Source organism: Burkholderia sola (assembly GCF_905400185.1).
In the GTDB taxonomy this organism is placed as follows: Bacteria; Pseudomonadota; Gammaproteobacteria; order Burkholderiales; family Burkholderiaceae; genus Burkholderia; species Burkholderia sola.
In genome coordinates this window covers 3,359,697-3,416,307 of the sequence record NZ_FR989675.1, presented here as the reverse complement: position 1 = coordinate 3,416,307, position 56,611 = coordinate 3,359,697, and the positions used below count along the sequence as shown (strand labels likewise).

The 56,611-nt window shown below is 66.3% G+C and carries 54 protein-coding genes and 1 pseudogene (2 of these 55 only partly in view); 32 read left to right on the top strand and 23 right to left on the bottom strand.

Annotated features, from left to right (window positions below):
* Positions 1-721: the 5' portion of a flagellar basal body P-ring formation chaperone FlgA gene (gene flgA, locus KR541_RS15765; RefSeq protein ID WP_124631183.1), read on the bottom strand. It extends 518 nt beyond the left edge of the window; only the first 721 of its 1,239 coding nucleotides appear in the window; the start codon lies at positions 719-721; its stop codon lies off the left edge, out of view.
* Between the two features lie 204 nt (positions 722-925).
* Here flgA and flgB point away from each other — a divergent pair, with 204 nt between their 5' ends.
* The 21 genes and pseudogenes from flgB to tssF all read left to right on the top strand — a co-directional run bounded on the left by flgB (position 926) and on the right by tssF (position 24,889).
* Positions 926-1,414, top strand: coding sequence for a flagellar basal body rod protein FlgB (flgB, locus tag KR541_RS15760; protein WP_050014261.1), 489 nt, complete (start codon positions 926-928; stop codon positions 1,412-1,414).
* A 55-nt stretch (positions 1,415-1,469) separates the two neighbouring features.
* Entirely contained in the window at positions 1,470-1,895 is a 426-nt protein-coding gene (gene flgC, locus KR541_RS15755; protein WP_050014262.1) for a flagellar basal body rod protein FlgC, read from the top strand.
* 67 nt (positions 1,896-1,962) lie between these two features.
* Complete coding sequence (locus KR541_RS15750; protein ID WP_050014263.1) at positions 1,963-2,709, top strand: flagellar hook assembly protein FlgD; 747 nt, start codon at positions 1,963-1,965, stop codon at positions 2,707-2,709.
* 27 nt (positions 2,710-2,736) lie between these two features.
* Positions 2,737-3,978 (top strand): flagellar hook protein FlgE, encoded by a 1,242-nt coding sequence (gene flgE, locus KR541_RS15745; RefSeq protein ID WP_050014264.1) that lies wholly within the window; start codon positions 2,737-2,739, stop codon positions 3,976-3,978.
* A gap of 19 nt (positions 3,979-3,997) precedes the next feature.
* On the top strand, positions 3,998-4,756 hold the full coding sequence (gene flgF, locus KR541_RS15740) for a flagellar basal-body rod protein FlgF (protein WP_050014265.1): 759 nt from the start codon (positions 3,998-4,000) through the stop codon (positions 4,754-4,756).
* A 34-nt stretch (positions 4,757-4,790) separates the two neighbouring features.
* On the top strand, positions 4,791-5,579 hold the full coding sequence (gene flgG, locus KR541_RS15735) for a flagellar basal-body rod protein FlgG (protein ID WP_006477564.1): 789 nt from the start codon (positions 4,791-4,793) through the stop codon (positions 5,577-5,579).
* A gap of 21 nt (positions 5,580-5,600) precedes the next feature.
* On the top strand, positions 5,601-6,290 hold the full coding sequence (flgH, locus tag KR541_RS15730; protein ID WP_050014266.1) for a flagellar basal body L-ring protein FlgH: 690 nt from the start codon (positions 5,601-5,603) through the stop codon (positions 6,288-6,290).
* A gap of 5 nt (positions 6,291-6,295) precedes the next feature.
* Positions 6,296-7,471: a flagellar basal body P-ring protein FlgI gene (locus tag KR541_RS15725; RefSeq protein ID WP_050014341.1), complete on the top strand. Its 1,176-nt coding sequence runs from the start codon at positions 6,296-6,298 to the stop codon at positions 7,469-7,471.
* Entirely contained in the window at positions 7,472-8,482 is a 1,011-nt protein-coding gene (flgJ, locus tag KR541_RS15720; protein ID WP_050014267.1) for a flagellar assembly peptidoglycan hydrolase FlgJ, read from the top strand.
* Positions 8,483-8,703: 221 nt separating this feature from the next.
* Positions 8,704-9,459 (top strand): flagellar brake protein, encoded by a 756-nt coding sequence (locus KR541_RS15715; protein WP_050014268.1) that lies wholly within the window; start codon positions 8,704-8,706, stop codon positions 9,457-9,459.
* 183 nt (positions 9,460-9,642) lie between these two features.
* Entirely contained in the window at positions 9,643-11,643 is a 2,001-nt protein-coding gene (flgK, locus tag KR541_RS15710) for a flagellar hook-associated protein FlgK (RefSeq protein ID WP_050014269.1), read from the top strand.
* Between the two features lie 22 nt (positions 11,644-11,665).
* Complete coding sequence (gene flgL, locus KR541_RS15705; protein ID WP_050014270.1) at positions 11,666-12,907, top strand: flagellar hook-associated protein FlgL; 1,242 nt, start codon at positions 11,666-11,668, stop codon at positions 12,905-12,907.
* A 271-nt stretch (positions 12,908-13,178) separates the two neighbouring features.
* Positions 13,179-14,486 carry a solute carrier family 23 protein gene (locus KR541_RS15700; RefSeq protein ID WP_050014271.1) on the top strand — a complete coding sequence of 436 codons (1,308 nt, stop codon included), beginning with the start codon at positions 13,179-13,181 and terminating at the stop codon, positions 14,484-14,486.
* A gap of 430 nt (positions 14,487-14,916) precedes the next feature.
* Positions 14,917-17,388 (top strand): type VI secretion system Vgr family protein, encoded by a 2,472-nt coding sequence (locus KR541_RS15695; RefSeq protein ID WP_089488896.1) that lies wholly within the window; start codon positions 14,917-14,919, stop codon positions 17,386-17,388.
* Positions 17,389-17,398: 10 nt separating this feature from the next.
* Positions 17,399-18,169 carry a DUF4123 domain-containing protein gene (locus KR541_RS15690; RefSeq protein ID WP_216089614.1) on the top strand — a complete coding sequence of 257 codons (771 nt, stop codon included), beginning with the start codon at positions 17,399-17,401 and terminating at the stop codon, positions 18,167-18,169.
* Positions 18,166-20,730 carry a T6SS effector BTH_I2691 family protein gene (locus KR541_RS15685; RefSeq protein WP_216089613.1) on the top strand — a complete coding sequence of 855 codons (2,565 nt, stop codon included), beginning with the start codon at positions 18,166-18,168 and terminating at the stop codon, positions 20,728-20,730. Before KR541_RS15690 ends, KR541_RS15685 begins: the two co-directional genes overlap by 4 nt.
* Before the next feature lie 18 nt (positions 20,731-20,748).
* The gene (locus tag KR541_RS15680) at positions 20,749-21,825 is read left to right on the top strand and encodes a DUF6708 domain-containing protein (RefSeq protein WP_235356236.1); all 1,077 of its coding nucleotides are present in this window, start codon (positions 20,749-20,751) and stop codon (positions 21,823-21,825) included.
* Between the two features lie 27 nt (positions 21,826-21,852).
* Entirely contained in the window at positions 21,853-22,326 is a 474-nt protein-coding gene (locus KR541_RS15675) for a hypothetical protein (RefSeq protein ID WP_124631170.1), read from the top strand.
* 69 nt (positions 22,327-22,395) lie between these two features.
* A complete protein-coding gene (locus KR541_RS15670) occupies positions 22,396-22,656 on the top strand; it encodes a PAAR domain-containing protein (RefSeq protein ID WP_050014342.1) in 261 nt (86 codons plus the stop codon).
* 69 nt (positions 22,657-22,725) lie between these two features.
* Positions 22,726-23,007: pseudogene (locus KR541_RS15665) on the top strand (hypothetical protein); the annotation flags it as partial.
* A 4-nt stretch (positions 23,008-23,011) separates the two neighbouring features.
* Complete coding sequence (gene tssF, locus KR541_RS15660) at positions 23,012-24,889, top strand: type VI secretion system baseplate subunit TssF (RefSeq protein ID WP_216089612.1); 1,878 nt, start codon at positions 23,012-23,014, stop codon at positions 24,887-24,889.
* Positions 24,890-25,008: 119 nt separating this feature from the next.
* Here tssF and KR541_RS15655 read toward each other — a convergent pair whose 3' ends face one another.
* On the bottom strand, positions 25,009-25,893 hold the full coding sequence (locus KR541_RS15655; protein WP_050014276.1) for a transcriptional regulator GcvA: 885 nt from the start codon (positions 25,891-25,893) through the stop codon (positions 25,009-25,011).
* Between the two features lie 96 nt (positions 25,894-25,989).
* On the opposite strand from KR541_RS15655, the gene KR541_RS15650 reads away from it, so the two are divergent.
* The 6 genes from KR541_RS15650 (at position 25,990) to gor (ending at position 31,639) form a co-directional block, all read left to right on the top strand.
* On the top strand, positions 25,990-26,658 hold the full coding sequence (locus tag KR541_RS15650) for a chromate transporter (protein WP_089488891.1): 669 nt from the start codon (positions 25,990-25,992) through the stop codon (positions 26,656-26,658).
* Positions 26,655-27,182, top strand: coding sequence for a chromate transporter (locus KR541_RS15645; protein ID WP_050014278.1), 528 nt, complete (start codon positions 26,655-26,657; stop codon positions 27,180-27,182). The genes KR541_RS15650 and KR541_RS15645 overlap by 4 nt, the downstream gene beginning before the upstream one ends.
* Positions 27,183-27,240: 58 nt before the next feature.
* On the top strand, positions 27,241-27,987 hold the full coding sequence (locus KR541_RS15640; protein ID WP_050014279.1) for a YoaK family protein: 747 nt from the start codon (positions 27,241-27,243) through the stop codon (positions 27,985-27,987).
* Between the two features lie 335 nt (positions 27,988-28,322).
* Entirely contained in the window at positions 28,323-29,444 is a 1,122-nt protein-coding gene (locus KR541_RS15635; protein ID WP_050014280.1) for a porin, read from the top strand.
* A 373-nt stretch (positions 29,445-29,817) separates the two neighbouring features.
* A complete protein-coding gene (locus KR541_RS15630) occupies positions 29,818-30,042 on the top strand; it encodes a hypothetical protein (protein ID WP_050014343.1) in 225 nt (74 codons plus the stop codon).
* 241 nt (positions 30,043-30,283) lie between these two features.
* Positions 30,284-31,639 (top strand): glutathione-disulfide reductase, encoded by a 1,356-nt coding sequence (gor, locus tag KR541_RS15625; RefSeq protein ID WP_216089611.1) that lies wholly within the window; start codon positions 30,284-30,286, stop codon positions 31,637-31,639.
* Positions 31,640-31,694: 55 nt separating this feature from the next.
* Here the strand turns inward: gor and KR541_RS15620 are convergent, their stop codons facing one another.
* The 11 genes from KR541_RS15620 to KR541_RS36695 all read right to left on the bottom strand — a co-directional run bounded on the left by KR541_RS15620 (position 31,695) and on the right by KR541_RS36695 (position 44,549).
* A complete protein-coding gene (locus KR541_RS15620; protein WP_050014282.1) occupies positions 31,695-32,996 on the bottom strand; it encodes an NAD(P)/FAD-dependent oxidoreductase in 1,302 nt (433 codons plus the stop codon).
* A gap of 25 nt (positions 32,997-33,021) precedes the next feature.
* Positions 33,022-34,326: an NAD(P)/FAD-dependent oxidoreductase gene (locus KR541_RS15615; RefSeq protein WP_050014283.1), complete on the bottom strand. Its 1,305-nt coding sequence runs from the start codon at positions 34,324-34,326 to the stop codon at positions 33,022-33,024.
* Positions 34,327-34,420: 94 nt separating this feature from the next.
* Positions 34,421-35,986: a DUF3138 family protein gene (locus KR541_RS15610; protein WP_204383453.1), complete on the bottom strand. Its 1,566-nt coding sequence runs from the start codon at positions 35,984-35,986 to the stop codon at positions 34,421-34,423.
* Between the two features lie 115 nt (positions 35,987-36,101).
* Positions 36,102-36,941 (bottom strand): ABC transporter permease subunit, encoded by an 840-nt coding sequence (locus KR541_RS15605; protein WP_050014285.1) that lies wholly within the window; start codon positions 36,939-36,941, stop codon positions 36,102-36,104.
* Positions 36,938-37,924 (bottom strand): ABC transporter permease subunit, encoded by a 987-nt coding sequence (locus KR541_RS15600; RefSeq protein ID WP_050014286.1) that lies wholly within the window; start codon positions 37,922-37,924, stop codon positions 36,938-36,940. Before KR541_RS15600 ends, KR541_RS15605 begins: the two co-directional genes overlap by 4 nt.
* A gap of 10 nt (positions 37,925-37,934) precedes the next feature.
* Positions 37,935-39,089, bottom strand: coding sequence for an ABC transporter ATP-binding protein (locus KR541_RS15595; RefSeq protein WP_216089610.1), 1,155 nt, complete (start codon positions 39,087-39,089; stop codon positions 37,935-37,937).
* Positions 39,090-39,275: 186 nt separating this feature from the next.
* A complete protein-coding gene (locus KR541_RS15590; RefSeq protein WP_050014288.1) occupies positions 39,276-40,391 on the bottom strand; it encodes a polyamine ABC transporter substrate-binding protein in 1,116 nt (371 codons plus the stop codon).
* A 62-nt stretch (positions 40,392-40,453) separates the two neighbouring features.
* Positions 40,454-41,896: an aspartate aminotransferase family protein gene (locus KR541_RS15585; RefSeq protein ID WP_216089609.1), complete on the bottom strand. Its 1,443-nt coding sequence runs from the start codon at positions 41,894-41,896 to the stop codon at positions 40,454-40,456.
* Positions 41,897-41,931: 35 nt separating this feature from the next.
* Positions 41,932-43,269 carry a glutamine synthetase family protein gene (locus KR541_RS15580; protein ID WP_050014290.1) on the bottom strand — a complete coding sequence of 446 codons (1,338 nt, stop codon included), beginning with the start codon at positions 43,267-43,269 and terminating at the stop codon, positions 41,932-41,934.
* A gap of 28 nt (positions 43,270-43,297) precedes the next feature.
* Positions 43,298-44,083, bottom strand: a complete 786-nt coding sequence (locus KR541_RS15575) for a gamma-glutamyl-gamma-aminobutyrate hydrolase family protein (RefSeq protein ID WP_050014291.1) — start codon at positions 44,081-44,083, stop codon at positions 43,298-43,300.
* A 283-nt stretch (positions 44,084-44,366) separates the two neighbouring features.
* Entirely contained in the window at positions 44,367-44,549 is a 183-nt protein-coding gene (locus tag KR541_RS36695; protein WP_006488040.1) for a hypothetical protein, read from the bottom strand.
* A gap of 455 nt (positions 44,550-45,004) precedes the next feature.
* Between KR541_RS36695 and KR541_RS15570 the strand changes: the two genes are divergently transcribed.
* Both KR541_RS15570 and KR541_RS15565 read left to right on the top strand, forming a co-directional pair.
* Positions 45,005-45,556 carry a cupin domain-containing protein gene (locus KR541_RS15570; RefSeq protein WP_011546390.1) on the top strand — a complete coding sequence of 184 codons (552 nt, stop codon included), beginning with the start codon at positions 45,005-45,007 and terminating at the stop codon, positions 45,554-45,556.
* An 88-nt stretch (positions 45,557-45,644) separates the two neighbouring features.
* A complete protein-coding gene (locus KR541_RS15565; RefSeq protein WP_050014292.1) occupies positions 45,645-47,135 on the top strand; it encodes an aldehyde dehydrogenase in 1,491 nt (496 codons plus the stop codon).
* A 60-nt stretch (positions 47,136-47,195) separates the two neighbouring features.
* Here KR541_RS15565 and KR541_RS15560 read toward each other — a convergent pair whose 3' ends face one another.
* On the bottom strand, positions 47,196-47,396 hold the full coding sequence (locus KR541_RS15560) for a heavy-metal-associated domain-containing protein (RefSeq protein WP_050014293.1): 201 nt from the start codon (positions 47,394-47,396) through the stop codon (positions 47,196-47,198).
* Positions 47,397-47,719: 323 nt separating this feature from the next.
* On the opposite strand from KR541_RS15560, the gene KR541_RS15555 reads away from it, so the two are divergent.
* Together KR541_RS15555 and KR541_RS15550 are read left to right on the top strand one after the other, a co-directional pair.
* A complete protein-coding gene (locus KR541_RS15555) occupies positions 47,720-48,052 on the top strand; it encodes a cupredoxin domain-containing protein (RefSeq protein ID WP_006488047.1) in 333 nt (110 codons plus the stop codon).
* A 12-nt stretch (positions 48,053-48,064) separates the two neighbouring features.
* Positions 48,065-48,901, top strand: coding sequence for an FTR1 family iron permease (locus KR541_RS15550; protein ID WP_050014294.1), 837 nt, complete (start codon positions 48,065-48,067; stop codon positions 48,899-48,901).
* A 128-nt stretch (positions 48,902-49,029) separates the two neighbouring features.
* Here the strand turns inward: KR541_RS15550 and KR541_RS15545 are convergent, their stop codons facing one another.
* The 9 genes from KR541_RS15545 to KR541_RS15505 all read right to left on the bottom strand — a co-directional run bounded on the left by KR541_RS15545 (position 49,030) and on the right by KR541_RS15505 (position 56,204).
* Positions 49,030-49,248 (bottom strand): hypothetical protein, encoded by a 219-nt coding sequence (locus KR541_RS15545; protein ID WP_006477594.1) that lies wholly within the window; start codon positions 49,246-49,248, stop codon positions 49,030-49,032.
* Positions 49,248-49,739 (bottom strand): hypothetical protein, encoded by a 492-nt coding sequence (locus tag KR541_RS15540; protein ID WP_089488885.1) that lies wholly within the window; start codon positions 49,737-49,739, stop codon positions 49,248-49,250. Before KR541_RS15540 ends, KR541_RS15545 begins: the two co-directional genes overlap by 1 nt.
* 70 nt (positions 49,740-49,809) lie before the next feature.
* A complete protein-coding gene (locus KR541_RS15535) occupies positions 49,810-50,130 on the bottom strand; it encodes a helix-turn-helix domain-containing protein (protein ID WP_050014296.1) in 321 nt (106 codons plus the stop codon).
* Positions 50,123-50,488: a type II toxin-antitoxin system RelE/ParE family toxin gene (locus KR541_RS15530; protein WP_011546384.1), complete on the bottom strand. Its 366-nt coding sequence runs from the start codon at positions 50,486-50,488 to the stop codon at positions 50,123-50,125. The genes KR541_RS15535 and KR541_RS15530 overlap by 8 nt, the downstream gene beginning before the upstream one ends.
* Positions 50,489-50,618: 130 nt before the next feature.
* The gene (glmS, locus tag KR541_RS15525; protein ID WP_050014297.1) at positions 50,619-52,436 is read right to left on the bottom strand and encodes a glutamine--fructose-6-phosphate transaminase (isomerizing); all 1,818 of its coding nucleotides are present in this window, start codon (positions 52,434-52,436) and stop codon (positions 50,619-50,621) included.
* Positions 52,437-52,490: 54 nt separating this feature from the next.
* Positions 52,491-53,852: a bifunctional UDP-N-acetylglucosamine diphosphorylase/glucosamine-1-phosphate N-acetyltransferase GlmU gene (gene glmU, locus KR541_RS15520; protein ID WP_050014298.1), complete on the bottom strand. Its 1,362-nt coding sequence runs from the start codon at positions 53,850-53,852 to the stop codon at positions 52,491-52,493.
* Positions 53,853-53,988: 136 nt separating this feature from the next.
* Entirely contained in the window at positions 53,989-54,984 is a 996-nt protein-coding gene (ttcA, locus tag KR541_RS15515; protein ID WP_204383447.1) for a tRNA 2-thiocytidine(32) synthetase TtcA, read from the bottom strand.
* Positions 54,981-55,385, bottom strand: a complete 405-nt coding sequence (locus KR541_RS15510) for a dihydroneopterin aldolase (RefSeq protein WP_124593486.1) — start codon at positions 55,383-55,385, stop codon at positions 54,981-54,983. Before KR541_RS15510 ends, ttcA begins: the two co-directional genes overlap by 4 nt.
* A gap of 75 nt (positions 55,386-55,460) precedes the next feature.
* Entirely contained in the window at positions 55,461-56,204 is a 744-nt protein-coding gene (locus tag KR541_RS15505) for an SDR family oxidoreductase (protein WP_089488884.1), read from the bottom strand.
* A gap of 13 nt (positions 56,205-56,217) precedes the next feature.
* Between KR541_RS15505 and KR541_RS15500 the strand changes: the two genes are divergently transcribed.
* Positions 56,218-56,611, top strand: partial view of a class I SAM-dependent methyltransferase gene (locus tag KR541_RS15500; RefSeq protein WP_089488883.1) — the 5' portion only. It continues 797 nt past the right edge of the window; the window shows 394 of its 1,191 coding nt (coding positions 1-394); its start codon is at positions 56,218-56,220; its stop codon lies beyond the right edge, outside the window.

The window sequence follows — 56,611 nt, the reverse complement described above, 5'->3', positions numbered from 1 at the left end:
GAAAGGCGGTCGTGACCGTCGCGGTGGTCTTGCCGGGCAGGCCGGCGATCTGCTGCTGCAGGAACGCGAGCGCCGCGCGCCGGATCGTTTCGGGGTCTTGCTGGCCGGGCGGCGTCGCGGGCTGGGCCGTAGCGGCGGCCGGAGCCGGGGCCGGGTTGGCGGAAGCGGCCGAGGTGCGCGCTGCCGCTGCGGCCGACGCGGCACGGGCTGCCGCGAGGCGCGCCGAAGCTGCCGATTGCGGCGCCGGCCGCGCGAAAGCCGATGCAGGCTCGGCCGTGCCGGCGACGACCGTCGCGATGGCGGCGGGGTCCGCCGCGCGCGGCGTCGTGCCGTACCCGGCGTTTGCGCGGGCGGCTGCGTAGACGGGGAGCGGCGCAGGGGCCTGCACAGCGGCCGGCGGCGGAACGCTCGTCACGACCATCTGGCCGGCCGGTTGCGCCGCGTAGCCGTCTCCGGTCGCGGCGCTCGCCGCGCCAGCCGCGCGCCGTCCGCCCGAAGCCGACGCCGAAGCGATCCCCGCATTCCCGCCGAACTGCCCGCCGCTCGCTGCATTGGCGTGCGCGAGCGCGGTTTCGGCCGTCTCGCCGCGCCCGGGAATCACGATCATCCCGTCATCGGCGTGCACGGCGGGCGCGGCGATCCACAGCGCCGCGGCGAGCGCGAACGCACGCCGGGCGTGCGTGAGCCGCCCGTTCCTGCCGCGAAGTGCGCCGCCCGTCATCGCCATGCCTCCGATCCGTTGATCCGCTTCGCATTCTAGGGAGCCGGGGCGTCGCGCAAACGATGAATAGAGGGGGCCTTTGCCGCGTTATTCGCCCGATTGCCGGTTGCGTCCCGCGCCTACCATCGCTGTCATGGAAAAAAGCCTCTCGGGTCGCCATCCGGTGCGAGGGGCGTGCAGCGCTTCATACGGAGAGACGCACACATGCTGGACAAACTCGATGCGGAATTCGCGTTCGGCCGACAGGCGCTCGACGTGCGCGCCTATCGGCAGGAACTGCTGTCGTCGAACATCGCGAACGCCGACACGCCCGGCTACCAGGCCCGCGACGTCGATTTCGCGTCGACGCTCGCGCGCTCGCTGAAGCAGACGGGCGGCGGGCTCGCGCCCAGCAACGCCGCGCAACTGCCGATGGCGCAGCCGGCCGGCGTGACGAGCGGCATGTCGATGGTGTCGACGGCGGCGGGCCACATGGCCGGCACCGCGAAGCTGATCCCGACCGGCGGCCCGTCGGACGACTACGGCCGCGCGCAATACCGGATGCCGCTGCAGCCGTCGCTCGACGGCAACACGGTCGATCTCGACGTCGAGCGTGTGCAGTTCGCGAACAACGCGCTGCACTACGAAACCGGGATGACCGTGATGACCCAGCAGATCAAGGCGATGCTCGCCGCGATCACGACGAACTCGTAACGAACTCGTAAGCGCCGGCCGCTTCCGAATCCGGCACCCAGCACAAGGAGCCTCCATGCCTTCGTTGATGAACATCTTCGGCGTCGCCGGTTCGGCGCTGTCCGCGCAATCGCAGCGCCTGAACGTGACCGCGTCGAACCTCGCGAATGCCGACAGCGCGACCGGCCCCGACGGCAAGCCGTACAAGGCCAAGCAGGTCGTGTTCGCGACCGATCCGATCGGCGGCGCGCGCAGCGCGTCCGGCCAGGGGGTGGGCGGCGTGCGCGTGACCAAGGTGATGGACGACCCGTCGCCGATGAAATCGACCTACGACCCGGCGAACCCGTCCGCCGACGCGAACGGCTACGTGCAGATGCCGAACGTCGACCCGGTGCAGGAGATGGTGAACATGATCTCGGCGTCGCGCTCGTACCAGGCCAACGTCGAGACGCTGAACACCGCGAAGACGCTGATGCTCAAGACGCTGACGATCGGCTCGTAAGCCGCGCGCCGCCCGACCTTTTCCTACCGAGACCCGGACCGACAGTTCCGACAGAAGGCCACCCAGGATGACTTCCTCCAACACGACGATCGGCGGCAACGGCACCAACGTGTCGACGCTGCCGACCGACACGATGAACACCAACAACGTGTCGTCGACCAACGGCACGTCGGCGAGCGACCTGCAGGCGACGTTCCTGAAGCTGCTCGTCACGCAGCTGCAGAACCAGGATCCGACCAGCCCGGTGGACAGCTCGCAGATGACGTCGCAGCTCGCGCAGATCAACACGGTGAGCGGCATCGCGCAGCTGAACACGTCGCTCACGTCGCTGTCGACGCAGCTCGCGGCCGGCCAGCAGACGCAGGCCGCGCTGCTGATCGGCACCAACGTGCTCGCGCCGGGCAACAGCGTCGGCGTGAAGAGCGGCGCGGCGTCGCCGTTCGGCGTGTCGCTCGCGAGCGACGTGTCGAACCTGACGATCACCGTGAAGGACAAGACGGGCGCCGTCGTCAACACGATCAACGCGGGCAAGCAGTCGGCCGGCACCGTGCCGTTCAACTGGACGCCGACGGACGCGGCCGGCAACGCGCTGCCCGACGGCGTCTACACCGTGAGCGCGCAGTACACGGGCAGCGACGGCAAGACGTATGCGCCGACCGTGCTCGCGGCCGCGACGGTGCAGAGCGTGATCAAGCAGGCGGACGGCACGGCGGGGCTCGTGCTGTCGAACGGCACGACGGTGGGGCTCACCCAGGTTGCGTCGATCTTCCCGAACACGAAGTCGTCCTCGACCGGCGACACCACCACCAACTGATCGAGTTTTCTCGTCACGGAGAGCGAAATGGGTTATCAACAGGGTCTGAGCGGCCTCGCCGGCGCATCGAACGCGCTGGACGTGATCGGCAACAACATCGCGAACGCGAACACGGTCGGCTTCAAGTCGAGCACCGCGCAGTTCGCCGACATGTACGCGAACTCGGTCGCGACGTCGGTCAACACGCAGATCGGCATCGGCACGTCGCTGAACTCGGTGCAGCAGAACTTCGGGCAGGGCACGATCAATACGACGAACTCGTCGCTCGACGTCGCGATCAACGGCAACGGCTTCTTCCAGATGTCGAACAACGGCGTGACGACGTACTCGCGCGACGGCACGTTCCAGCGCGACAAGAACGGCTTCATCGTCGACGCGCAGGGCCGTAACCTGATGGGCTACGCGGCCAACGCGGGCGGCGTGATCAACACCGCGCAGACCGTGCCGCTGCAGGCGCCGACCAACAACATCGCGCCGACCGCGACGACCAAGATCACCGGCCAGTTCAACCTGAACTCGCAGGACACGGTGCCGACCAAGACGCCGTTCAGCGCGACCGACAACACGACGTACAACTACTCGACCGCGATCCAGGTGTACGACTCGCTCGGCGGCTCGCAGGCGGTCAACATGTACTTCGTGAAGTCGGCGGCCGGCACGTGGGAAGCGTACGCGGGCGTCCAGGGCGGCGCGACGACCGATCTCGGCACGATCACGTTCGATACGTCGGGCGCGATCAAGAGCACGACGACCGGCACGCCGGCCGCGCCGACCGCGTCGCTCGGCCAGTTCCAGTTCACCGTGCCGAACACCGACGGCTCGGCGACGCCGCAGGCGCTGACGCTGGACCTGACCGGCACGACGCAGTACGGCGGCAAGGACGGCGTGAACAATCTCGCGCAGGACGGCTACGCGAGCGGCAGGCTCACCACCTACTCGATCGGCAGCGACGGCAAGCTGACCGGCAACTACTCGAACGGCCAGACCGCCGTGCTTGGCCTGATCGCGCTCGCGAACTTCAACAACCCGAACGGGCTGGTGAACCTCGGCGGCAACCAGTACGCCGAATCGTCGGCGTCGGGCGTGCCGCAGGTGTCGGCGCCGGGCAGCACGAACCACGGCACGCTGCAGGGCAGCGCGCTCGAGAACTCGAACGTCGACCTGACCTCGCAGCTCGTCAACCTGATCACCGCGCAGCGCAACTACCAGGCGAACGCGCAGACGATCAAGACGCAGCAGACCGTCGACCAGACGCTCATCAACCTGTAAGCGCGGATAACCGGCAGCCATGGACCGACTGATCTATACGGCGATGACGGGCGCGTCGCAGTCGCTCGACCAGCAGGCGATCGTCGCGAACAACCTCGCGAACGCGTCGACGACGGGTTTTCGCGCGCAGCTCGCGACGTATCGCGCGGTGCCGATGAATTTCGGCGACGGCAGCAACATCGACCCGACGACGACGCGCACCTACGTGCTCGCGTCCACGCCCGGCGCCGATTACGCGCCGGGTCCGATCACGCGCACCGGCAATCCGCTCGACGTCGCGGTGCAGGGCGCGGGCTGGCTGTCGGTGCAGACGGCCGACGGCGGCGAGGCGTACACGCGCGCCGGCAACCTGCACGTCGACGAGAACGGCCAGCTCGTCAACGCGAGCAACCTGCCGGTGGTCGGCAACGGCGGCCCGATCTCGGTGCCGCCGAACGCGGAAGTGACGATCGGCAAGGACGGCACGGTGTCCGCGCTGATGCCGGGCGACCCGCCGACGGCGGTTGCGATCGTCGACCAGATGAAGCTCGTCAATCCCGATCCGGCCACGCTCACGCGCGGCAACGACGGGTTGTTCCGCACCGCCGACGGCAATCCGGCCGACGCCGACCCGAACGTGGTCGTCACGCCGAATTCGATCGAAGGCAGCAACGTGAACCCGGTGACCGCGATGGTCGCGATGATCGACAACGCGCGCGCGTTCCAGCTTCAGTCGAAGCTGATCCAGACGGCCGACCAGAACGAGCAGACGGCGAACCAGCTGCTCAATTTCAGCTGAGCGCCCGCGCCAGCCTACGCAGGAGACTGACCAAGTGAATCGTTCGCTCTACATCGCCGCGACCGGCATGAATGCGCAGCAGGCGCAGATGGACGTGATTTCGAACAACCTCGCGAACACCAGCACGAACGGCTTCAAGGCGTCGCGCGCGGTGTTCGAGGATCTGCTGTACCAGACCATCCGCCAGCCCGGCGCGAACTCGACGCAGCAGACCGAACTGCCGTCGGGCCTGCAGCTCGGCACCGGCGTGCAGCAGGTCGCGACCGAGCGCCTGTACACGCAGGGCGGCCTCACGCAGACCGGCAACTCGAAGGACGTCGCGATCAACGGCGCGGGCTTCTTCCAGGTGCTGATGCCGGACGGCACCAACGCGTACACGCGCGACGGCTCGTTCCAGACCAACGCGCAGGGCCAGCTCGTCACGTCGAGCGGCTACCAGGTCCTGCCGGCGATCACCGTGCCGCAGAACGCGCAGTCGCTGACGATCGGCAAGGACGGCGTCGTGTCGGTCACGCAGCCGGGTTCCAGCAACGCGGTGCAGATCGGTTCGCTGCAGATCGCGACCTTCATCAATCCGACCGGCCTCGAGGCGAAGGGCGAGAACCTGTTCGCGGAAACGACGTCGTCGGGCGCGCCGAACGTGTCGCAGCCGGGGCTGAACGGCGCGGGCGTGCTCAACCAGGGCTACGTCGAGGCGTCGAACGTGAACGTCGTGCAGGAACTCGTCAACATGATCCAGACGCAGCGTGCCTACGAGATCAACAGCAAGGCCGTGACGACGTCCGACCAGATGCTGCAGACCGTCACGCAGATGAAGAGCTAACCGGAACGTCCCGTCGCAGCCATGAAGCAGGTTCGCCTCCCCTCGTCAGCCACCGTCCGCGCCGCGTGCGCGGTCGCGGTGGCGGCGCTCGCCGGTTGCGCGCAGATTCCGCGCGATCCGATCATCCAGCAGCCGATGACGGCGCAGCCGCCGATGCCGATGTCGATGCAGGCGCCCGGCTCGATCTACAACCCCGGCTACGCGGGGCGGCCGCTGTTCGAGGATCAGCGCCCGCGCAACATCGGCGACATCCTGACGATCATGATCGCGGAGAACATCAACGCGACCAAGTCGTCGGGCGCGAACACCAACCGGCAGGGCAACACCGACTTCAGCGTGCCGACGGCCGCGTTCCTCGGCGGACTGTTCGCGAAGGCGAACCTGTCGGCGGCCGGCGCGAACAAGTTCGCGGCCACTGGCGGCGCGAGCGCGGCGAACACGTTCAACGGCACGATCACGGTGACCGTCACCAGCGTGCTGCCGAACGGCAACCTCGTGGTCAGCGGCGAGAAGCAGATGCTGATCAACCAGGGCAACGAATTCGTGCGCTTCTCGGGGGTCGTCAACCCGAACACGATCTCGGGCGCGAACTCCGTCTACTCGACGCAGGTCGCCGATGCGAAGATCGAATACTCGTCGAAGGGCTATATCAACGAAGCCGAGACGATGGGCTGGCTGCAGCGCTTCTTCCTCAACATCGCGCCGTGGTGATGACGATGCAGCTACCCCTTTTCCACCGCCTGTCGCTGCGTGCACGCGCCGTCGCGCGGTGTGCCGCCGTCGTGCTGGCCGCGTGCGTGCTCGGCGCCGCGCCCGCGCACGCGGAACGCCTGAAGGATCTCGCGCAGATCCAGGGCGTGCGCGACAACCCGCTGATCGGCTATGGCCTCGTCGTCGGCCTCGACGGCACGGGCGACCAGACGATGCAGACGCCGTTTACGACGCAGACGCTCGCGAACATGCTCGCGAACCTCGGCATCTCGATCAACAACGGTTCGGCCAACGGCGGCCCGTCGTCGCTGAACAACATGCAGCTGAAGAACGTCGCGGCCGTGATGGTGACGGCCACGCTGCCGCCGTTCGCACGGCCCGGCGAAGCGCTCGACGTGACCGTGTCGTCGCTCGGCAACGCGAAGAGCCTGCGCGGCGGCACGCTGCTGCTCACGCCGCTGAAGGGCGCGGACGGGCAGGTGTACGCGCTCGCGCAGGGCAACATGGCGGTCGGCGGCGCGGGCGCCAGCGCGAACGGCAGCCGCGTGCAGGTGAATCAGCTCGCGGCCGGCCGGATCGTCGGCGGCGCGATCGTCGAGCGCGCGGTGCCGAACGCGGTCGCGCAGATGAACGGCGTACTGCAGCTGCAGCTGAACGACATGGATTACGGCACCGCGCAGCGGATCGTGTCCGCGGTCAACTCGAGCTTCGGCCCGGGCACCGCGACGGCGCTCGACGGCCGCACGATCCAGCTCGCGGCGCCGGCCGATTCCGCGCAGCAGGTCGCGTTCATGGCGCGCCTGCAGAACCTCGACGTGAGCCCGGACAAGGCCGCGGCGAAGGTGATCCTGAACGCGCGCACCGGCTCGATCGTGATGAACCAGATGGTCACGCTGCAAAGCTGCGCGGTCGCGCACGGCAACCTGTCGGTGGTCGTCAACACGCAGCCGGTGGTGTCGCAGCCGGGGCCGTTCTCGAACGGGCAGACGGTGGTCGCGCAGCAGTCGCAGATCCAGTTGAAGCAGGACAACGGCGCGCTGAAGATGGTGACGGCCGGCGCGAATCTCGCCGACGTCGTGAAGGCGTTGAACACGCTCGGCGCGACGCCCGCGGACCTGATGTCGATCCTGCAGGCGATGAAGGCGGCCGGCGCGCTGCGCGCCGACCTGGAGGTGATCTAAATGGCGGCCACGCTCCCCAACGCAAACGACCTCACGCAGCGCTTCGCGCTCGACGTGCAGGGTTTCGACGCGCTGCGCACGCAGGCGAAGCAGTCGCCGCAGGCCGGCGCGAAGGCGGTCGCCGGCCAGTTCGACGCGATGTTCACGCAGATGATGCTCAAGAGCATGCGCGACGCGTCGCCCGACGGCGGCCTGTTCGATTCGCATACGTCGAAGATGTACACGTCGATGCTCGACCAGCAGCTCGCGCAGCAGATGTCGACGCGCGGCATCGGCGTCGCCGATGCGCTGATGAAGCAGCTGCTGCGCAATGCGGGCGCCGGCGCGGGCGGCGACACGGCGGCCGACGTCGGCGCGGGCGGCATGGGCGGCATGGGCGGCATGGGCGGCATGGGCGCCGGCGGCCTCGGCGCGGCCGGCAACGAAGGCAGCCTCGCCGCGATGAACGCGATGGCGAAGGCCTATGCGAACGCGGCGAACAACGGCGGGCTCGCCGGCGCGCGCGGCTACTCGGCCGGCAGCGCGCTGACGCCGCCGGTCAAGGGCGCGAGCGGCGTGCCGAACGCGGACGCGTTCGTCGACCGGCTCGCGGCGCCCGCGCAGGCGGCCAGCGCGACGACCGGCATCCCGGCGCGTTTCATCGTCGGCCAGGCCGCGCTCGAATCGGGCTGGGGCAAGCGCGAGATCCGCGCGACCGACGGCTCGACCAGCTACAACGTGTTCGGCATCAAGGCGAACAAGGGCTGGACCGGCCGCACCGTGTCGGCGCTGACCACCGAATACGTGAACGGCACGCCGCGCCGCGTGGTCGCGAAGTTCCGTGCGTACGACTCGTACGAGCACGCGATGACCGATTACGCGAACCTGCTGAAGAACAACCCGCGCTATGCGGGCGTGCTGAGCGCGAGCCGCAGCGTCGAAGGCTTCGCGCACGGGATGCAGAAGGCCGGCTACGCCACCGACCCGAATTACGCGAAGAAGCTGATCTCGATCATGCAGCAGATCGGCTGACGGGCCCGCCCGCTCCCGGCTCGCCACCCCTTTTGGACCGCGCCCGGCACCTTGCCGCGCGCGGTTTCAACGTTTGCGAGAAATAAATCGCCGTTTCGATCTAAACTTTCGGTCAGCACTGCCGCTAAGTGTGAGAGACCTGCGACCGGGCCCCCGTTCTGGCCCGGTTTTATTGCGCACCGGTTGCCCCGGGCGCCCATGACAAGAAAGACCGGCTAGCCATGAATATCGAAACGTCGACGGACCCCAGCCTGGATGCAGGCCACTCCGGGCCCGACTATGCCCGCCGCAATCCGCTGGAAATCGGCGTGCAGCTGCGCAACCTGGTGAACCGCGGCGATTTCCTGACCGTCCAGTACCCGGGTGGCCAGCTCGTCACGCGTCTGCTCGAGGTCGACGTCGGCGAGCGGACGTTCACGTTCGACTGGGGCGCGCTGTCCGAGCAGAACGCCGGCATCCTCGGCGCGTCGCACTGCACGTTCGCGGCCGCGCCGGAGGGCGTGCGCGTCGAATTCACCACGGGCACGCCGCGCGAGACGCGCTACGAGGGGCTGCCCGCGTTCGTCGCCGATTTCCCCGACGTGCTGGTGTGCATCCAGCGCCGCGAATATTTCCGCGTCGACGCGCCGATCGTCGATCCGTTCCTGTGCCGCGGCAAGCTGCCGGACGGCGAAAGCTTCCTGTTCGAGGTGCACAACCTGTCGCTCGGCGGCGTGGGGCTGCGCACGGCCGACGAGCGCGTCGAGGCGCTCGAGGTCGGCACGCTGCTGCCGGACGTCGAGCTCGAGCTGACCGGCCACGGCAAGCTGTCGCTCGACCTGCAACTGGTGTCGCAGCGCTCGACGCAGATGCCGAACGGGTCGCGGCGCTACCAGCTCGGCTTTCGCTACATGTCGCTGCCGGGCAGCGCGGAGAACACGCTGCAGCGGCTGATCACGCAGCTCGAAATGAAGCGCCGCTCGCTCGCGCGGGCCTGACGCGCAGGCCCCCACGGGCCGCCCGCGCAGCGCCGCCGGCGCCTTGCGCCGGGCGCTTCCAGCGGCGACGCACGCCCGTGCGTCGGGCGTGCATTTTTTCCTCAATTTTTTCAATCCGCGGCCGTTATACCGGGAGTCACGCAACCCGGCGGCCGCAGCGCGGCCGGCTCATCAGGATCGCGCATGTCCAACACACTCATGAACCTCGGCGTCAGCGGCCTGAATGCCGCGCTCTGGGGCCTCACGACGACCGGCCAGAACATCAGCAACGCCGCGACGCCCGGCTATTCGGTCGAACGCCCCGTCTATGCCGAGGCGAGCGGGCAGTACACCAGCAGCGGCTACCTGCCGCAGGGCGTGAACACCGTCACCGTGCAACGGCAGTACAGCCAGTACCTGAGCGACCAGCTGAACGGTGCGCAGTCGCAGGGCGGCGCGCTGTCGACGTGGTATTCGCTCGTCGCCCAGCTGAACAACTACGTCGGCAGCCCGACGGCCGGCATCTCGACCGCGATCACGAGCTATTTCACCGGGCTGCAGAACGTCGCGAACAATGCGTCCGATCCGTCGGTGCGGCAGACCGCGATCAGCAACGCGCAGATTCTCGGCGACCAGCTGAAGGCGGCGGGCCAGCAATACGACGCGTTGCGCCAGAGCGTGAACACGCAGCTCACCAGCACCGTGTCGCAGATCAACACGTACACCGCGCAGATCGCGCAGCTGAACCAGCAGATCTCGGCGGCGAGCAGCCAGGGGCAGCCGCCGAACCAGCTGATGGACCAGCGCGACCTCGCGGTGTCGAACCTGTCGAGCCTCGCCGGCGTGCAGGTCGTGCGCAACGACAGCGGCTACAGCGTATTCCTCGCGGGCGGCCAGCCGCTCGTCGTCGCCGACAAGAGCTACCAGCTTGCGACCGTCACGTCGTCGTCCGATCCGAGCGAGCTGACCGTCGTGTCGCAGGGCATCGCCGGCGCGAATCCGCAGGGGCCGAACCAGGCGCTGCCGGATGCGTCGCTGTCGGGCGGCACGCTCGGCGGCCTGCTCGCGTTCCGCCGTCAGACGCTCGACCCGGCCCAGGCGCAGCTCGGCGCGCTCGCGACCAGCTTCGCCGCGCAGGTCAACGCGCAGAACGCGCTCGGCGTCGATCTGGCGGGCAAGCCGGGCGGCAACCTGTTCACGGTGACGAACCCGACCGTCTATTCGAATCAGGGCAACACCGGCAACGCGTCGCTGTCCGTGTCGTTCGCCAATGCGTCGCAGCCGACGACGAGCGACTACACGCTGTCGTACGACGGCACGAACTACACGCTGACCGACCGCGCGAGCGGGTCGGTGGTCGACCAGAAGGCGGGTCCGATGCCGGTCTCGCTCGGCGGGCTGAACTTCTCGTTCTCGTCCGGCGCGATGAATGCCGGCGACCAGTTCACCGTGCTGCCGACGCGCGGCGCGCTGACCGGCTTCGGCCTCGCGACCACGAGCGGCTCGGCGATCGCGGCCGCGTCGCCGGTGGTCGCGGCGGCATCGAAAACCAACATCGGCACGGCAAAGATCACGCAGGGCGCGGTGAGCGCCGGCTACCAGGTGCCGACGACGCCGACCAAGCTGACCTACGACGCGGCGTCGCAGTCGCTGTCGGGCTTCCCGGCCGGCACCACGGTGACGATCGCGGGCACCCCGCCGACCTCGGTGACGATCACAAGCCCGACCGACAGCGTGCCGTACAACGCGACGGCCGGCGCGAAGCTGACGATCAACAGCACCACGCAGCCGGCCCCGGCGGGCGTGATGAACGGCGTGACCGTCACGCTGTCCGGCGCGCCGTCGGATGGCGACACGTTCACGATCGGACCGTACGCGGGCGGCACGAGCGACGGCTCCAACGCACAAGCGTTGTCGCAGCTCGTCACCGCGAAGGCGCTCGGCGGCGGCACGACGACGCTGACCGGCGCGTATGCGAACTACGTGAACGCGATCGGCAACACGGCGAGCCAGTTGAAGTCGTCGAGCGCTGCGCAGACCTCGCTCGTCGGCCAGATCACGACCGCGCAGCAGTCGGTGTCGGGCGTGAACCAGAACGAGGAAGCGGCGAACCTGATGCAGTACCAGCAGCTTTACCAGGCGAACGCGAAAGTGATCCAGACGGCGGCGACGCTGTTCCAGACCGTGCTCGGCCTGTTCAACTGACCCGATTCGAGGGATAGAAGCGATGCGAATTTCCAGCGCCCAGTTCTTCCAGCTGAACGTTTCACAGATGAACGATCAGCAGGCGCAGCTCGCGCAGCTGTACCAGCAGATTTCGAGCGGCACGAGCCTGCAGACGCCGGCCGACAACCCGGTCGGCGCGGCGCAGGCCGTGCAGCTGTCGATGACGTCGGCGACGCTGTCGCAGTACACGACCAACCAGACCACCGCGCTCGCGTCGCTGCAGGCCGAGGACCAGGCGCTGCAGAGCGTGAGCAGCGTGCTGACCGGCGTGCAGACGCTGATCGTGCGTGCCGGCGACGGCTCGCTGGCCGACAGCGACCGCTCGGCGCTCGCGACGCAGCTGCAAGGCTATCGCGACCAGCTGGTGACGCTCGCGAACTCGAACGACGGGGCCGGCAATTACCTGTTCGCCGGCCTGAACAATTCGACGGCGCCGTTCACGGCCAGCCCGAACGGCAGCATCAGCTACGTCGGCGACTCGGGCACGCGCCAGGTGCAGATCGCCGATTCGAGCAGCGTGTCGCAGGGCGACACCGGTTCGGCGGTGTTCATGTCCGTGCCGTCGCTCGGCAGCGCGCAGGTTCCGTCGGCCGGCGCCGGCAACGTCGGCACCGGCGCGATCGGCGCGGTGACGGTGACGGACCCGTCCGCCGCGACCAACGATCACCATTTCGCGATCACGTTCGGCGGCACGCCCGCCGCGCCGACCTACACGGTGACCGACAACTCGGCCAAGCCGCCGACCACGACGCCCGCGCAGGCCTATACGTCGGGTGCGTCGATCGCGCTCGGCAGCGGGATGACGGTGGCCGTATCGGGCACGCCGAGCACGGGCGATACGTTCGCCGTGACGCCCGGCCCGCAGGCGAGCGGCGGCGCCGACATCTTCTCGACGCTCGACTCGATGATCGCGGCGCTGAAGACGCCGGTGACCGGCAACCCTGTCGCGGCCGTGTCGCTGAAGAACGCGCTGATGACCGGGTCGATCAAGGTCGGCAACACGATGCGCAACGTGACGACGATCCAGGCATCCGTCGGCGGCCGCGAGCAGGAAGTGAAGGCGATGCAGGCCGTCACCCAGACCGCGTCGCTGCAGACGACCAGCAACCTGACGGACCTGACCAGCACCAACATGGTCACGACGATCAGCCAGTACCTGCAGGTGCAGAACGCGCTGACCGGCGCGCAGAAGGCGTACGTGCAACTGCAGAACCTGTCGCTGTTCCAGTACATCAATCCGTGATGCACGCGGCGCCGGCTTCGATGTGAGCGCACGCTTACTTCGCGGCCGGTGCTTGCCGCTGCCAGCCGCGCATCGTGCGCGGACGGGCGCTTCGCCGGGGCCGCGCGGTCGCGCACCGGCTCTCTCGCGCGGCCTGCCGCGTTCTCGTTTGGCCGGCTCCGCCCGCCGGTTCGCTTGCCAGCCCCATTTCCGCTCCGTAAACTCGCGCCAGATTCCAGACCGGCGCATCCTTCGCAGCCGGCGACCGACGACCGACAGGAGCGCTTTTCCCATGTCCGATTCCTACTTCCCGCGCTGGCGGGTCCAATCGACCGGCGCGGCCTCGCGCGTGGTCGGCCCCGACGAGCGCCTCGCGTGGCCGCAGATGGTCGCGATGGGCGTGCAGCACGTCGTCGCGATGTTCGGTTCGACCGTGCTCGCGCCGTTGCTGATGGGCTTCGATCCGAACCTGTGCATCTTCATGTCGGGCATCGGCACGCTGCTGTTCTTCGTGCTGGTCGGCGGGCGCGTGCCGAGCTATCTCGGCTCGAGCTTCGCGTTCATCGGCCTCGTGATCGCGGTGACGGGCTACGGCGGCAGCGGCCCGAACCCGAACATTCCGGTCGCGCTCGGCGGGATCGTCGCGTGCGGCGTCGTGTACGTCGCGCTCGGCGCGCTGGTGCAGGCGATCGGCACGCGCTGGATCGAGACGCTGATGCCGCCCGTCGTCACCGGCGCGGTGGTCGCGGTGATCGGGCTGAACCTCGCGCCGATCGCGGTCAAGGGCGTGTCCGGCTCGACCTTCGAGTCGGTGATGGCGCTCGTCACGGTGCTGTGCGTCGGCGGCGTCGCGGTATTCGCGCGCGGGATGATGCAGCGCCTCTTGATCCTCGTCGGGCTCGTGATCGCGTACGTGATCTACGCGATCGCGACCAACGGCATGGGCCTCGGCAAGCCGATCGATTTCGCGATCGTCGCGCAGGCCGCGTGGTTCGGCGTGCCGAGCTTCCGCGCGCCGGTGTTCGATCCGCACGCGATGCTGATGCTCGCGCCGATCGCGGTGATCCTGGTCGCGGAGAACCTCGGCCACATCAAGGCCGTCAGCGCGATGACGGGCACCAATCTCGACCGCTACGTCGGCCGCGCGTTCATCGGCGACGGGCTCGCGACGATCGTATCGGGCAGCGTCGGCGGCACGGGCGTGACGACCTACGCGGAGAACATCGGCGTGATGGCCGTCACGCGGATCTATTCGACGCTGGTGTTCGCGGTCGCGGCGCTGATCGCGATCGGGCTGGGCTTCTCGCCGAAGTTCGGCGCGGTGATCCAGACGATTCCCGGCCCCGTGCTCGGCGGCGTGTCGATCGTCGTGTTCGGGCTGATCGCGGTGACGGGCGCGCGGATCTGGGTCGTCAACAAGGTCGACTTCTCCGACAACCGCAACCTGATCGTCGCGGCCGTCACGCTCGTGCTCGGCGCCGGCGACTTCTCGCTGAAGATCGGCGGCTTCGGGCTCGGCGGGATCGGCACCGCGACGTTCGGCGCGATCATCCTGTACGCGATCCTGCGCAAGGAGAAGGAACCGGGGCCGGTGGTGTGAGCGGGAGCGGGCGGTGCAATGCCGCCCGGCAGCGCGGGTTGACGGTACAAAAACATCGGGACCGCAGGTGTTCGTCCGAGACGTTCCAAGCGATGTCAGATCGGGCGGAAAATACTGGAATCAGCCATTTTGTTGGGCGTCTGTTTCTGGCTTCACATTCTGTAACGGTGTTGGATCTCAAGAGCCGGCCCTGGTCTCGATGGAGACGCTGGTCGGCGCTGATACGGCGCTCGCTCCGCACGACACGTTAGCATTCGTTCAATATTCCTGACACTTCTTCCCGTGTGTCGTCGCGGGGCTTTGTGGTATACGTCTGAGCTTATCGCGGCATGGGCGCGATGCTCTCATCATCCGTCCCCCTTTGCCGGAGTATTCCGGGGCATACGAGCAGCCCACCGGCACGTCGCGCGCAGACCGAGGGACGAGAACAATGCAGAACACGGCACAGGCCCTGAGAGACCTTGCGCTGGGCCCGCAATACAACCGGCAAGTGCAAATCAGCTTTCCGGACGATAACGCGCCTTACGGAATCCTGCTGCCGAACGCATTCGAGGCGGTTGAAGCGTTATCGAAGGATTTCGCGTACAAGATCGAAATCCTGTCGGATAACGATCATCTTGCACCGAAAGATTTCATCGGCAAGCGCATTACGATCAGTCTGGCGCGCGGCGACGGAAGCCTGCGATATTTCAACGGCCATATTTTCGCGTTCCGGCACGTTCGCACGGATGGCGGCTGGGTATTCTATGAGGCGCACGCAGGCCCGTGGCTGCGCTACCTGAAGTACAGCCAGCACAATCGTTTGTTTCTCGACCAGAACCTGCACGACCAGACAGCGACGGTTTTTCAGGACTACGGCGTGTTGCCGGAATGGGCGTGGCACGTCGGCGAAGACGATCCGCGCATGACGATGGCCTGCCAGTTCGATGAAGACGACCACAATTACGTTCATCGGCGCTGGGAGCATGCGGGCTACCTGTACTGGTACGAGCACACGGCCACGTCGCACAAACTGACCGTTTCCGACCCGACGCGTCCCGCGCCCGCGATCGACGGCAAGATTCACGAAATCCGCTTCCACAATGGCGAGGGGGCGGAAGAGTCGAACAGCATCCGGAGCTGGTCCCCGTTCCAGCAGACGACATCGACGCACGCGGAACTGTCCCGCTTCGACTTCAAGACGCCGACGCCGACCCACGTTCAAACGAGTCTGTTGAGTCCCGATGCCGCGCTGCCGCAGCTCGAATGGAACGAGTACGCAGGCGCGTACGGCTACCGGAACATGGAGCATGGGTATCAGATCGCGAATCGCCGAATGGAGGAAATCGAGGCGACGATCAAGCGCTTCGACGCGAAGGGCAACAATCGCTTCGTGCAGCCGGGGCGCTGGTTCCAGCTGACCGACCGTTACGGTTCGGCGCTGAGCCGCGACCCGAACGACGACGAATACCTGATCGTCTCGGTTCGGCACGTGGTGACCAACAACTATTTGCAGGACACGGGCGTGCTGGCGGAATACCGCAACGAGTTCACGTGTGTCCCCAAGGCGACGCCGTGGCGGCCGGGGCGCGGCTACAACAGCATCGACACGAAGATCCTTGCGCCACAGACGGCAACCGTCGTCGGCCAGTCCGGCACGAGCATCCACACCGACGAACACGGCCGCGTGCTGGTTCAATTCCATTGGGATCGCGACGGCAAGTATTCGACATGGGTGCGGGTCGCGAGCGGCTGGGCCGGCGGCGGCCAAGGGATGGCGGCGCTGCCCCGTATCGGTTCCGAAGTGATCGTGCAATGGCTCGATGGAAATCCGGACCACCCGATCATCACGGGCCGCGTGATGAACGCGCGCAACGTGCCGTCGTGGAAGCTGCCGGACGAGCATCCACTGATGGGGATTCGCAGCCGGGAACTGATCGGCGCGGATGGCAACGCGTCGTCCGGCCGAAGCAATCAACTGATCTTCGATGACACGGCGAACGCCATTCAGGCGCAACTTCGGTCCGACCATGCGGCGAGCCAACTTTCGCTCGGCAAGATCACCCGGATCGAGGACTGGCAGGGGCGCAAGGATGCTCGGGGCGAGGGCTTCGAGCTGCGTACGGATGAGGTCGGCGCGATTCGCTCCGGCAAGGGCATGGTAATCAGCACCGAGGTGCGTCCTGCTGCGCAGGGGCACCTCTCGGACGTTAGCGAACCCGCATCGCGACTGACCAAAGCACAAACGTTACACGGGCAGCTTGGCAAGCTTGCGCAGCACTATCAGGCGCAGGACAACGGAGCGGACCAGACACCGATCGCCGATGCGCTGAAATCGCAGGTGGAGGGTATCCAGGGCGCGGGGGCGACGGGCAACAGCGACAAGGGCGACTTCCCGGAACTCAACGAAGCGCACTTGCTGCTGGCCGGCGCGGCTGGCATCGCCGTGACGACGCCCGCGACCGCGCACGTCACGGGCGGCCAGCACGTAGCCGTGACGGCCGGCGAAAGCATGTCGGTCGCGACGGGCAAATCGTTCTTCGCCAGCGTATCGGACAAGTTCTCGCTGTTCGTGCACAAGATGGGGATGAAGCTGATCGCCGCGAGCGGCAAGGTGCAGGTGCATGCGGAAAACGACGAGTTGGAGCTGCTGGCAAAGAAGGTCTTGTCGATCATCAGCACGACGGACTGGATCAACATTACCGCCAAGCAGGGCATTCGCTTGACGGCCGGCAACAGCCAGCTCGAAGTCAGCGCGAAAGGCATCGTGGGCTATACGCCCGGTGAAAACAAGATCCATGCGGGCAGTCACGATACGGTGGGGCCGCAGAGCGTGCCGGCCAACTTCCCTGGCAATGATCTGTGTGAACAGGTTGCCAGTGGCGCAGCCCAGGCTGGCCAGGCATCGGTCGCACTGACATGAGCGAAGGCATATGACTATTGCTCCCCTGCAAGCAGCCCCTAACTTCTCGGGGCCGCTCACACACGGTTTCCTGTTGGTGGAACCGACGACACTAGTTCATGCACCTGAGCTGCTGGCACTGGATATGCAGCCGTGTACTCCGCGCGCGCTGGCACACCGTGAGGAATTGATGCCCCAACTCGTCGATATCTCCGCGCTGGACGACGAAGCGCGTGCGCTGGCAACCGCGTGCTGGGTAGCAGAAACACATATTGAACGCCCGCCTGTGGTGTGCGCATGGCTCAGCAGCGATGCGCCCGCCGACGCGATATGCGAACACGTTGCACGCTATCTGGTCGGTCCGGGCGCAGACGGTAACCCCACGTTCTGGCGTTACTACGATCCACGTGTGCTGAGCCTGACACACGCGGTGCTCGATTCGTCTCAGCAACGGGCATTGTTTGGCCCGATTCAGGCGTGGCAGTTCGCGTGGGCCGGACATCGCTGGTGCGTTACGCGTTCCGGCGCCGACACAGCGGACACCGATCAACCGTCCGGCTGGCCGCGTCGCGAGCAATGGCCGCGCATCAATTGCAGTGAAGTCGCAGATCGGGTGCTACGCCGGCTACCCACCATGTCTGTCGAGCACGCCGCGCAATTCCCCATCGCACTGGACAGGGTGTTCAGTGAGGCGATTCTGAGCGGCCACGCTATGGATGTCGATGCGCTTGTCGAGTATGCATTGCAACACTTGCGACTCGATATTGCACTTGACTCTGAAACTCGAGGATCAAAACCATGACGACCAAAGGTTGCCCGCTGTGCGATCGCCAATCGCTGCTGATCTATCCCGTACGGTACGCAATCGCCTGTCCGCGTGGCGCAGCGAAAGCCCCAGCGCTGTCCGGTAATTTCAAAATTGACGGTCGGGCACCTCAAGCAGTTGCCTCCGCCAAATTCACGTTACGCGCGCTGCGTCAAGGCTATCTATACACCTACGACGAGAAGCGCAAACGGCTCAGCGCTTACATGGTTCTGGATGATGGCAGTCTTTGGTATTTCCCACCCGACACGACGCCACCTCCGGGCGACTCCAAAAGCGCACTCACTCAAAGTTGTATCGCACGTGCCGAAACGGACTTCGAGTCGCTGGGGCGATGTGTCAGTGTTCAGCATACGCCTGGAAGTGACGAGGCGAGCAATCTCTGGATTGGCTGGTCGAACGTGCGGTGGACCAAGGACCTCGTACACAACAAAATCAATGAAGACGCTTGGCGCAAGCAGCATATGCAGTGCATCAACGTTCCCGCGATGCTGGCCGGGGGCGCCACCGATACGGGCGAATTTCAAGCCACGCAGAGCAAGATCGCGCATTTTGCGATGGATGCTCAGGCGATGAAGGCAGCGTTCGGCTTTAGCAACCGCCCACCCAAGGACGAGATCCGACTACGTCAGCGCAACGTCGCCAAACGAATCGGTGATGCAATGGCTGAATCTCCGAACAAGAAAGGCTTTGTGGTCGCGGTCAACGACCCTGTCGGCGTCGCTAACGATCTCGCGGAACTGACGGTTCCCAACCTGAACAATGGTTTCGACGAACAGATGTATTGGAAGTGGACATCGGCGCAACTGCTCCAACGTGCTGAAGCGGGAATTCGAGCGAATGCGAAGGCCGTTACTGGACTGACCTATGGAACTTCGAAGACCATCGCCGATGCCAATGCCGTCAATATGAAGGTCGGCGCTCCCGTCGCGCCGGATGCGGTCGGTTTTTTTCACGTCATGCGCTCATGGATTAGGACGGGAAGTCTTGAGCAGGCGATGAAGGAGGAAGACCGAAAGACGGGGGACGTTCCCGCGACGCAGGAAGAGGCGGCGAACGAGGCGTGGGAGGACGCAGCGTTCAAGGTCGGTCCCGATGGGAAGCGAACCAGCGTGCTCGATGAAGAGGCGTTGAAACGCTTCCCACAGGAGTATCAGCAAGCGCTCGAAGCGTTCAAGCCGAAGTGGCAGCCGCTTGTGCAAGCGCATGCGGAATGGCTCAAGTCGCAATTGCTCGCCGAATGGATGGCTGGCGTTCACGATTCGCAGGACCTTCGGAGCGGCTACGCATACAGTGAGTCCTGCGCACAGGCCATTGGTGCCGCTGTCGGCACCGAAGCCTGCAAGAAAGTGCTCGATGACTGGCTGAACGGTCAGGCTTCGAACATCCGCAATCTGTACGTGCGCGCCCTGATGTTCAATCAGGACACGCTGATAAAAGCGGCGGACGCACAGGTGCACGGTTCTGATATCCAATACGAGAACTTCCTGAATCTCTACAAGGAAGCGTTCAAGAAGATCGAAAATCTGGGCAACGCGGCCAGTCTGCGCGATCGACTCATCGTGACGACCGCCAATCAGATCGTCGGCGTACTCACGAAGACCACGCGCGGTGCCGCGCTCGGCTTCGTGACCATTCGTTTGGCGATACAGTCCGGAGTTCGACTCAAACCGTCACAAGTCAGCAAACTTGCCATTCGCGACTGGGCGTTGCAGCAAGCCCGGGAGTTGGGCGTCAAATTGGACGGAAACCGGACCGAACAGCGCGCCTCGGCGACCCAGGTCGGGAAACAGGTCCTGAGGACGGCGCCACCGAGTGATCCGAACGTCGTCGCCTACGAGATGGACGTCGACGCGCTGGTTCGGGACGGGAAGCTAGAGGCTGACGCGATCAAGGCCGTCAGGGTTCCGGGCGTGGATACCGCCAAGAAGTGGCTCAACTCGGCCCGGGAGTTCAATCTCGGCGTCGTGACGGTGATATTCCAGATGGCGACGCTTACCTTCGCGGCGAAGGATTGGGCGGGCAGCGATCAGTTCAACCAAGGCGAAACCGGTTTGAAGGCAGTCGGCGCTGTCGTTTCGATCGTCGGGACCGTCATCGAAACCGCGTCGGAAACAGTGGCGAAAGCGCCGGCTCATCCGCTATCGGCGTTCATCATGAAGCAGTGGGCCGGTGCCAGTGAATGGGCCGAAGTCGGAGCGAAGGTTGGGCGCGGCCTTGGTGCGCTAGCAGGCATCGTGCTAGCGGGGTATGACATCTTGAAGAACATGCCAGAGGCATATGCCAATAAAGAATATGGTCTGACTACTCTCTACGCTTTCAGCGGGATTCTAGGCGTATACGTTGCGGTTGCTGCATTCTTCAGCCTGCCCCTATTCTGGCCTGCTTTGGTCCTATCCATCTTAGTGGGTATCGCGATCGCGATTTTCAAAGCGTCGGCGCTCAAAGACTGGGTCTCTCGCTGCAAGTTCAGCAAGGGGGAGCACTACGACTCGCTTGAGGCGGAAATCAAGGCATTTAACTCGGCGGCGGGAGGCTAACAGGTGGACGAGCGCGTCATGAAAAAATGTATCGGCAAACCAGTGCCACAGTGGGATCTGGCGCATCGCTTGCTGATCAATCGAGCCGTTGGTCCAGATGTCCAGGATTTCGGTGCAACGTTCAGCGTCAATTCAACTTATATGGATGTAATCGAGCCGTCTTTTCTCGAACGGCAGTGGTTCATTACTGGCGCTGTACTGGCCTTTTTGGGTATGGGAATTGGTCCATACGTCTATCTTCTAACGCACGCCGATCCAGCTCCTGCGTTTTGGATGTTTGTATTTAATTGCCTAGCGATTGTGCCTGTCGTCCTTTTCGGTTCGATAGTCTGGAAACTTGGGCGCGGCCTGTTCTTTGGTCTCCGCTATCGCCCGATCCGTTTCCATCGCGAAGCTCGCAAGCTTTTTGCGATTCGCGCACGACGCTTTTTCGCGAAACCCGGCGAAGGTGACATCGTTTGGGAAGCACCGTGGACGGAAGATTCGATCTTTTGTCTGCACCGCGAAGACACGTCCTTCGGCACGATTTTCCACATTCGGCACTATACGGTCGACGACCACGGCAATGTCACTCGCGTGTTCTCGATAGGTCGGGAATGGACCGGCAAGCAGCAGGTTGAAATGGCACTCGCGCAGTGGAACTACTGGTGCGCGTACATGAACGGCGGGCCGAACGGTTTGCCCAAACCGATGCTGTTTCACACGCAGCGCGAGACGCCACGCGAGTCGTTCCTGTTTTCTCTGTATAGCTTCGGGATGCGCGCGCCGGTCTTCATTCGTTTGCTGATGATGCCGCTGATTCTGATCTTTACCGTCATGCGAATCATTGCGAATGCGACCTGTCGCGATCCTGTCTGGCCTGCCGCCATCGAGCAAATTTCCGCGATCGCGCCCGATGATCTTTACGCGGAACCGCGCTCAGGGACGCCTGTCGGATGGGGAGACACCGTGTTGGCCCAGCAGCGCGGCGAGTATCCGAATGGGTCGAAAGCGCGGGTCGAAGACTGGAGGGGTGAACCCGACGGCGGAATGTACGCGGCAGCTTGGCTCGAGAATCCTGCTGCCAACATGGCAAACTCGGCAGTGCGAAGCTAACGGTGCTTGACGAAGAGGATTTCCGGCATGATTGAAAGGCACATCGTAGCGGCGCTAACCACGGCACTTGTGTTGTTCGCTGGATGCTCGTCAAGTGCATCTGCGAAATACGATGCTGCGGAAAAAGCGGTCAAATCAGCATTGGTCGATGCCCAAGACATCGATTTTTTTGATTTATACGAAAACACGCTTGATTTGCACGGGATAAGTTCGACGCCGAACTACACGCGCACGTTCATTTGCGGATACGTCACCTACAAAAATCGGGCCGGCCAGCTGGTTCGCGCGCGTTTTATCTATGTGACCCGTTCGGATGATCCGTCACTTGCCGACTATGGCCCGCTCAGCCTGGAGAAGCCTGAGCTGAATTACGGAATTCGTGATGAGGACAATGGAGGCAGGTACGCGACCGCGTTCGAATTCTCCGGATGGAATCGAATTTGCGCCAATGCTCGGCATCCGAAAACTTTTAGCGGAGTCGCTCCGAAGAGCGACGGTTGACCTGGATGCGGGACCGATCAGGTCTTGCTTGTTCAACGGCATGACAATGCAAACGATGCGGAAAGGATGATGAAGGATGAAAACGGACGTGGCGTGATCCGCCTGAATGACAAGACGACGCACGGAGGCCACGTGATCACCGCGAGTGACGATCTGAAAGCGCAGGGCATTCCCGTCGCGCTCGAAGGGCACCTGACCGAATGTCCGAAGTGCGGCGGGCAGTTCAGGATCATTCCCCAAAACAGTACGCGCAACCATCACGGTACGCCGGTAGCCTTTCACGATGATCCGACGGAGTGCGGAGCGCGACTGATTTCGTCGCTTGAATAGAGGTCATCGCGTATGGGCGGTTCGGTAGATCCGATGAAGGAAACGGCATTGATCGGCGAATCGTCGCCCGACGCGCAGGTTGTGCATCATTGGCTTTATTTGAACCGGCCACGCCACTTCCCGGAGCCTGGCAAGCGCACGCGGGCGGAACGGCTAGCGGAAATCGAACATCTCTATGACCGACACGTCGTCGGCCCGGCGATTCTCGACGCCGAGGCGGCCGAATCTCTCCCGTCGTACGGACCGCAGCATGAAATGATCCGGATGCAGCCATACGGCCCACAAGGAGGATTGCGCAAACTTATCTTCGTCGGCCCGACACTCGTGCGTTCCGACCGACTAGGGCTGTAGCTGAATGGATCACCTGCTGTCGCATTACGAATATGAACTCGGGTTGTTCGCGCGGGCACTCGGCGATTTCGCGATCCGCTATCCAAAGATCGCGGCTCGGCTCGGCATCCAGAGCGGCCGAAGCGACGATCCGCATGTGGCGCGTCTGATTCAAACCTTTTCGTTTCTGGCCGCACACCTCGATTCGAAGCTGGCCGACGACTATCCCGAGTTCACCGAGGCGCTGCTCGAGGTCGTCCACCCCCACTATCTGCGCACCATACCGTCGTGCGCGATTGCCTCGGTCGAACCACGGACGATCGTCGGTCAACTGACGGAGCCGATCATCGTGCCGCGAGGCATGGCGTTGAATGCGCGCACCGCCCCGATACGGTTCCGGTCGGCCTACGACGTGACCCTCTCGCCATTGCAAATCCGGTCCGCGCGGTATGCCCCGGCGCTGCTGGCGCCGTCGACCGTGAGATTGCCGACAGACGCAACCGGCGTGCTGTCGATCAGCTTCGCGTCGGCTGCCGGTCCATTCACGGCGGGTATTCCGGACGGGCCTGTCCGGATCTATCTTTCCGGCGAACGGCCGTTCGTCTCGTCGCTGCTGGACGCTTTGCTGCTGCGCGCGGCGGCCGCGTATGTCGAGGTCGATCAATGTGGGCGCTGGCGGGCCATATCGAAGGTGCCGTTCGAACCGGTCGGTTTCGCCGATGACGACCGCTTGCTGCCGGACAACCGAACCACCAGCCGCACCGCGACCACCTACCGCTACTTGCTGGAATACTTCGCGTTTCCCGAACTGTTCGATTTCGTCGATCTCGACATCGGCCGCGTGCGGCGGGCAGCAAGCGCTCCCGACGCTCGGGAACTAACGTTGCACGTCGTATTGCGCGATACGCCTGCCGACTCGGTCGCCGCGCTGGCGCTTGCATCGCTGGACGCGGCGGCGTTCAAGCTGTTTTGTACGCCCGTCGTGAATCTCTTTTCTCAACCGGCCCTGCCCATTGTGTTGAAGGGGCAGGACGCCTATCCGGTCCAACCCGTGCGACTGGCGAAACATTCGCCGCTGGGCGTGTATTCGGTCGACGCGGTCTATCTCGGCGAGTTATCAAGGAAGAAGGACAAAGACGAGGACGTATCGCTCGACAGTGATCGGCCTAGAACCCTGGTGCGGCCCTATCAGGCGCTGAGTCACGATCCGCGCCCGGATTCGGCGGCGGTCTATTGGGTTGCGTTTCGTGACCGCGATGCGGGATCGCCCGGTCGTCAATCCATGATGCTGTCGCTGGTCGGACTGGACGGACAGTCGGTCCGGCCAAAGCTGCCCCAAATCGATGTGGTGACGACGGTGACAAACGGCGACTTGCCGGCGCGCTTGTCGATCGGCAATCCGGTGGGCGATTTGCTGCTCGAAAGCAAGGCGCTGGATTGTCCGATCCAGTTGATTACCCGACCGACGTTGACGGCTGATCTGCCGCGTGGCCACGGTGCGTTGTGGCGCGTGTTGTCGACGCTTGCGCCGCATCCGCTGGACCTGACGCGGGACGGGTTATCGGGGCTGAAAGCATTCCTGCGGCTCCACGCGGTGCGCACGACGCCGTTCGCGCTGCGCTGCATCGACGCGATTACCGAACTGGACTACAAGCCGGCAATGAAATGGATGTCGCTGGATAATCAGTTCCCGTCGTTCGTGCGCGGCATCGAAATCATGTTGTCGCTTGACGAGACCGCGCTGCGCGAAGTCAGCCTGGTCGTGTTCACGAAGCTGCTCGAACGGTTCTTCGCGCCGTACGGGCCGACGAACAGTTATGTCCAACTGGTGGTCCGTTCGGCGCAGACCGGCCAGGAATTGACGCGAGGCGCGGCCATGCCCGGTACGCAGCCGCTGATCTGAACGCATCGGCCAGGATTCTCGTCATGAGGCGGCGGGGTGATCCGGATCAGCCCTGACCAAGCGCTCGACCGTATGTTGTCTGACCCGGGGGGGCGGCGCAACGCTGCCGATCGCTTGCATTACGCGCCAGTATTCGACTGCCCCTGCAGCCACGCACAGAACTGCGCGACGAGCGGATCGTCGGCCGGCGCGCCCGGCGCGATCCACCAGTAGCTGCGCGTCGCGATACGCGGCCCGTCGAGCGGCATCACCAGCCGCCCGCTCGCGAGTTCGTCGTCGATCAGCGGCAACGGGCCGAGCGCGACGCCCAGCCCGTCGACGGCCGCCTGCAGCGCCAGGTAGAAGTGGTCGAACGACTGTCGCTTGCGGCCCTTCATCGCGACACCCGCCGCCGCGAACCAGTCGCGCCAGCCTTCCGGCCGCGTATCCGAATGCAGCAGCACGTGCCGCGCGAGATCGTCCGCGCGCGTGATCGGCGCGCGCTTGAGCAGCGCGGGGCTGCAGACCGGAATCACGCTTTCGTCGAGGAAGTGGCCGCTCGTGCAGTTCGGCCAGTGGCCGGGCCCGCGGCGGATCGCGACGTCGAAGCCGTTCAGCGTGTCGAGCGGCGCGTTCGACGTCGACAGCTTCAGCTCGACGTTCGGCACGTCGCGCTGAAACCGCGACAGGCGCGGCAGCAACCATTTCATCGCGAAGGTCGGCAGCGCGTTGATGCGCAGCACGCGCGCCGCGCCGGTGTTGCGCAACTGCTCGGTCGCGTGCGCGATGCTGTCGAACGCCGCGCGTACGGTGTCCAGGTAGCGGCGGCCTTCGTCGGTGAGCTTCACGCGCTTGCCGTAGCGGTGGAACACCGGCTTGCCGAGCCACGCCTCGAACCCGGCGATCTGCCGGCTGATGGCACCGTGAGTCACATGCAGCTCGTCGCCGGCGGCGCTGAAGCTTTCATGTCGTGCCGCGGCTTCAAAGGCCCGAAGCGCGGAAAAGGGCGGGAGATCGCGTGCCATACTTGTGATTCTAGATCACAAGGGCGCGCCGATAAAATCGTTTTGCCGGCATCCCGAACGGCGGTAACCTCGGTTCACCGTTTGATGAGGAGCCCCATGCAATCCGCTTTGCCGCCCGCCTTCCCGCCGCCTGCCGCGCCCCCTCGCAGCGTCGGCCTCGCCGAGCTGTTCACCGGTTTCCTGTCGCTCGGCCTGATGTCGTTCGGCGGCGCGTTGCCGTTCGCGCGGCGCACGATCGTCGACGAGCGCAAGTGGCTCTCCGCCGACGAATTCACCGATCTGCTCGGCCTGTGCCAGTTCCTGCCGGGCGGCAACGTGATCAACCTGTCGGTCGCCGTCGGCATGCGCTTTCGCGGCGTCGCCGGCGCGTTCGCCGGGATTCTCGGGCTGATCGCCGGCCCGACGCTCGTCGTCGTCGCGCTCGGCGTGCTGTACGCGAAGACGCAGAACGATCCGCGCGTGCAGCACCTGTTCGCGGGGCTCGCGGCGGCGGCGGCCGGGTTGCTCGTCGCGATGGCCGTGAAGGTCGCGAAGCCGCTGCTTCGGGCGCCGCGCACCGCGGCGGCGATTGCGGCGCTCGCATTCGTCGCGATCGCGGTGCTGCGACTTCCGCTGCTGACCACGATGCTGGTGCTGACGCCCGTCAGCATCTGGCTCGCGTCGCGCCGCCGCGAGGCCGGCGCGCCGCGGCCGGTGCCGGATGCCGCGCGAGACACGCACGATGCGCACGACTCGCCCCACACGCAACAGGAGCGCCGGCCATGAGCGACACGCTGATCGCCATCGCGACGATCTTCAGCCAGTTGTCGCTGCTCGCGTTCGGCGGCGGCAACACGATCCTGCCGGAGATGCAGCGGCAGGTCGTCGACGTGCACCACTGGATGAGCGCGCACGAGTTCACCGCGCTGTTCGCGCTGGCCCAGGCGGCGCCCGGGCCGAACATGATGATCGTGTCGCTGGTCGGCTGGCACGTGGCCGGCTGGGCCGGGCTGCTCGTCGCGTCGGTCGCGAAGTTCGGGCCGTCGTCGATCGTGACGGTGCTCGCGCTGCATGCGTGGGAGCGCTTTCGCGACCGGCCGTGGCGCCGCTACGTGCAGCAGGGGATGATGCCGGTGACGGCCGGGCTCGTCGCGGCCAGCGCGGTGCTGATTTCCGAGGCGTCGAACCGCACCGCGATCCAGTGGGGCATCACGGCCGCATGCGCGGTGCTCGCGTGGCGCACGCGCATCCATCCGCTGTGGCTGCTCGCGGGCGGCGCGCTGATCGGGCTCACGGGCATCGGGCAGTGAACGGCGCACAACCGCCCTCCCGTGCGCGATACTGGCGCGACTTTTCACGGGAGGATCGATGGATCTCGACGGCGCCAGCCGCAATCTCACTGTCGCCGCATTGCTGACGCTGTCCGGCGGCTACCTCGACGCGTACACGTACGTTGGCCACGGCCACGTGTTCGCGAACACGATGACCGGCAACGTCGCGCTGCTCGGCATCAACCTGTCGGCCGGCGAATGGGCCGCCGCGCTGCATCACGTGCCGCCGCTCGGCGGCTTCGTGCTCGCGGTGTTCGTCGCGCATCTGCTCGCCCTGGCCGCGCAGCGCGGCTGGATGCGGCATACGGCGTTCGTGAGCCTGATCGTCGAAATCGCGTTTCTCGGCGTCGCCGCGAGCGGCGTCGTCGGCGCGTCGAGCGCATGGCTGATCCCGGGCATCTCGTTCGTCGCGACGCTGCAGACGCTGTCGTTCACCCATCTCGAGGCACTGTCGTACACGTCGGTGATGACGACCGGCAACCTGCGGCGCGCCGCGCAGAAGCTGTTCGTCGGGCTGATTCCGCGCTACGACGCGGGCGCGCTGCACGACTCGGCGCTGCTCGCGACGATCAGTTTCTGTTTCCTGGGAGGCGCGGTGGTCGGCGGCCTCGTGACGCGGCTCGTGCCGGACATCGCGCTGTGGGGCGCCGTGCTGCTGCTCGTCGGCGCGTTCGCGGAAATCGTGCGGCGTGCGTGGCGTCGCGCGGGGAACGGCGGTGCGGGTGGCGCGGGCGGTCAGGGTGGTCAGGGCGACAGCAGCGACGGGGCGACGCAAACGGCCTGACGGCAGGCTGCAACCCGCAACCCGCCGCAACGATCGCACCGGCGATTTCTCCGCGATCCGCGTGACCACGCCGCACCATCGCCGAACCTTGCAGCGCCGCGCGTGCCCCCCGGCGCCGCCGCCCACCGTGCCGCCGCCGCACGAAAACACGCCCCGCGCGGGAAACGTTGTTCCCGGACGACAATCGCGCGATTGCCGCGCATTTCAATTTCTTTCAGCCTCCGTACTCATCCTATGATTCACCCCACGTCGCGCGCGCCATGAGCGCGCCGCGATCGCCACCCGGCTGCGCACGCGGCCGGTCATGAATGGAGACACCTAAAAAAGGAACGCTCATGAAGCAGACCACCCGACTCGCAGTCATCGCAGGGGGCGCGGCGCTGGCCTTCGCCAGCCAGTACGCAGCAGCACAAAGCTCGGTCACGCTGTGGGGCGTGGCCGACGCCAGCATCCGTTACCTGACCAACGCCAACGCGAAGAACGACGGCCTGCTGTCGATGACCAACGGCGCGATCACGAACAGCCGCTTCGGCATCTACGGCACGGAAGACCTCGGTGGCGGCCTGAAGGCCGTGTTCAACCTCGAGAGCGGCGTGAACCTGCAGAACGGCGCATTCGCCGACAGCGGCCGCCTGTTCAACCGCGCGGCGTACGTCGGCCTGCAGAGCCCGTACGGCACCGTGACGCTCGGCCGCCAGAAGACGCCGCTGTTCGACCTGCTGGCGGATACCTACGATCCTCTGACCGTCGGCAACTACCTCGAAAACGCATGGTTGCCGGTCGCGCTCGGCGGCGGCCTGTATGCGGACAACCAGATCAAGTACACGGGCAAGTTCGAGGGCCTGACGGCGAAGGCGATGTACTCGACCGGCACCAACTACGAATCGACCGGCGCCGGCGGCTTCTCGGGCCAGATTCCGGGCTCGCTCGGCAAGGGCAATGCATGGGGCGTATCGCTGTCGTACGTGATGGGCCCGCTCAGCATCGCGGCCGGCGCGCAGCAGAACAGCGACAACTCGGCGCGCAAGCAGACGATCTACCACGCGAACGTCGTGTACGCGTTCAGCAAGGCGAAGATCTACGCGGGCTACCTGCGCTCGAAGGACGACACGGGCTTCGTCGACAGCCTGCTCGCGCAGCAGTCGATTCCGGTCGCGAAGGGCACCGGCCGCATCGACGACGGTCCGTTCGCGGGCGTGAGCTGGCAGGTCAGCGCGCCGCTGACGCTGACGGGCGCGTTCTACTACGACCACATGCGCAATGCGATGACCACGAACGGCACGCTCGCGAGCGGCAACCGCTACGCGATCGTCGGCATCGCCGAGTACGCGCTGAGCAAGCGCACCGAAATCTACGGCACCGTCGACTTCAACAAGACGAACGGCGCGGCGAACGTCGAGCTGCCTGGCCGCAGCAACCAGACGGGCATCGCGATCGGCCTGCGCAATATCTTCTGACGAACGTCGGAACGCGTGCGCCGGCTACGTCCGGCGCGCATCGAAGAGGCTCCGCGCGGAGCCTCTTTTTTTTCGTCACGCGACCTTCATACGCGCAACCGATTATTCGGCAAACGCTCCATTGCGCCAGGCCCGCGCCGTAAGCGATCCGTCGGCGATCCAGAACACACTTTTACAGTCCGCGCGCGGGCTTTCCGCTACGCTGCGTGCATCGCGCGTGGCATGCCGTCAGGCGTGCGCGTGCGTCGTTCCGGTCGCGCGCCGCGAGCGCGGGCGGCCTGTGCGTAACTTGTGTATCCGGCGATGACAAACGCGGTCCGCCGGTTTCTTTCGTGGGACGATGCGCTCACGATTTTCTTGAAAGGGGATGACGATGGGTATCCTGAACGTTGTGGGCGAAATCGCCGGCGCAGTGGCTGCCGTCGAAGGCGTGGAAAAGGTGGATCCGGATGCGGGCCTGCTGACCAAGGCGGCCGCGGCCGTCGCCGGTTTCAAGGGCGCGGAGGCGATCGAAGGCCTGCTCGAGAAGAAGGACGAGCAGCCGCAGCAGGCGGACGATACGCAGGCGACGGACGGCAGCGACACGTCGCAGGCATGAGCATGGCGGCCGGTCCGGCCGCGGGCGCGCCCTTCGCGCGCCTGGGCCGACCGGTGCCGCGCAATCGGCAGGTCGGGCATGCGGTCGATCGGTGACGCATGGCACAACCGCCAGCCGGTTTGACCGGCGAGAGGCCACGTCTCTCGCCGTTTTTTATTGGACGCGCGGCACGCACCGCGCGCCGCACGAATCCCCGAATCTTGCTATCGTCACCCCATCCGAACTGCGATGAGGGAATGCGATGGATTTCGACTACGACCTGTTCGTCATCGGCGCCGGCTCGGGCGGCGTGAGGCTCGCGCGCATGTCCGCGTCATACGGCGCACGCGTCGGCATAGCGGAAGAAGAGCAGATCGGCGGCACCTGCGTGCTGCGCGGCTGCATCCCGAAGAAACTGCTGGTCTACGCATCGCATTACCCGCATGAACTCGACGACGCGAAGGGCTTCGGCTGGACCTTCGGCGCCGGCACGCTCGACTGGCCCGCGCTGATCGCCGCGAAGGATCGCGAGATCAACCGGCTGAGCGACATCTACATCAGCCTGCTGCGGCAATCGGGCGTCGACATGCACGCCGGCCGCGCGACGCTCGTCGATGCGCATACGGTCGCGATCGGCGATCGCTCGATCCGCGCGCGCCACATCGCGATCGCGACCGGCTCGCGGCCGTCGTTGCCGCCGCGGCCCGGCATCGAACATGCGATCACGTCGCGCGAGGCGCTGTCGCTCGCGACGTGCCCCAAGCGCATCGCGGTGGTCGGCGGCGGCTATATCGCGGTCGAGTTCGCGGGCATCTTCAACGGCTTTGGCAGCCACGTCGACCTGTTTTATCGCGGTGAAAAAATCCTGCGCGGCTTCGACGACGACGTGCGCCAGTTCCTGACCGACGAGATGACGAAGCAGGGCGTCACGATTCACCCGCGCGCGGTGATCGAATCGATCGAGCGCGCGGACGACGGCGCGCTGTTCGTGCGTGTCGGCGACGCGCGGCACGGGCCGTACGATCAGGTGCTCTATGCGACCGGCCGCGTGCCGAACGTCGACGGGATCGGGCTCGAGCAGGCAGGCATCCTGCTCGATGCACGCGGCGCGATTGCCGTCGATGCGTATTCGGCGACGTCGGTGCCGTCGATCCACGCGATCGGCGACGTCACGTCGCGGCCGCAGCTCACGCCGGTCGCGACGCGCGATGCCGGCTTGCTCGCGCGCACGCTGTTCGGCGGCTCGCGCGTGGCGGTCGATCACGCGTACGTGCCGTCGGCCGTGTTCAGCCAGCCGGAGGTCGCGACGGTCGGCCTGACCGAGGCCGATGCGCGCCGCACGCTGGGCGACGTCGACATCTACCGCACGTCGTTCAAGGCGCTGCGCCACACGCTGTCGGGCCGCGACGAGCGCACGCTGATGAAGCTCGTCGTCGCGCGCGACAGCCAGCGCGTGATCGGCGCGCACATGGTCGGCCGCGACGCGGGCGAGATCATTCAGGGCATCGCGATCGCGATTCGCGCGGGCGCGACGAAGACGCAGTTCGACGACAGGATCGGCATTCATCCGACCGCGGCCGAGGAGTTCGTGACGATGCGGCAGAAGGTGGGCGACTAGCGGGAAGCGGGCGGCCGCGTTTTCAACGCGGCCGTGTTTCGCGGGCGTACGCCGCTCAATGCACGCCGAACGCGTCCAGCAGCCGATACCAGCTCATCGCGAGCACCAGCGCCGGCGTGCGCAGCGCCGCGCCGCCCGGGAAGTCGCGATGCCGGATCTTGTCGAACAGGTCGAAGCGGCTCGCCTGTCCGTCGATCGCCTCGGCGATCAGCTTGCCCGCGAGCGCGGTCGTGTTCACGCCGTGCCCCGAGAACCCCTGCGCGAAGTAGGTCGTCGGCGTGATGCGGCCGAAATGCGGCGCGCGGTTCATCGTGATGTCGACGAAGCCGCCCCACGCATAGTCGACCTTCACGTCCGCGAGCTGCGGGAACGTCTTCAGCATGTCCGCGCGCATCGCCGCGGCGAGATCGCGCGGCTCGCGCGTCGAATAGCTGACCTTGCCGCCCCACACGAGCCGCGTGTCGGGCGCCGGCCGGAAATAGTCGAGCACGAAGCGGCTGTCGCAGATCGCCGCGCGCGCGGGCATCAGCGCGGCGGCGCGCGCTTCGCCGAGCGGTTCGGTCGCGATCACGTAGGTGCCGACCGGCATGATCTTCTTCGACAATGCGGGCGCGAGCGTGCCGACGTAGGTGTTGCACGCGAGCACGACGAAGCGCGCGCGCACGTTGCCGCTGCTCGTCTCGACGACGTGGCCGCCGGACACGTCGCGCACGTGCGTCACGCAGCTGTCCTCGTGGATGCGCACGCCCGCGTCGGTGGCCGCCCGCGCGAGACCGAGCGTGTAGTTGAGCGGATGGAGGTGGCCACTGTCGGGGTCGTACAGGCCGCCGCAATAGCGGGCCGACTGCACGTAGTCGCGGAGTTCGTCCGCTTCGACGAAGTGGAAGCGGTCGTAGCCGAAGCGCTTCGCGGCTTCGTCGCGCCAGCGTTTCAGCGCATCGGCGTCGCGCTCGGTGTTCGCCGCGGTCAGGTAGCCGGGCACCAGCGCGCAGTCGATGTCGTGCCGCGCGATGCGCGACTTCACGAGCGACAGCGTTTCGAGCCCCATGTCCCAGATCCGCTTCACGTCGCCTTCCGGCATGAATTGCGCGAACGTGTCGATGTCGCACGCGAAGCCGCCGATCAACTGGCCGCCGTTGCGGCCGCTCGCCGCCCATCCGACCCGCGACGCTTCGAGCACGGTCACCGAATGGCCGCGCTCGGCGAGGTTGAGCGCGGCGGACAGGCCCGTGAGGCCCGCGCCGATCACGCACACGTCGGCGTCGGTCGTGCCGGCAAGCGGCGCGTGGCGGGTCGTGTCGTTGACGGTCGCCGCGTAGTACGACGCGACGTGCGGCTGGTTGGCGAATGTCTGCATGATGAGGAGGGCGGAGTGAGAGGGCTCAGAACAGCTCGCGCACGCGGTGATACAGCATCCCGAGCTCGAGTGCCGGTTGCCGCCATGCGTCGCCGCCGGGAAAGCGCCGGTGACGCACGCGTGCGAACAGATCGAACGCGCGCGTGTCGCCCGCGATCGCGCCGGCGACCGCGCGTCCGGCGATCCCGGTGAGCGCGACGCCGTGCCCGCTGAAGCCCTGGACGTAGAAGAAGTTCGGATCGATCGCGCCGAAGTCAGGCGCGCGGTTGCGCGTGACGTCGACGAAGCCGCCCCACGCGTGCTCGACGCGCACGTCGCCGAGCTGCGGGAACACGCCGACCATGCGCTGCCGGATCGCTTCGGCGAGCGCGGCGGGCGACGCGCCGGCCGAATTCGCACGGCCGCCGAACAGCATCCGGTCGTCGGCCGACAGCCGGAAGTAGTCGAGGAAGAAGTTGTTGTCGCACACGGCTTCGCGTCGGGCGATCAGCGCGTCGGCATGCGCGCGGCCGAGCGGCTCGGTCGCGATGATGTACGACGCGATCGGCGCGATGCGCGCGGCGGTCGCGGCCGGCAGCACACCGCCGGGGCCCGCATTGCAGCACGACACGACGAAGCGGCAGCGCACTTCGCCGGATGGCGTGCGCACGACCGGCCGCGCGCCGCGCACGACGTCGAGCGCGGGCGTGTGCGCGTACAGCGCGACGCCTTCGCGGCGCGCGGCATCGGCGAGGCCGAGGCAATACTTGAGCGGATGCAGGTGGCCCGACAGCGGGTCGTGCACGCCGGCCAGATAACGCGTCGACGCAATGCGCGCGTGGATCTCGCCGGTATCGAGCCACGCGAGCGACGGGTGGCCCCAGCGCGACGTCGCGGCATTCATCCACGCGCGCAGGTCGTCCACGCGGCGCGGCTTCGTCGCGACGGTCAGGTAGCCGCGCGTGAAGTCGCAGTCGATCCCGTAGCGCGCGATGCGCTCGGCGATCAGCGCGATGCCGTCGAGCGACAGCGACCACGCGGCGCGCGCACCGTCGGCGCCGAGCTGTTTCTCGATCACCTCGTCTTTCGCGAAGCCGGTGATCGCCTGGCCGCCGTTGCGGCCCGACGCGCCCCAGCCGGGCCGGTGCGCATCGATCACCGCGACCGACAGCCCGCGCGTGCGGCAGTCGAGCGCCGTCGACAGGCCCGCGAAACCGGCGCCGATCACGCAGACGTCGACGTCGATCGCATCCTCGAGGATCGGATCGTCGGCCACGGGTCGTGTGGCCGTGGCTTCGTAATACGAGTCGCGCGCGAGCGCATCGGCGCGGCGGGTGAAAGACTGCGTCATGAAACTGACTCCCTCGACAAGGCTGCGAACGGCGCGCAGCCGGAAAACGGCGCGGGACGCCGTGCGTGCGGCACGGCGCCCCGCGCGTGCTGCATCAGAACGAATAGATGAACTGCGTCGCGAGCAGGTCGTTGGACTTGCCGTACGACCCGTCGTTGCGCAGGAACACCTTGTTGTTCGCCCAGTCGTGCCGGTATTCGACCTTCACGGTGATCTGCTGGGTCGGATAGAACAGCAGGTCGAGCGCGACGTCCTGGCGCACCGCGCCCTTGCACTCGAAGCCCAGGCCGCCGCCGGCCTTCGACTGCGCGAGGCAGTCCGCATCGACGCCGAAGCCGTTGCTCGGGTCCATCCCGTTGCCGTTCAGCGCGATGCCGCCGCCGCCGCCGCCGTTCTTCGAGTTCGCGAGCAGGTCGTAGCGCAGCGTCACGCCCATGCGGCCGACCACCGGTGCGTTGAACTTGCGGTGCGCGAGCAGCGACAGCCCGTACCACTGCGCGAGCCCGCCGTTGAACGCGGCATGCTGCTGCCGGCCGTAGTCGACTTCGGCGTTGTACTGAATATCGGCGAGCGTGTAGGTCGCGTCGAGTTCGCCGAAGAAGAACGAACCGTACCCGCTCGGCGCCGCGCCGCCCGGGCCGTAGTGGACGACGCCGTCCGAATCGATCGCACTCGACAGCGTCTGCCGCCCGATGTTGAACGAGCCGCCGAGATCGAGCGCGCTCGACCACGTGTAGTCCGCGCGCGCGGTGAAGGTCGGCACCTTGTTGCTCGTGGTGATCGGGTCGCCGAGCGCATTGGTGCCCGTCTGCGTGACCGAACCGTAGGTGCGGTACTGCTCGTTGCCGAGGAAGAACTTCCACGCCCAGGCGCCCTTCGTGTAGTTCGCGCCGACACCGACGTAGCTGCCCGGATCGGAGAAATCGTACAGCAGGTTGTGCGTGAGCGTGAGCATCTGGTTCGACTGCTGCACTTCGTAGCCGCCGAAGCTCGGGATCAAACCGGCGACGAGCGTCGTTTCCGCGGTGATCGGCACGTTGATGACCGCGGTGTTCAGCAGGTTGTCGGTGATCGAGCCGCGCGAGTTCTGCAGCAGCGTGATGCCGTTGCCGCGGTTCGGCATCAGCGTGATTTCGGCCGACGGCGCCATCGGGCCGACGCCGAACGTCTTCTTGATGTCGAGGTAGAGGTCGCCGAACGTGCTGTTGAAGTAGTTGTACGCGTTCTCGTGGTTCGCGAACAGGAACGACGACGTGCCGGCCGCGCGGTTGTAGATGTAGGTCGGATCGATGTAGCCGGTGACCGACAGGCCGGCGAGCGGGCCCGTGGTGGCCGCGTCGGTCAGCGAGTCGACCTTCAGCTGCTGGTTCGCGATCTGCTGCTTCATTTCGCTGACCTCGTCGTTGGTCAGCGTGGCGCGTGCGCGGCCGTAATCCGGCGAGCCCGGATCGGCGGCGACCGCGACCGCGTTGCCGCCGCCGGCCATGCCGCCGCTCGCGCCGCCCTGCTTCGCGGCGAGTTGCGCCTGCATCGCCTTCATCTGTTTCTGCAGCGCCGCGACCTGCGCCTGCAGCGCCTTGATTTCGGCGGAGGTGGAACCGGCCAGCGCGACGCCCGGCAACGCGCCGGCCACCAGCAGGCAGATCAGTTTCTTCTTCATTGCGGATTCTCCTAGTCGTGCGCCTGTCAAAACGGGATCGAATCGCGCCCCCCCCCCCCGGGGCGGCGCGTCATGCTTGTCTGCACTGCTTGTTATCGTTGAAGGAGTCGAGCGTTCACGCCATCGCGAACGCGGCCTTCAAGTCGGCCATCCGGCGCCGCTCGCGCGCGATCATCATCCGGTTCACGACGATCACGCCGATCGTCACGGCCGTGATGAACAGCGTCGCCAGCGCATTCATCTCGGGGTTCAAGCCCAGGCGCACGCGCGAGAACACCACCAGCGGCAGCGTCGTCGAGCCCGGCCCGGACAGAAACGCCGACAGCACCAGATCGTCGATCGACAACGTGAACGACAGCAGCCACCCCGACAGCAGCGCCTGCGAGATCAGCGGCAGCGTCACCACGAAGAACACCTTCAGCGGCGTCGCGCCGAGATCGAGCGCGGCCTCCTCGAGCGACTTGTTCATCTCCTTCACGCGCGACTGCACGATGATCGCCACGTACGACACGCACAACATCACGTGGCCGATCCAGATCGTCGCCATCCCGCGCCCCTTCGGCCAGCCGAACATCTGCTCCAGCGCGACGAACAGCAGCAGCAGCGAGATCCCCTGGATCACCTCCGGAATCACCAGCGGCGCGTTGATCATCCCCGTGTACAGCGTGAAGCCCTTGAAGCGGCCGAAGCGCGCGAGCACGAAGCCGGCCCACGTGCCGATCACGACCGACGCGGTGGCCGTCAACAGGCCGATCTTCAGCGACAGCCACGCGGCGGTCAGCAGCTCGTCGTCGTCCAGCAGCGCCGCGTACCACTTCAGCGAGAAGCCCGACCACACCGTCACCAGCTTCGATTCGTTGAACGAATACACGACGAGGCTGATGATCGGGATGTACAGGAACAGGAAGCCGAAGGCGAGAACGCCCGTCGACAGCGGTTTGCTCGGCTTGATCATTTCGCGTCCTCCAGTTCCTTGACCTGGTAGTACTGGAACAGCGCCATCGGCACCAGCAACAGCAGCACCATCGCGACCGTCACCGCGGACGCCATCGGCCAGTCCATGTTGTTGAAGAATTCATCCCACATCACGCGGCCGATCATCAGCGTGTCGGCGCCGCCGAGCAGTTCGGGAATCACGTACTCGCCGACCGCCGGGATGAACACCAGCAGGCTGCCGGCGATGATCCCGTTCTTCGACAGCGGCAGCGTGATGCGCGTGAACGCGACCCACGGTTTCGCGCCGAGGTCGTACGCGGCTTCGAGCAGCGTCAGGTCCATCTTCACGAGGTGCGCATAGAGCGGCATCACCATGAACGGCAGGTACGAATAGACCATTCCGATGTAGACGCCCGCATCGCTGTGATAGAGCCGCAGCGGCGTGTGGATGATGCCGAGCGCGATCAGCGTGTGGTTCAGCAGGCCGTCGTCCTTCAGGATTCCGATCCATGCGTACACGCGGATCAGGAACGACGTCCAGAACGGCAGCATCACGGCCATCATCAGCACGTTGCGGCGGTTCGGCTCCGAGCGCGCGATGTAGTACGCCATCGGATAGCCGATCAGCAAACACAGCACCGTCGACACGGCAGCCATCTTCAGCGAGCTGAGGTAGGTCGCGATGTACAGGTCGTCCTGCAGCAGGAACGCGTAGTGCGACAGCTGCAGCGCGAAGTGCACGACGCCGTCCTTGAACTCGACGAGCGACGTGTACGGCGGGATGCCCATCACCTGGTCGGCGAAGCTGATCTTCAGCACCAGCACGAACGGCAGCGCGAAGAACACGGCCAGCCACAGGAACGGCACGCCGATCGCGACGGTGCGGCCCGACGGCAGCAAGCGCGACAGCGCGGCGAAGCGGCGGCGGCGGGCGTGACCCGCGCCGGTGCGTGCGGCGCCGGTCGACACCGGCGCGGAAGGCGTGGAAGCGGAGGTTCTCATCGTCGCGTCCTCATTGCGTCAGCACGACGCCGCTGGCCGGCGACCACGACACGAACACGTCGTCGTTCCACGCGGGCGCGCCGTCGTTCATCAGGTGCGAGCTCGACAGATTCGACACCACCGTCTTGCCGCTCGGCAGACGCACGTGGTACAGCGAGTAGCTGCCCATGTACGCGATGTCGGTCACCACGCCGCGCGCCCAGTTGTGCCGCGCGCCCGGCTTCTCGCGCGACACGTGCACGCGCTCCGGGCGCACCGAGATGCCGACCGGCATCCCGAGCGGGCCGGTCACGCCGTGGCTCACGTACATGCGGTTCTCGAGATCGTCGCTTTCGACGAAGATGTGATCGGGCTCGTCCTCGACCACGCGCCCCTCGAACAGGTTGGTCGAGCCGATGAATTCGGCCGAGAAGCGGCTGTTCGGGTATTCGTACACTTCGCCGGGCGAGCCGATCTGCACGATCTTGCCTTCGCTCATCACCGCGAGGCGGCTCGCCATCGTCATCGCCTCTTCCTGGTCGTGCGTGACCATCACGCAGGTCACGTCGACCTTCTCGATGATGTTCACCAGTTCGAGCTGGGTTTTCTGGCGGATCTTTTTGTCGAGCGCGGACATCGGCTCGTCGAGCAGCAGCAGCTTCGGGCGCTTCACCAGCGAGCGGGCGAGCGCGACGCGCTGCTGCTGGCCGCCCGACAGCTGATGCGGCTTGCGCTTCGCGTACTTGGTCATCTGCACGAGCGCGAGCGCATCGGCCACGCGTTCCCTGATCTCGTTTTTCGGCGTGCCTTCCTGCTTCAGGCCGAACGCGACGTTCGATTCGACCGTCATGTGCGGGAACAGCGCATACGACTGGAACATCATGTTGACCGGGCGGCGGTACGGCGGCAGCGACGCGAGGTCCTCGCCGTCGACGAAGATCTTGCCGGAGGTCGCCGTTTCCAGCCCGGCGAGCATGCGCAGCAGCGTGGACTTGCCGCAGCCCGAACTGCCGAGCAGCGCGAACAGCTCGTTCTTCGCGATCGTCAGGTTCACGTTGTCGACGGCCGTGCTGTCGCCGAATTTCTTCACGACGTTTTCGATGCGCACGAACGCATCGTTTTGCGTACGGGGTGCGGTGGCCGGTTGGGTCTGGCGTGCAGCAGCGGAAGAGGGTATCGATTGCATGGGAGTCACCATTCGTTCTTCACGGATTGCAGGCGTGAGCGTCCCCACGCGAGGCGCGCAACGCGACTCGCGAGCAACGGCTCGTGCCGGATGGAACAGCGCGCGTGGCGCGCGGGCGGACGGAGGTCCGCGAATGTCAGGCGGGCAGGCGGACCGCGATGCCTGCGCCGCCGTGAGGCATCGCAATCAGTGGCCCGTCTTCAATTGGGCCCACAGACGGTTCTCGAGGCGCAGGATCTCGGCCGGCATCGGCTTCATCAGCACCATCTTCTTCAGCACGTCTTCGGGCGGATAGACGGTCTGGTCCTGCGCGACGGCCGGCGTGACGAACTGATGCGCGGCTTTGTTCGCGGTCGGGTAGAACACCGTGTTGGTGATCGCCGCGTTGACCTTCGGGTCGGAAATGTAGTTGATCCACTTCAGCGCGGCCTCGGGGTGCGGTGCATCCTTCGGGATCACCATCACGTCGAACCACAGCAGGCCGCCTTCCTTCGGATTCGAGAACTTGATGTCGTACGAACGCTTCGCTTCGGCCGAGCGGCGGTGCGCGATGCCGACGTCGCCCGACCAGCCGAGCACGACGCATACGTCGTTGTTCGCGAGGTCGTTGATGTAGCCGGACGAGTTGAACTGGGTGATGTACGGGCGGACTTTCTTCAGGACTTCGAACGCAGCCTGGTAGTCGCCGGGGTTCTTGCTGTTCGGGTCCTTGCCCATGTACTGCAGCGTGGCAGCGAACACGTCGACGGCCTGGTCGAGGAACGACACGCCGCAGCTCTTCAGCTTCTCCATGTTGGCCGGATCGAACACCAGCGCCCAGCTGTCGACCGGCGCCTTGTCGCCGAGCGCCTTCTTCACCGCCTGTGCGTTGTAGCCGATGCCGTCCGTGCCGTATGCCCAGGGCACCCCGTACTGGTTGCCCGGATCGGCATCCGAGATCATCTTCATCAGCAGCGGGTCGAGGTTCGCGAGGTTCGGAATCTTCGACTTGTCGAGCTTCTGGTACACGCCGGCCTGGATCTGCTTGGCCATGTAGTTCGACGTCGGCACGACGATGTCGTAGCCGGAGCTGCCGGCCAGCAGCTTCGCCTGCAGCGTGTCGTCGCTGTCGTAGTTGTCGTACTTGACGTGAATACCCGTCTGCTTCTGGAAGTTCGGGATCGTGTCCGGCGCGATGTAGTCGGACCAGTTGTAGACGTTCAGGTCCTCGGCATGAGCCGACGGACTGGCGACCGACGTGAACGCGGCCACCGCGGCAAGGGCCGCGATGGAACAGGCTTGGCGAAGTAAGCAGGCACGCATGGTGGAATTCCCTTGGGTGATGGCGGCGTGCGGCGCCCGCCGCACGCCTGTAGGCAAAACCGTTACGAAATGCCCAGTTGCTGGGCGGTGGCATCGACGGCCTTCTTCGCCTTCGACACGAGTTCATCGATTTCCTGGCGCGAGATCACGAGCGGCGGCGACAGCAGCATCCGGTCGCCGGTCGCCCGCATGATCAGGTTGCCGTTGAAGCAGAAGTCGCGGCAGATCGTGCCGACGTCGCCGCCGTTCGCGAAGCGGCGGCGTTCGGCCGGCGCTTCGGCCAGTTGCAGGCTCGCGACCATCCCGTGCCCGTGCACTTCGCCGACGATCGGATGACGCGCGAAGGTTTCGCGCATCAGCGCCTGGAAGTACGGGCCGGTGTCGGTCTTCACGCGCTCGACGATCCCCTCGTCGCGCAGCAGCTTCAGGTTCGCGACCGCGACGGCCGCCGCCACCGGATGGCCCGAATACGTGAGGCCGTGATTGAATTCGCCGTTATCGATGATCGGGCGCGCGACGCGCTCATGAATGCCCACCGCCCCCATCGGCACATAGCCCGACGTCAGGCCCTTCGCCATCGTGAACAAGTCCGGCTCGAAGCCGAAGTGCTGGTGCGCGAACCATTCGCCGGTGCGCCCGAACCCGCCGATCACTTCGTCGGCGACGAGCAGAATGTCGTACTTGCGGCAGATCCGCTGGATTTCCGGCCAGTACGTCGACGGCGGGAAGATCACGCCGCCCGCGCCCTGGAACGGCTCGCCGATGAATGCCGCGACGTTCTCCGCGCCGAGCTCGAGGATCTTCGCTTCGAGCTGCTGCGCGCGTGCGAGGCCGAATGCTTCGGGCGTCTCGCCCGGCTGCGCTTCGCCGAAGAAATACGGCTGATCGATATGCACGATGTGCTCGACTTTCGACGGCATCTGCTCGTGCATGTAGCCCATCCCGCCGAGCGTGCCGCCCGCGATCGTCGAGCCGTGATAGCCGTTCTTGCGCGAGATCACGTACTTCTTCTGCGGCTTGCCCTGCACGCGCCAGTACTGGTGCACGAGACGCAGCACGGTGTCGTTGCCTTCCGAGCCGCTGTTGCAATAGAAGAAGTGGTTGAAGCCGGCGGGCGTCACTTCGGCCAGCATCGCCGACAGTTCGATCACCGGCGGATGCGTGGTTTTGAAGAACGTGTTGTAGAACGGCAGCTCCTGGAGCTGGCGATACGCGGCGTCGGCGAGTTCCTTGCGGCCGTAGCCGACGTTCACGCACCACAGGCCAGCCATCCCGTCGATCACCTTGTTGCCGTCCGAGTCCCACAGGTAGACACCGTCGGCCTTCACGATCACGCGGCTGCCGGCGCGGTTGAGCGCGCCCATGTCGGAGAACGGGTGGATGTGGTGCGCGGCGTCGAGCGCGCGGTATTCGGCGGTCGTGCGTGCCTGCGTCGCGCGCGGCGCGGCGGCCGCGGCACTCGGCGCGGCCGGCTGGATCCAGGCAGATTCGTTGCGGTAAGTCATGTTTCCTCCGTGATTCCGTATGCGGTGATGCGCGCTTAAACGTGCAGCAGCAGATGGCGGCGTTCCCACGAGCTGATCACGCGGAAGAACGCTTCGTATTCGGTTTCCTTCAGCGCGAAATACGCCTTCAGGAACTTGGGTCCGAGGATCTCGCCGAGCGGCTCGCACGCGGCCATCAGCGTTAGCCCTTCCTCGAGGTTGCGCGGCAACTGGTACGGCAGGCTGTAGCCGTCGCTCACCAGCGGCTCGGTCGGCTCCAGACGCTGTGTCATGCCGAGATAGCCGGCTGCAAGCGTCGCCGCGAGCGCGAGGTACGGGTTGCAGTCGACGCCCGGAATCCGGTTTTCGATGCGGCGCGCGGCCGGGCCCGAGTGCGGAATGCGGAAACCCACCGTGCGGTTGTCGTAGCCCCACTGCACGTTGATCGGCGCGGCCATGAAGCGCGACAGGCGGCGATACGAGTTGATGTACGGCGCGAAGATCGGCATCAGCGCCGGCGTGTACTTCTGCAGCCCCGCGAGATAGTTGTAGAACATCGACGTCGCGCCGCCGGTTTCCTGCGACGTGAACAGGTTCTGGCCCGTTTCCTCGTCGACGATGCTCTGGTGTACGTGCATCGCCGAACCCGGTTCGTCTTCCATCGGCTTGGCCATGAACGTCGCGTACATGTTGTGACGCAGCGCGGCCTCGCGCACCGTGCGCTTGAACAGGAACACCTGGTCGGCCAGCGACAGCGCGTCGCCGTGCATGAAGTTGATCTCCATCTGCGCGGCGCCGACTTCGTGGATCAGCGTGTCGATGTCGAGGTTCTGCGCTTCGCAGTATTCGTAGATATCCTCGAACAGCGGGTCGAATTCGTTGACGGCCTCGATCGAATACGACTGGCGGCCGGTTTCGGGGCGACCCGTGCGGCCGACCGGTGGACGCAGCGGCAGGTCGGGGTCCTTGTTCATGTCGACCAGATAGAACTCGAGCTCGGGCGCCACGACCGGCTTCCAGCCCTTCGCCTTGTACAGGTCCAGCACGCGGCGCAGCACGTAGCGCGGAGAGATCTCGACCGGCGAGCCGTCGAAGTGCACGCAGTCGTGGATCACCTGCGCGGTCGGATCGACGGCCCACGGGATCAGGCGGATCGTCGACGTGTCGGGCACGCACACCATGTCGGGGTCGGTCACGCCGGTCAGCGACCCGTCTTCCGGATAGTCGCCGGTGACGGTCTGCACCATCACGGCCTGCGGCAGGCGCATCGATTCGCCGGACGTGAACTTGTTGCGCGGCGTGATCTTGCCGCGCGCGATGCCGGCCATGTCGGGAATGATCGCCTCGATCTCGGTGATCCGGTGCTGCTTCAGAAAGTCTTCGATGTCTTGCATGTCTGTTCTCGTTGTCTGGTGGGCGCGCTCAGGCGAGCGCGGCGGCGGCCATGGCGCGGGTGCGTTCGGCGCGGCGGGCGCGGCACGCATCGCCGAACGCGCGGAAGATCGCGCTCGACAGCGGGTCCTGCGCGTGTCGCCATTCCGGATGCCACTGCACGGCCAGCGCGAACGCCGGTGCGTCGACGACGCTCACGGCCTCGATCAGGCCATCCGGCGCGACGGCCTCGACGGCGAGGCCGGAGCCGAGCTGCGCGATGCCCTGCTTGTGCAGCGAGTTCACGTGCACTTCGTCGCGGCCGCCGGCGAGCGCATGCAGCTTGCCGCCGGGCGTCAGGCGCACGACGTGCGCGGGGCCGTATTGCGTGTCCATCGGCGCGTCGTCGTCCTCGCGGTGATCGGCGAAGCCCGGCACGTCGTGCACGCGCTGGTGCAGCGTGCCGCCGCAGACGACGTTCAGCTCCTGGAAGCCGCGGCACACGGCAAGCACGGGCACGCCCGCGACGATGGCCGCGCGCAGCAGCGGCAGCGTCGTCGCGTCGCGTGCGGGGTCGTGCTTCGTGCCGGGCTCGCTCGGCTCGCCGCCGTACCGATGCGGTTCGACGTTCGAGTAGCTGCCGGTAAACAGCAGGCCATCGACCGTGTCGAGGATGTCGCCGACCGACTGGCGTTCGCCAAGGGCCGGCAGCACCATCGCGAGCGCCTGCGCGCCGTCGACGATCGCGGCGACGTATTTGTCGCCGACCGTATGCGACGCGTGCGCGCCGATCTGGGTGAGGTCGGCGGTGATGCCGACGAGAGGTTTCCTTTCCATGACGTCAATCAGTAATCCGTAGGGACGTGACGCGCGTCGGCCCGAATGCGGCAAAACGCGGGCGCGACACGACCCCGCGGCCTGGCGCTAGGCGCAGGGCCGCTGGTGAATGGGCGCAACGGGATGGCGTGGCGATCCGCGCTGCGCGCGACGGTCAGGCCGCCGTTCGTTTCATGGCGATACGCGACGCGGCAACGCATGCGCGAACGCGTTCCGTCACCGCACGGACGATGCGGTTGGCGAATCGACAGATAAAACGAACGACGTGAAGAAAGGAGAGGCGCTACGGCAGCAGCGACGCCACTTCGTCGGTATCGACGGCGACGAATGCGCGTGCGGAAACGGCGTTGTGGCGCCGAACGGAACGACGGGACAGGATGGTGTAGATCGACAGGTGAAGCAGGCGAGGACTATGCCAGCCGCAACTGCCATCGGAAGCGGGAACGGCGCTGCGCAAACTTCGCACATCGCCTCGATCCCACCTCACCAGAGGGCCACGGACTCTCACGATTACACTCGACTGGTTTGTTGAAAGTATTGAACACCCGATCGTTTCGACGCGCTGGGCGTTTAAAATAATCAAGGTGCCGGCCGTGCGTCATTTACATTGACGAGCATCAATTGTTGCGTTGCGATAACGCTTTTCGATGCCTGTGAAAGCCTGATGACGCTGACCTGAGAGCCAGCATATACGAGCCAATAACGGCGTCAAATGTTTTTTTACGGTCCTGCATCAGGGCTTTCCCGAGCAGTGCGAACAAAAGATTCGCAAAAGGAATAGCCGATGCGCCGTCCATTATTTCGAACGCCTTTCAGGGTTTTCCCCGCTGATGTGCGGCATAAAGTGATTAGAATATTCAACGGCAGTCCACCGCGTCGTTTCACTTTGTCATCGCACTTATCGTGTCCGAAACCGAATCGATGTCCACTGAAGTCGCCGAGCGCCTGCGTTTCGTGCGCAACAAGCATGGCCTGTCGCAGCGCGAACTCGCGAAACGCGCCGGCGTCACCAACGGCACGATCTCGCTGATCGAACAGGGCCGCGTGAGCCCGTCGGTCGGCTCGCTGAAGAAACTGCTCGAATGCATCCCGATGAGTCTCGCGGAATTCTTCACGTTCGAGCTCGTCGAATCGCGCGCGGTCGTGTCGCGTCGCGACGAGATGCCGAACCTCGGCAACGAGTCGCTCGCGTTTCACCTGGTCGGCGCGAACGTGAAGGACCGCAACATGTGCATCCTGCGCGAGATCTACCAGCCGCTGGCCGATACGGGGCCCGAGATGCTGGTGCACGCGGGGCACGAGGGCGGCGTCGTCGTGTCGGGCCGGCTCGAGCTGACCGTCGATAGCGCGACGTGGCTGCTCGACCCCGGAGACGGCTACTACTTCGAAAGCCGTTTGCCGCATCGTTTTCGCAATCCCAGCGCGGAACTGATCTGCGAGGTCGTGTCGGCCAATTCGCCGGCAACCTTCTGACCGCGCGTCACCGCATTCGCTGCGGGCTGTCTGCGCGCCACGCACGCGGCGTGCCGCATCGCGAATGTCAAAACACTGAGGCATCCTGATGAAAAAGTTGACTTTGGCTGACTGGCAACACAAGGCGGCGTCGCTCGAGATCGAAGGGCGCGCATTCATCGATGGCGCGTCGCGCGACGCGCATGACGGCAAGACGTTCGACTGCGTGAGCCCGATCGATGGCCGCGTGCTGGCGAAGGTCGCCGACTGCGGCGAAGCGGACGTGAACGCGGCCGTCGCGGCGGCACGGCGCGCGTTCGACGCGGGCGTATGGGCCGGCCTGAACCCGCGCGCGCGCAAGGCCGTGCTGCTGCGCTGGGCCGCGCTGATGCGCGCGCATCTCGACGAACTGTCGCTGCTCGAGACGCTCGACGCGGGCAAGCCGATCGGCGACACGACGACGGTCGACGTGCCGGGCGCCGCGTACTGCGTCGAATGGTTCGCCGAGGCGATCGACAAGGTCGGCGGCGAGGTCGCGCCGGCCGATCACCATCTCGTCGGTCTCGTCACGCGCGAGCCGGTCGGCGTGGTGGCCGCCGTCGTGCCGTGGAACTTCCCGATCCTGATGGCCGCATGGAAATTCGGCCCCGCGCTCGCGGCCGGCAACAGCGTCGTGCTGAAGCCGTCGGAGAAATCGCCGCTGACCGCGATCCGCGTCGCGCAGCTCGCGTTCGAGGCCGGCATTCCGGCCGGCGTGTTCAACGTCGTGCCGGGCGCGGGCGAACCGGGCAAGCTGCTCGCGCTGCATCGCGACGTCGACTGCATCGCGTTCACGGGCTCGACGGCGGTCGGCAAGCTGATCATGCAGTATGCGGCGCAGTCGAACCTGAAGCGCGCGTGGCTCGAACTCGGCGGCAAGTCGCCGAACATCGTGCTGCCCGATTGCCCCGATCTCGACCGCGCGGCGCAAACGGCGGCCGGCGCGATCTTCTACAACATGGGCGAGATGTGCACGGCCGGCTCGCGGCTGCTCGTGCATCGCGACATCAAGGATGCGTTCATCGAGAAGCTCGTCGCGGCCGCGCGCGCGTACGTGCCCGGCAACCCGCTCGATCCGTCGGTGTCGATGGGCGCGATCGTCGACGGCATCCAGCTCGAGCGCGTGCTCGGCTATATCGAGGCCGGGCGCAGCGAAGGCCGGCTCGTCACCGGCGGTGCGCGCGTGAAGGAGGAGACGGGCGGCTTCTACGTGGAGCCGACGGTGTTCGAGGTGAAGCCCGATGCGAAGATCGCGCGCGAGGAAATCTTCGGGCCGGTGCTGTCGGTGATCGTGTTCGACGACGTCGACGAGGCCGTGCGGATCGCGAACGACACCGAATACGGGCTGGCCGCGGCCGTGTGGACGTCGAACCTGACGACCGCGCACGACGTGTCGCGCCGGCTGCGTGCGGGCACCGTGTGGGTGAACTGCTATGACGAAGGCGGCGACATGAACTTCCCGTTCGGCGGCTACAAGCAGTCGGGCAACGGCCGCGACAAGTCGCTGCATGCGCTCGAGAAGTACACCGAACTGAAGTCGACGCTGATCCGGCTGCGCTGACGGGATGCCGGCCGCGGGCGCGTCGCCGTCCGGCGCTGCGCCCGCGGCCTTCGGCGCGCGTTACGCGGTGCGCAGCGCGGGATGGAAGCCGGCGGCTTCGATGATCGACTGCACGCGCGCGGCGCCTTGCGCCGAGTCGACCTTGACGGTCTTCGCCGCGACGTCGATGTCGAGCTTCGCGGCGGGGTCGGCGGCCGTTACCGCGCGCGTGATCGCGTTGGCGCAGCCGCCGCAGGTCATGTCCTGGACTTCGAATTCCATCGTGTTCTCCGGGGTGGATGGTTGACGAGTACATTCAGCATGAAGCTTGCCATGGTGGGAAGGTCAAGTGCGGCGATGCGCATCGCATCAGCCATTTGTAATGCTGAAGTATGACGAATAGCCATTCGCGTGCGCGCGTCAGTCCGAATATTTCCCGATTGACGGCCGCCCATTGTCGGCGAAATTCGGCGGAGCCTTGCGCGGCAACGGGTACACGGGATCGACGACGCATGATTCCCATGACCCGAGTAAGGGTACTCCGAGGTGAAAATGCGAATCGATCTTAGTATCGATTCTCTTCAATATTTCCGCTCATTACGAACATGACCCGTTTCGCTATCGGTTTCGCACTGGCCCTGCTGGGCGCCTCGGCCACGTCCGCCTTCGCTGCCGACGACGTCGTCAACCTGACGTTGAAGGACCACAAGTTTTCGCCCGACGGCGTGACGATCCCTGCCGGCAAGAAAGTGAAATTCGTCGTGAAGAACCTCGACGCGACGCCTGCGGAATTCGAGAGCGACGACTTCAAGGCGGAGAAGGTCGTGCCGGCCGGCAAGTCGGTCGAGATCCTGGTCGGGCCGCTGAAGGCCGGCACCTACGAGTTCCACGACGAGTATCACGAAGCGCAGTCGAAGACGCACCTGACCGTCAAGTAAGCCGATACCGACATGCTGTCTACTGCCCTGATCGTCTTTCGTGAAGTGCTCGAGGCCGCGCTGGTGGTCTCGATCGTGATGGCCGCCACGAAGGGCGTGCCGCGGCGCGGCTGGTGGGTCGCCGGCGGGCTGGTCGGCGGCGTGGTCGGCGCCGGCCTGATCGCGGCGTTCGCCGACGTGATCTCGCAATGGGCGTCCGGCATGGGGCAGGAAGTCTTCAACGCGGGCGTGATGTTCGTCGCGACGCTGATGCTCGCGTGGCACTGCATCTGGATGAGCCGGCACGGCCGCGAAATGGCGCTGCACATGGGCGAGGTCGGCCGCGCGGTCGCGGCCGGCAGCCGGCCGTTGACCGGGCTCGCGATCGTGGTCGGCGTCGCGGTATTGCGCGAGGGCTCCGAGGCCGTGCTGTTCCTGTACGGGATCGCGGCGGGCGAGCCCGGGCAGACGCCGCAGATGATCGCCGGCGGGCTGCTCGGCGTGCTCGGCGGCGCCGGGCTCGGCTACGCGATGTATGCGGGCCTGCTGCAGATTCCGCTGAAGCGCCTGTTCTCCGTCACGAACGCGCTGATCGTGCTGCTTGCCGCGGGCATGGCGAGCCAGTGCGTCGGCTTCCTGCTGGCCGCCGGCCTCGTGCCGTCGTGGGGCGATGCGGTCTGGGATACGTCGTGGCTGCTCAAGGAATCGAGCATCGTCGGCAAGGCGCTGCATACGCTGATCGGCTATACCGCGCGTCCGGCGGGCATCCAGATCGCCGCGTACGTCGCGACGCTGGTGGCGATCGTCGTGCTGGCGCGGCTCGTCGGCCGGCCGCAGCAGACGGTGAGGCCGCCGCATGCCGCGGCGTGAGTGTTTGCGGACTTCCGGGTTCGAATGAAAGAAGGGGCGTCATGGACGCCCCTTCTTTCATTTGCGGTGCGCGCCGCACCTGCGCGGCTCCGGCGACGGCCGCCGTGGATGCGCGCGGTTGCGTCCGGTCAGCTGTGGTTGTCGATCCACGCGCGCGCCCATTCGAGCCCTGCGTCGCGCGCATCGTCTTCGGTGTCGAACACGCCGAGCACGCCCGACGCCTCGACGAGCCGGTTGTTCTGCGTGATCGTGCCGCTCGCCGCGAAGCGCTCGGGCTGCATGATCTCGTCCTGCTGGAGGATCGCGTGGCCCCAGATCTGGTAGCCGTGGTAGGTCTGCGCTTCCATTATCGAGTCACCTCCGCGGAGCGGCCTTGCGTGCCGACCTGCAGCACGTTGCCGTCCGGCGTGTATTGACGCGGGATGTCGGAGAAGGTGAGCGCGCGCGTCGCGTCCGGCGCGGCCGGCTGCATCACCGTGAGACGCCCGGGCGCGGGGTGCGCGACGGGGCGCGGGGCGGCCGGGGTGTCGGTCGCGGCCGGGCGGTTCGAGCCGGCTTTCACGGCCTGCGCGACGCGGCGCTTGGGCGCTTTCGCAGCGGCTTTCGGCGTGGCGCTCGCGTGCTTCTCCGCGCGCTTGCCGGTGCGCGCGCCGGCGTCTGGGCGGGCGGCCGGCGTACGGGCGGCCGGCGTACGGGCGTCCGGCGTACGGGCGTCCGGCGTACGCGCCGCCGGGTGCCGCGCCTCGGGCGGGTTCCAGACCTCGACATAGTGCTCGGCGGCCCAGCCCGTCGACGCGAACATCAGCGCCAGCAATCCGCATCCAAACAGTCTTACCATTGTCTCTCCGTCATATTCGTTGCGGCGCGCGTCCAGCCGGGGCCGTGCAGGGGCATTCGGAGAAGCCGGCTCAGGAGAACACCTCGAGCCCGTGTTTCTCGACGATCTGGAGCATGCGCGCGGCGATGCCGCTGGGCCGCTTGTCACCCTGTTCCCATTGGCGGATCGTCGATGTCGTCGTGTTCAGGTAGAGCGCGAACACGCTCTGGCTGACGTTGACCGACTTGCGGATGCGGGCGATCGCTTCCGGATCGAACTGCGGCGCAGCTTCGATGCAGAGATCGTCGTATTCCCGCATCGTCTTCTTGTCGATCAGGTTGGCGCGATACAGCCCCGACGCGGCGCTGTGGACCGCCTCCGTCGCGTCGCTCTTGAATCGACCCTTAGCCATTGCAAATCTCCACAAGCTCTTTCAGTGCGACCAGCGTCGCGATGTCGCTGTCGGTGTGTCGACCTACGTCCGCGGCGAGCTTTCTGAACGCGCGCAGTTCGCATGCGTCGATGTTGTCGCGGTCGCATTTCGCGAACAGGAACACGAACACCCACGTGTGCCCGACCTTGCCCAGCACGATTCCGCGCTGCCGATTGCCGTCCAGACGCTTCTTCCACACGTTGCCGCCGAGATCGACGCCCTGGCCGCGGGCCAGTTCCCGCACCGCGCGGCAGAGCTCGCCATCGGCGATTCCCGCTTTCCCGGCTGCCTTGTGAAACCACTTCGTCTTGAAGACGCGTCGTACGGAAGCAGACATGTCGAGCCGGTCGAGTTAGCACAGGATTATATACCACTACGTGGTACATATTTCGACCTGGCCAAACGGCCTGCTTCGCGCCCGCACGCGGTCGGGACGGCCCGGCGAGGGGCCATCCCGTCGCCGGGTATTACTCCACCGTCACCGATTTCGCGAGGTTGCGCGGCTTGTCGACGTCGGTGCCGCGCGCGCACGCGGTGTGATACGCGAGCAGTTGCAGCGGCACGACGTGCAGGATCGGCGACAGTTGCCCGTAGTGCTCCGGCATCCGGATCACGTGCAGGCCGTCGTCGTTGACGATCTGCGTGTCCGCATCCGCGAACACGTACAGCTCGCCGCCGCGCGCGCGCACTTCCTGCATGTTCGACTTCAGCTTCTCGAGCAGCGTGTCGTTCGGCGCGACCGTGACGACCGGCATCGCTTCCGTGACGAGCGCGAGCGGCCCGTGCTTCAGTTCGCCGGCCGGATAGGCCTCGGCGTGGATGTACGAGATTTCCTTCAGCTTCAGCGCGCCTTCGAGCGCGATCGGATAGTGCAGCCCGCGGCCGAGGAACAGCGCGTTTTCCTTGCGCGCGAATTCCTCCGACCACGCGATGATCTGCGGCTCGAGCGCGAGCACGCTGTTCAGCGCGGCCGGCAGATGGCGCAGCTCCTTCACGAATTGCGCTTCCTGCGCGGCGTCGACGTGCCCGCGCAGCTTGCCGAGCGTCGCGGCCAGCACGAACAGCGCGACGAGCTGCGTCGTGAACGCCTTCGTCGACGCGACGCCGATCTCGGTGCCCGCGTGCGTCAGGAACTGCATCTCGGTCAGGCGCACCATCGCGCTCGTCGCGACGTTGCACACCGCGAGCGTATGCGTGTGGCCGAGCGACTGCGCATGCTTGAGTGCCGCGAGCGTGTCGGCCGTCTCGCCCGATTGCGAGATCACCAGCACGAGCTGGCGCGGGTTCGGCACCGACTCGCGGTAGCGGTATTCGCTGGCGATCTCGACCTGGGTCGGGATCTTCGCGATCGATTCGAGCCAGTATTTCGCTGTGAGGCCCGAGTAGTAGCTCGTGCCGCACGCGAGGATCAGCAGGCTGTCGATCTCCGCGAACGCGGCGGGCGCGGCGTCGCCGAACAGCGTCGCGTCGAACGCGTCGGTTTGCGGCACGGTGTCGCCGATCGCGCGCGGCTGCTCGAAGATTTCCTTCTGCATGAAGTGGCGATAGGGCCCGAGCTCGACCGCGCCGCCGTATGCGCTGACGACACGGGTTTCACGCTGCACGGTGGCGCCGTGGCGATCGACGATCGTCACGCCGTCGAGCGACAGCTCGCACACGTCGCCTTCCTCGAGGAACGTGAAGCGGTCGGTGCTGCCGGCCAGCGCGAGCGCGTCGGACGCGAGGAAGTTCTCGCCGTCGCCGTGACCGACGACGAGCGGCGAACCCTGGCGCGCGCCGACGACGGTATGCGGCTGGTCCTTGTGCGTCACCGCGATCGCATACGCGCCGTGCAGTTGCTGCACGGCTTCGCGCACCGCGTCGAACAGGTTGCCGCGATACAGGCTGTGCACGAGGTGCGCGATTACTTCGGTGTCGGTCTGCGATACGAATTCGTAGCCCTTCGCGCGCAGCGTTTCGCGCAGCGTCTCGAAGTTCTCGATGATGCCGTTGTGCACGAGCGCGAGCGCGTTCGACGAGAAGATCGGGTGCGCATTGTGCGTGACGGGCGCGCCGTGCGTGGCCCAGCGCGTGTGCGCGACGCCGGTCGTGCCTTCGAGATGCGTGTCGCGCACCTGCGCATCGAGATCGGCGACGCGCGCGACGCTGCGCGCGCGCTTCGGCGCGCCCGGTTCGAGCACGGCGACGCCGCAGGAGTCGTAGCCACGGTATTCGAGGCGCCGCAATCCTTCGATCAGCACCGGAACGATATTACGCTGCGCAACTGCGCCGACAATGCCGCACATGAATGGTCAATCCTGTCAGTCGAAGCGGGCGCCTCGCGGGCGCCCGCAAATGGTTCAGCTCTTTTTCTTGACCGGGCGGACGTAGCCGCTCTTCGCGGTCTGCGTCTTCTCGTTCAACGCGAGGACGCCTTCGGCGACGTCCTTCCAGATCGTCGTGCCGGCCGCGATCGTCACGCCGCGGCCGACGCGCACGGGCGCGACCAGCTGCGTGTCGGAGCCGACGAACACGTCGTCCTCGATCACGGTGCGGAACTTGTTCGCGCCGTCGTAGTTGCAGGTGATCGTGCCGGCGCCGATGTTCACGCGCGCACCGATGTCGGCGTCGCCGATGTACGTGAGGTGGTTCGCCTTCGAGCCGTGGCCGATCACCGCGTTCTTCACCTCGACGAAGTTGCCGACGTGCGCTTCGTCCGCGAGCTGCGCGCCCGGGCGCAGCCGCGCGTACGGGCCGATCACGGTGTGCGCGCCCAGCACGGCGCCGTCGATGTGCGTGAACGCGTCGATGCGCGTACCCGCGCCGATCGATGCGTTGCGGATCACGCAGTTCGCGCCGATCGTCACGTCGTCGGCGAGCGTCACGCTGCCTTCGAACACGCAGTTCACGTCGATCGACACGTCGCGGCCGCAGCGCAGCGTGCCGCGCACGTCGACGCGCGCCGGATCGGCGAGCGTGACGCCGTCGACGAGCAGCGCATCGGCGACGTTGCGCTGATGGATGCGTTCGAGTTCCGCGAGCTGCGCCTTGCTGTTCACGCCGAGCGTTTCCCACTCGTCGTCGGGCTGCGACGTGACGACCTCGAAGCCGGCCTCGATCGCGAGTTCGACGACGTCGGTCAGGTAGTACTCGCCTTGCGCGTTTTCGTTCTTCAGCGCGCCGAGCCACATCGACAGCTGGGCCGTCGGCGTGACGATGATGCCGGTGTTGATCTCGGCGATCCGCAGCTCGTCCGGCGACGCATCCTTCTGCTCGACGATGCGCGTGACGAAGCCGGCCGCGTCGCGCACGATGCGGCCGTAACCGGTCGGGTCGTCGAGCGTGACGGTCAGGATCCCGTAGCGGCCGTCGTGCGCGGCGTCGACGAGACGCCGCAGCGTCGACGCGCGCGTGAGCGGCACGTCGCCGTACAGCACGAGCGTCGGTTGCGCGGGATCGAGGAGCGGCAGCGCCTGGCGCACCGCGTGGCCGGTGCCGAGCTGCTCGGCCTGCACCGCGAACTGGACGTCGGGCGCGGCGACGGCCGCCTGGACCTGCTCGGCGCCGTGGCCGACGACGACGACGAGCCGGGACGGCTGCAGCGTGCGCGCGGTGTCGATGACGTGGGAGAGGAGCGGCCTGCCGGCCAGGGGGTGAAGCACTTTCGGCAGCGCGGAACGCATGCGCTTGCCGGTGCCTGCCGCCAAAATCACGATATTCATGGCGCGCGCTTGGGTCAGGGAGTTCGAAGCCGTCCATTTTAGCATGCGGCCCTTGTCGCTCCGGGCCTGTCGCGGCGCGGCGACACCGCCGAAACGACGCCGTTGGCGCCGGTTTCGGCGGGTGTTCGGTCCCTGCTTACAGGTCGTCGAACTGGACGATCGAGATCGGTCGGGCCGCGATCGGTTTGCCGGCGCCCGGCGCCGCCGCGTCGTCGCCCGATGCGCACGGCTCCTCGTCGAACGCGATGTCGCCTTGCGGGTCGGCTTCGCCCGTCGCGCGCAGCGACTGGAACGGGTACAGCGTCGTGTCCATCAGATGCGACGGCACGACCTTTGCGAGCGCGTTGAACATGTTGTCGACGCGGCCCGGGAAGCGCTTGTCCCAGTCGCGGATCAGCGCCTTCATTTCCGCGCGCTTCAGGTTCGGCTGGCTGCCGCACAGATTGCACGGGATGATCGGGAATTCGCGCAGCTCCGCGTATTTCTCGAGATCGGTTTCCTTCACGTACGCGAGCGGGCGGATCACGATGTTCTTGCCGTCGTCCGACTGCAGCTTCGGCGGCATTCCCTTCAGCTTGCCGCCGTAGAACATGTTCAGCAGCAGCGTCTGCACGATGTCGTCGCGGTGATGGCCGAGCGCGATCTTGGTCGCGCCGAGCTCGCCGGCCACGCGGTACAGGATCCCGCGGCGCAGCCGCGAGCACAGCGAGCAGGTTGTCTTGCCTTCCGGCACGAGCCGCTTGACGATGCTGTAGGTGTCCTGGTTCTCGATGTGGAACGGCACGCCGACCTGCTTCAGGTATTCGGGCAGCACGTGCTCGGGGAAGCCCGGCTGCTTCTGGTCGAGGTTCACCGCGACGATGTCGAAGTCGATCGGCGCGCGCTCGCGCAGGCGCAGCAGCACGTCGAGCATCGCGTAGCTGTCCTTGCCGCCCGACAGGCACACCATCACCTTGTCGCCCTGCTCGATCATGTTGTAGTCGCCGATCGCCTGGCCGACCTGGCGCACGATCCGCTTGAACAGCTTGTTGTTCTCGTACGCTTCCTTCTGCTCGCGGCGCGTCAGCGCGGGGCGGCCGGTGTCGGCGGTCGTGGCGTCGGCCGCCGTGTCGTTCATGTGGGGGGCGTTCATGCGCGCTCCTCGTCCTTGATGCGAAAGACTTCGACGCCGACGGCGTCGCAGTCCGGATAGGCGTCCGGTTTCTCGGTACGGACGCGTACCGCGCGCACGGCGTCGTGCGCCAGCAGGTGCGCGGCGATCGAATCGCACAGCGTTTCCTGCAGGTGAATGTGGCCGCGCGCGAGGCTCTGCGCGACGCTCTGCTTCATCAGGTCGTAGTCGACGACTTCATGCAGCCGGTCGTCGACGGGCGTCGACTGCGCAAGCGGCACGAACAGGTCGACGTTGATGACGACGCGCTGCTCGCCGCGCTTCTCGTGTTCGAAGGCCCCGATGTTGATGTGCACCTCGTAGTCGCGCAGGTAGAGCCTGCGGCAATCCGCGAGGCGGGGGTGCAGGAGAGCGGAAAACATGGTCGTCCCAGTCAAATTGGCGTGCGCGCACGCAAAGCGGCGCGGACGGCGGCGGTCAGGCCGCGCCCGCGCGGTTCATTCATTCGGGCCGGCGGCCGGCGGCACCAGGTGCTCGCCGCCGTCGACGGTCAGCGTCGCGCCCGTCACGCCGGGCGCGCTCGCGAGATAGCAGGCGGCCGCCGCGATGTCGTCCGCGTGCGGCGCGTGGCCGCGCACGAGCGCCGCGACCCGCACCTTCGGCGCGAGCGCCAGCGCGAGCGCCGACGTCGCGCGGTTCAACGCGGCCTGCATCAGCGCGTGCGACAGCTGCGCCGGCGCCGGATGAAACAGGGCCTGATCCAGTACGTGGATCGCGCACGCGCGCAGCGTTTCGTCGTTGCGCGCGGCGTCGGGCGTCGCGTCGGCGAGCGCGCGGGCCAGCGCGAGCGGCGCCGTCACGTTGCGCGCGAGCGCGGCAGCCAGCGACGCAGCGTCCACCGTGTGCGCGTCGTCGGCGCCGGCGCTGGCGCTGACGAACACCGCACATGCGGGCCGGTCGAGCGCTTCGCCGCACGCGGCGACGAGGCCCGCGGCATCGGCTTCCACGGCCAGATCGGCGTCGAGCACGACCCCGCGGCGGCCGAGCGCCGCGACTTCGGCGACGAGCGCGTCGGCGGCCGCGCGCGGCGCGCGTTGGCTGCGCTGCAGCGCGACGTCCCAGCCGCGGCGGGCGAAACCCGTCGCGAGCGCGCGGCCGATCGACGCGGCGTCCGCCGCGCTGCCCACGGCGCCCGTGACGAGCACCACGCGTGGGGTCGACGTATCGGCTGAAACGGTCATTTACAATGCCGGGATGAACCCGAAAGCTCACGAACCCGCTAGTTTACCTGCTCCCGGCCCTGACGCGCTCGCGCAGTCCGAAACCCTCGCCGCGCAACTGCGCGACGAGATCGCGGCGGCCGGCGGCTGGCTGCCGTTCGACCGCTTCATGGAACGCGCGCTGTATGCGCCGGGCCTCGGTTATTACAGCGGCGGCGCGCGCAAGTTCGGGCGCCGCGCCGACGATGGCAGCGACTTCGTCACCGCGCCCGAGCTGTCGCCGCTGTTCGCGCAGACGCTCGCGAACCCCATCGCCGAAGCGCTCGCGGTGAGCGGCACGCGCCGCGTGATGGAATTCGGCGCCGGCACCGGCAAGCTCGCGGCCGGGCTGCTCGCGGCGCTCGATGCGTCGGGCGTCGAACTCGACG

Excerpts from the sequence above, each read along its gene's own strand:
- KR541_RS15600 (WP_050014286.1), bottom strand. The coding sequence starts at position 37,924 with ATGAGAACCTCCGCTTCCACGCCTTCCGCGCCGGTGTCGACCGGCGCC.
- KR541_RS15750 (WP_050014263.1), top strand. The coding sequence starts at position 1,963 with ATGACTTCCTCCAACACGACGATCGGCGGCAACGGCACCAACGTGTCG.
- KR541_RS15585 (WP_216089609.1), bottom strand. The coding sequence starts at position 41,896 with ATGACTTACCGCAACGAATCTGCCTGGATCCAGCCGGCCGCGCCGAGT.
- ttcA (WP_204383447.1), bottom strand. The coding sequence starts at position 54,984 with ATGAACGCCCCCCACATGAACGACACGGCGGCCGACGCCACGACCGCC.
- KR541_RS15580 (WP_050014290.1), bottom strand. The coding sequence starts at position 43,269 with ATGCAAGACATCGAAGACTTTCTGAAGCAGCACCGGATCACCGAGATC.
- KR541_RS15655 (WP_050014276.1), bottom strand. The coding sequence starts at position 25,893 with ATGGCACGCGATCTCCCGCCCTTTTCCGCGCTTCGGGCCTTTGAAGCC.
- KR541_RS15505 (WP_089488884.1), bottom strand. The coding sequence starts at position 56,204 with ATGACCGTTTCAGCCGATACGTCGACCCCACGCGTGGTGCTCGTCACG.
- KR541_RS15670 (WP_050014342.1), top strand. The coding sequence starts at position 22,396 with ATGAAGGATGAAAACGGACGTGGCGTGATCCGCCTGAATGACAAGACG.
- KR541_RS15610 (WP_204383453.1), bottom strand. The coding sequence starts at position 35,986 with ATGAAGAAGAAACTGATCTGCCTGCTGGTGGCCGGCGCGTTGCCGGGC.
- KR541_RS15535 (WP_050014296.1), bottom strand. The coding sequence starts at position 50,130 with ATGGCTAAGGGTCGATTCAAGAGCGACGCGACGGAGGCGGTCCACAGC.
- flgE (WP_050014264.1), top strand. The coding sequence starts at position 2,737 with ATGGGTTATCAACAGGGTCTGAGCGGCCTCGCCGGCGCATCGAACGCG.
- KR541_RS15680 (WP_235356236.1), top strand. The coding sequence starts at position 20,749 with ATGAAAAAATGTATCGGCAAACCAGTGCCACAGTGGGATCTGGCGCAT.
- KR541_RS15685 (WP_216089613.1), top strand. The coding sequence starts at position 18,166 with ATGACGACCAAAGGTTGCCCGCTGTGCGATCGCCAATCGCTGCTGATC.
- KR541_RS15575 (WP_050014291.1), bottom strand. The coding sequence starts at position 44,083 with ATGGAAAGGAAACCTCTCGTCGGCATCACCGCCGACCTCACCCAGATC.
- tssF (WP_216089612.1), top strand. The coding sequence starts at position 23,012 with ATGGATCACCTGCTGTCGCATTACGAATATGAACTCGGGTTGTTCGCG.
- KR541_RS15595 (WP_216089610.1), bottom strand. The coding sequence starts at position 39,089 with ATGCAATCGATACCCTCTTCCGCTGCTGCACGCCAGACCCAACCGGCC.
- KR541_RS15640 (WP_050014279.1), top strand. The coding sequence starts at position 27,241 with ATGGATCTCGACGGCGCCAGCCGCAATCTCACTGTCGCCGCATTGCTG.
- KR541_RS15555 (WP_006488047.1), top strand. The coding sequence starts at position 47,720 with ATGACCCGTTTCGCTATCGGTTTCGCACTGGCCCTGCTGGGCGCCTCG.
- KR541_RS15650 (WP_089488891.1), top strand. The coding sequence starts at position 25,990 with ATGCAATCCGCTTTGCCGCCCGCCTTCCCGCCGCCTGCCGCGCCCCCT.
- KR541_RS15560 (WP_050014293.1), bottom strand. The coding sequence starts at position 47,396 with ATGGAATTCGAAGTCCAGGACATGACCTGCGGCGGCTGCGCCAACGCG.
- flgF (WP_050014265.1), top strand. The coding sequence starts at position 3,998 with ATGGACCGACTGATCTATACGGCGATGACGGGCGCGTCGCAGTCGCTC.
- KR541_RS15530 (WP_011546384.1), bottom strand. The coding sequence starts at position 50,488 with ATGTCTGCTTCCGTACGACGCGTCTTCAAGACGAAGTGGTTTCACAAG.
- flgJ (WP_050014267.1), top strand. The coding sequence starts at position 7,472 with ATGGCGGCCACGCTCCCCAACGCAAACGACCTCACGCAGCGCTTCGCG.
- KR541_RS15645 (WP_050014278.1), top strand. The coding sequence starts at position 26,655 with ATGAGCGACACGCTGATCGCCATCGCGACGATCTTCAGCCAGTTGTCG.
- flgH (WP_050014266.1), top strand. The coding sequence starts at position 5,601 with ATGAAGCAGGTTCGCCTCCCCTCGTCAGCCACCGTCCGCGCCGCGTGC.
- KR541_RS15565 (WP_050014292.1), top strand. The coding sequence starts at position 45,645 with ATGAAAAAGTTGACTTTGGCTGACTGGCAACACAAGGCGGCGTCGCTC.
- KR541_RS15635 (WP_050014280.1), top strand. The coding sequence starts at position 28,323 with ATGAAGCAGACCACCCGACTCGCAGTCATCGCAGGGGGCGCGGCGCTG.
- flgL (WP_050014270.1), top strand. The coding sequence starts at position 11,666 with ATGCGAATTTCCAGCGCCCAGTTCTTCCAGCTGAACGTTTCACAGATG.
- KR541_RS15690 (WP_216089614.1), top strand. The coding sequence starts at position 17,399 with ATGACTATTGCTCCCCTGCAAGCAGCCCCTAACTTCTCGGGGCCGCTC.
- KR541_RS15510 (WP_124593486.1), bottom strand. The coding sequence starts at position 55,385 with ATGTTTTCCGCTCTCCTGCACCCCCGCCTCGCGGATTGCCGCAGGCTC.
- KR541_RS15725 (WP_050014341.1), top strand. The coding sequence starts at position 6,296 with ATGCAGCTACCCCTTTTCCACCGCCTGTCGCTGCGTGCACGCGCCGTC.
- flgC (WP_050014262.1), top strand. The coding sequence starts at position 1,470 with ATGCCTTCGTTGATGAACATCTTCGGCGTCGCCGGTTCGGCGCTGTCC.
- KR541_RS15695 (WP_089488896.1), top strand. The coding sequence starts at position 14,917 with ATGCAGAACACGGCACAGGCCCTGAGAGACCTTGCGCTGGGCCCGCAA.
- KR541_RS15620 (WP_050014282.1), bottom strand. The coding sequence starts at position 32,996 with ATGCAGACATTCGCCAACCAGCCGCACGTCGCGTCGTACTACGCGGCG.
- KR541_RS15630 (WP_050014343.1), top strand. The coding sequence starts at position 29,818 with ATGGGTATCCTGAACGTTGTGGGCGAAATCGCCGGCGCAGTGGCTGCC.
- KR541_RS15570 (WP_011546390.1), top strand. The coding sequence starts at position 45,005 with ATGTCCACTGAAGTCGCCGAGCGCCTGCGTTTCGTGCGCAACAAGCAT.
- flgB (WP_050014261.1), top strand. The coding sequence starts at position 926 with ATGCTGGACAAACTCGATGCGGAATTCGCGTTCGGCCGACAGGCGCTC.
- KR541_RS15590 (WP_050014288.1), bottom strand. The coding sequence starts at position 40,391 with ATGCGTGCCTGCTTACTTCGCCAAGCCTGTTCCATCGCGGCCCTTGCC.
- flgK (WP_050014269.1), top strand. The coding sequence starts at position 9,643 with ATGTCCAACACACTCATGAACCTCGGCGTCAGCGGCCTGAATGCCGCG.
- KR541_RS15605 (WP_050014285.1), bottom strand. The coding sequence starts at position 36,941 with ATGATCAAGCCGAGCAAACCGCTGTCGACGGGCGTTCTCGCCTTCGGC.
- gor (WP_216089611.1), top strand. The coding sequence starts at position 30,284 with ATGGATTTCGACTACGACCTGTTCGTCATCGGCGCCGGCTCGGGCGGC.
- glmS (WP_050014297.1), bottom strand. The coding sequence starts at position 52,436 with ATGTGCGGCATTGTCGGCGCAGTTGCGCAGCGTAATATCGTTCCGGTG.
- KR541_RS15545 (WP_006477594.1), bottom strand. The coding sequence starts at position 49,248 with ATGGAAGCGCAGACCTACCACGGCTACCAGATCTGGGGCCACGCGATC.
- glmU (WP_050014298.1), bottom strand. The coding sequence starts at position 53,852 with ATGAATATCGTGATTTTGGCGGCAGGCACCGGCAAGCGCATGCGTTCC.
- KR541_RS15675 (WP_124631170.1), top strand. The coding sequence starts at position 21,853 with ATGATTGAAAGGCACATCGTAGCGGCGCTAACCACGGCACTTGTGTTG.
- KR541_RS15615 (WP_050014283.1), bottom strand. The coding sequence starts at position 34,326 with ATGACGCAGTCTTTCACCCGCCGCGCCGATGCGCTCGCGCGCGACTCG.
- KR541_RS15540 (WP_089488885.1), bottom strand. The coding sequence starts at position 49,739 with ATGGTAAGACTGTTTGGATGCGGATTGCTGGCGCTGATGTTCGCGTCG.
- KR541_RS15715 (WP_050014268.1), top strand. The coding sequence starts at position 8,704 with ATGAATATCGAAACGTCGACGGACCCCAGCCTGGATGCAGGCCACTCC.
- KR541_RS15700 (WP_050014271.1), top strand. The coding sequence starts at position 13,179 with ATGTCCGATTCCTACTTCCCGCGCTGGCGGGTCCAATCGACCGGCGCG.
- KR541_RS15550 (WP_050014294.1), top strand. The coding sequence starts at position 48,065 with ATGCTGTCTACTGCCCTGATCGTCTTTCGTGAAGTGCTCGAGGCCGCG.